Source organism: Acinetobacter sp., from assembly GCF_045628685.1.
GTDB lineage: Bacteria > Pseudomonadota > Gammaproteobacteria > Pseudomonadales > Moraxellaceae > Acinetobacter.
Map to the genome: position 1 here is coordinate 1 of NZ_JAZQPV010000057.1, position 57,671 is coordinate 57,671.

The 57,671-nt window shown below is 41.5% G+C and carries 56 protein-coding genes and 1 rRNA gene (1 of these 57 running past the window's edge); 23 read left to right on the forward strand and 34 right to left on the reverse strand.

Going from position 1 to position 57,671, the window contains the following annotated elements:
• Positions 1–203 precede the first annotated feature (203 nt).
• Positions 204–318, forward strand: a 5S ribosomal RNA gene (gene rrf / locus ACKI4H_RS07790).
• A 189-nt stretch (positions 319–507) separates the two neighbouring features.
• Positions 508–1,683 (forward strand): PQQ-dependent sugar dehydrogenase, encoded by a 1,176-nt coding sequence (locus ACKI4H_RS07795; protein WP_407305053.1) that lies wholly within the window; start codon positions 508–510, stop codon positions 1,681–1,683.
• Positions 1,684–1,774: 91 nt separating this feature from the next.
• On the opposite strand, the gene ACKI4H_RS07800 is transcribed toward ACKI4H_RS07795, so the two are convergent.
• The 6 genes from ACKI4H_RS07800 to ribF all read right to left on the reverse strand — a co-directional run bounded on the left by ACKI4H_RS07800 (position 1,775) and on the right by ribF (position 8,874).
• Complete coding sequence (locus ACKI4H_RS07800) at positions 1,775–2,815, reverse strand: TauD/TfdA dioxygenase family protein (protein ID WP_407304903.1); 1,041 nt, start codon at positions 2,813–2,815, stop codon at positions 1,775–1,777.
• Positions 2,816–3,274: 459 nt separating this feature from the next.
• On the reverse strand, positions 3,275–3,817 hold the full coding sequence (locus ACKI4H_RS07805) for an NADPH-dependent FMN reductase (RefSeq protein ID WP_407304905.1): 543 nt from the start codon (positions 3,815–3,817) through the stop codon (positions 3,275–3,277).
• A gap of 135 nt (positions 3,818–3,952) precedes the next feature.
• The gene (locus ACKI4H_RS07810) at positions 3,953–4,435 is read right to left on the reverse strand and encodes a peptidylprolyl isomerase (protein ID WP_407304906.1); all 483 of its coding nucleotides are present in this window, start codon (positions 4,433–4,435) and stop codon (positions 3,953–3,955) included.
• Positions 4,428–4,970 carry a signal peptidase II gene (gene lspA / locus ACKI4H_RS07815; RefSeq protein WP_407304908.1) on the reverse strand — a complete coding sequence of 181 codons (543 nt, stop codon included), beginning with the start codon at positions 4,968–4,970 and terminating at the stop codon, positions 4,428–4,430. Before lspA ends, ACKI4H_RS07810 begins: the two co-directional genes overlap by 8 nt.
• Positions 4,963–7,809, reverse strand: a complete 2,847-nt coding sequence (gene ileS / locus ACKI4H_RS07820) for an isoleucine--tRNA ligase (protein ID WP_407304909.1) — start codon at positions 7,807–7,809, stop codon at positions 4,963–4,965. Before ileS ends, lspA begins: the two co-directional genes overlap by 8 nt.
• A gap of 63 nt (positions 7,810–7,872) precedes the next feature.
• A complete protein-coding gene (gene ribF / locus ACKI4H_RS07825; protein ID WP_407304910.1) occupies positions 7,873–8,874 on the reverse strand; it encodes a riboflavin biosynthesis protein RibF in 1,002 nt (333 codons plus the stop codon).
• Positions 8,875–9,107: 233 nt separating this feature from the next.
• On the opposite strand from ribF, the gene ACKI4H_RS07830 reads away from it, so the two are divergent.
• Positions 9,108–9,671 carry a 5'-nucleosidase gene (locus ACKI4H_RS07830; RefSeq protein ID WP_407304911.1) on the forward strand — a complete coding sequence of 188 codons (564 nt, stop codon included), beginning with the start codon at positions 9,108–9,110 and terminating at the stop codon, positions 9,669–9,671.
• Between the two features lie 79 nt (positions 9,672–9,750).
• Here ACKI4H_RS07830 and ACKI4H_RS07835 read toward each other — a convergent pair whose 3' ends face one another.
• The 13 genes from ACKI4H_RS07835 to ubiG all read right to left on the reverse strand — a co-directional run bounded on the left by ACKI4H_RS07835 (position 9,751) and on the right by ubiG (position 21,186).
• Entirely contained in the window at positions 9,751–10,365 is a 615-nt protein-coding gene (locus ACKI4H_RS07835) for a TetR/AcrR family transcriptional regulator (protein ID WP_407304913.1), read from the reverse strand.
• Positions 10,366–10,727: 362 nt separating this feature from the next.
• Positions 10,728–11,537: an ABC transporter ATP-binding protein gene (locus tag ACKI4H_RS07840; RefSeq protein ID WP_407304914.1), complete on the reverse strand. Its 810-nt coding sequence runs from the start codon at positions 11,535–11,537 to the stop codon at positions 10,728–10,730.
• Between the two features lie 10 nt (positions 11,538–11,547).
• Positions 11,548–12,363: an aliphatic sulfonate ABC transporter permease SsuC gene (gene ssuC, locus ACKI4H_RS07845; protein WP_407304915.1), complete on the reverse strand. Its 816-nt coding sequence runs from the start codon at positions 12,361–12,363 to the stop codon at positions 11,548–11,550.
• A complete protein-coding gene (gene ssuD, locus ACKI4H_RS07850; protein ID WP_407304916.1) occupies positions 12,363–13,538 on the reverse strand; it encodes an FMNH2-dependent alkanesulfonate monooxygenase in 1,176 nt (391 codons plus the stop codon). Before ssuD ends, ssuC begins: the two co-directional genes overlap by 1 nt.
• Before the next feature lie 16 nt (positions 13,539–13,554).
• Positions 13,555–14,487: a sulfonate ABC transporter substrate-binding protein gene (locus ACKI4H_RS07855; protein ID WP_407305054.1), complete on the reverse strand. Its 933-nt coding sequence runs from the start codon at positions 14,485–14,487 to the stop codon at positions 13,555–13,557.
• 85 nt (positions 14,488–14,572) lie between these two features.
• Entirely contained in the window at positions 14,573–15,535 is a 963-nt protein-coding gene (locus tag ACKI4H_RS07860) for a sulfonate ABC transporter substrate-binding protein (RefSeq protein ID WP_407304917.1), read from the reverse strand.
• 328 nt (positions 15,536–15,863) lie between these two features.
• Entirely contained in the window at positions 15,864–17,216 is a 1,353-nt protein-coding gene (argA, locus tag ACKI4H_RS07865; protein WP_407304918.1) for an amino-acid N-acetyltransferase, read from the reverse strand.
• Positions 17,217–17,351: 135 nt separating this feature from the next.
• Positions 17,352–17,708, reverse strand: coding sequence for an RcnB family protein (locus ACKI4H_RS07870; RefSeq protein WP_407304920.1), 357 nt, complete (start codon positions 17,706–17,708; stop codon positions 17,352–17,354).
• A gap of 232 nt (positions 17,709–17,940) precedes the next feature.
• Positions 17,941–18,342 (reverse strand): RcnB family protein, encoded by a 402-nt coding sequence (locus ACKI4H_RS07875; RefSeq protein ID WP_407304921.1) that lies wholly within the window; start codon positions 18,340–18,342, stop codon positions 17,941–17,943.
• Positions 18,343–18,637: 295 nt separating this feature from the next.
• A complete protein-coding gene (locus ACKI4H_RS07880) occupies positions 18,638–18,793 on the reverse strand; it encodes a hypothetical protein (protein ID WP_407304922.1) in 156 nt (51 codons plus the stop codon).
• Between the two features lie 201 nt (positions 18,794–18,994).
• Positions 18,995–19,741, reverse strand: a complete 747-nt coding sequence (locus tag ACKI4H_RS07885) for a YciK family oxidoreductase (RefSeq protein ID WP_407304924.1) — start codon at positions 19,739–19,741, stop codon at positions 18,995–18,997.
• Between the two features lie 33 nt (positions 19,742–19,774).
• On the reverse strand, positions 19,775–20,473 hold the full coding sequence (locus ACKI4H_RS07890) for an HAD family hydrolase (protein ID WP_407304925.1): 699 nt from the start codon (positions 20,471–20,473) through the stop codon (positions 19,775–19,777).
• Positions 20,470–21,186, reverse strand: a complete 717-nt coding sequence (gene ubiG, locus ACKI4H_RS07895; RefSeq protein WP_407304926.1) for a bifunctional 2-polyprenyl-6-hydroxyphenol methylase/3-demethylubiquinol 3-O-methyltransferase UbiG — start codon at positions 21,184–21,186, stop codon at positions 20,470–20,472. The genes ACKI4H_RS07890 and ubiG overlap by 4 nt, the downstream gene beginning before the upstream one ends.
• 181 nt (positions 21,187–21,367) lie before the next feature.
• On the opposite strand from ubiG, the gene ACKI4H_RS07900 reads away from it, so the two are divergent.
• The gene (locus tag ACKI4H_RS07900) at positions 21,368–21,985 is read left to right on the forward strand and encodes a thiol:disulfide interchange protein DsbA/DsbL (protein ID WP_407304927.1); all 618 of its coding nucleotides are present in this window, start codon (positions 21,368–21,370) and stop codon (positions 21,983–21,985) included.
• Positions 21,986–22,047: 62 nt separating this feature from the next.
• On the opposite strand, the gene ACKI4H_RS07905 is transcribed toward ACKI4H_RS07900, so the two are convergent.
• On the reverse strand, positions 22,048–22,704 hold the full coding sequence (locus ACKI4H_RS07905) for a TetR family transcriptional regulator (protein WP_407304928.1): 657 nt from the start codon (positions 22,702–22,704) through the stop codon (positions 22,048–22,050).
• Positions 22,705–22,880: 176 nt separating this feature from the next.
• Here ACKI4H_RS07905 and ACKI4H_RS07910 point away from each other — a divergent pair, with 176 nt between their 5' ends.
• The 3 genes from ACKI4H_RS07910 (at position 22,881) to rph (ending at position 25,996) form a co-directional block, all read left to right on the forward strand.
• Positions 22,881–23,903, forward strand: a complete 1,023-nt coding sequence (locus ACKI4H_RS07910; RefSeq protein ID WP_407304929.1) for a ferredoxin reductase — start codon at positions 22,881–22,883, stop codon at positions 23,901–23,903.
• Between the two features lie 78 nt (positions 23,904–23,981).
• Positions 23,982–25,127: a fatty acid desaturase family protein gene (locus ACKI4H_RS07915; protein ID WP_407304931.1), complete on the forward strand. Its 1,146-nt coding sequence runs from the start codon at positions 23,982–23,984 to the stop codon at positions 25,125–25,127.
• A gap of 152 nt (positions 25,128–25,279) precedes the next feature.
• Positions 25,280–25,996 carry a ribonuclease PH gene (gene rph / locus ACKI4H_RS07920; protein ID WP_284067522.1) on the forward strand — a complete coding sequence of 239 codons (717 nt, stop codon included), beginning with the start codon at positions 25,280–25,282 and terminating at the stop codon, positions 25,994–25,996.
• 393 nt (positions 25,997–26,389) lie between these two features.
• Here the strand turns inward: rph and nadC are convergent, their stop codons facing one another.
• The gene (nadC, locus tag ACKI4H_RS07925; RefSeq protein ID WP_407304934.1) at positions 26,390–27,235 is read right to left on the reverse strand and encodes a carboxylating nicotinate-nucleotide diphosphorylase; all 846 of its coding nucleotides are present in this window, start codon (positions 27,233–27,235) and stop codon (positions 26,390–26,392) included.
• Positions 27,236–27,409: 174 nt separating this feature from the next.
• Between nadC and ampD the strand changes: the two genes are divergently transcribed.
• Both ampD and murJ read left to right on the forward strand, forming a co-directional pair.
• Entirely contained in the window at positions 27,410–27,982 is a 573-nt protein-coding gene (gene ampD / locus ACKI4H_RS07930; protein WP_407304936.1) for a 1,6-anhydro-N-acetylmuramyl-L-alanine amidase AmpD, read from the forward strand.
• Positions 27,983–28,058: 76 nt separating this feature from the next.
• Positions 28,059–29,609, forward strand: a complete 1,551-nt coding sequence (murJ, locus tag ACKI4H_RS07935; RefSeq protein WP_407304938.1) for a murein biosynthesis integral membrane protein MurJ — start codon at positions 28,059–28,061, stop codon at positions 29,607–29,609.
• 193 nt (positions 29,610–29,802) lie between these two features.
• Here the strand turns inward: murJ and ACKI4H_RS07940 are convergent, their stop codons facing one another.
• Positions 29,803–29,961: a DUF1328 domain-containing protein gene (locus ACKI4H_RS07940; protein WP_005006601.1), complete on the reverse strand. Its 159-nt coding sequence runs from the start codon at positions 29,959–29,961 to the stop codon at positions 29,803–29,805.
• A 191-nt stretch (positions 29,962–30,152) separates the two neighbouring features.
• Between ACKI4H_RS07940 and ACKI4H_RS07945 the strand changes: the two genes are divergently transcribed.
• Positions 30,153–30,605 carry a YcgN family cysteine cluster protein gene (locus tag ACKI4H_RS07945; RefSeq protein ID WP_407304940.1) on the forward strand — a complete coding sequence of 151 codons (453 nt, stop codon included), beginning with the start codon at positions 30,153–30,155 and terminating at the stop codon, positions 30,603–30,605.
• A gap of 494 nt (positions 30,606–31,099) precedes the next feature.
• Positions 31,100–32,371, forward strand: coding sequence for a replication-associated recombination protein A (locus ACKI4H_RS07950; protein WP_407304941.1), 1,272 nt, complete (start codon positions 31,100–31,102; stop codon positions 32,369–32,371).
• Positions 32,372–32,740: 369 nt separating this feature from the next.
• Here the strand turns inward: ACKI4H_RS07950 and ACKI4H_RS07955 are convergent, their stop codons facing one another.
• The 4 genes from ACKI4H_RS07955 to dapA form a co-directional block, all read right to left on the reverse strand.
• Entirely contained in the window at positions 32,741–34,351 is a 1,611-nt protein-coding gene (locus tag ACKI4H_RS07955) for a phosphatase PAP2 family protein (protein ID WP_407304942.1), read from the reverse strand.
• Positions 34,352–34,818: 467 nt separating this feature from the next.
• Positions 34,819–35,538 carry a phosphoribosylaminoimidazolesuccinocarboxamide synthase gene (purC, locus tag ACKI4H_RS07960; RefSeq protein WP_407304943.1) on the reverse strand — a complete coding sequence of 240 codons (720 nt, stop codon included), beginning with the start codon at positions 35,536–35,538 and terminating at the stop codon, positions 34,819–34,821.
• A gap of 36 nt (positions 35,539–35,574) precedes the next feature.
• Entirely contained in the window at positions 35,575–36,180 is a 606-nt protein-coding gene (locus ACKI4H_RS07965) for a lipoprotein-34 precursor (NlpB) (RefSeq protein WP_407304944.1), read from the reverse strand.
• A gap of 13 nt (positions 36,181–36,193) precedes the next feature.
• Positions 36,194–37,093, reverse strand: a complete 900-nt coding sequence (gene dapA / locus ACKI4H_RS07970) for a 4-hydroxy-tetrahydrodipicolinate synthase (protein ID WP_407304945.1) — start codon at positions 37,091–37,093, stop codon at positions 36,194–36,196.
• A 725-nt stretch (positions 37,094–37,818) separates the two neighbouring features.
• Between dapA and mhpT the strand changes: the two genes are divergently transcribed.
• The 3 genes from mhpT to ACKI4H_RS07985 all read left to right on the forward strand — a co-directional run bounded on the left by mhpT (position 37,819) and on the right by ACKI4H_RS07985 (position 41,021).
• Positions 37,819–39,027 (forward strand): 3-(3-hydroxy-phenyl)propionate transporter MhpT, encoded by a 1,209-nt coding sequence (gene mhpT, locus ACKI4H_RS07975; protein ID WP_407304946.1) that lies wholly within the window; start codon positions 37,819–37,821, stop codon positions 39,025–39,027.
• A 285-nt stretch (positions 39,028–39,312) separates the two neighbouring features.
• Positions 39,313–39,951 carry a bifunctional nicotinamidase/pyrazinamidase gene (gene pncA / locus ACKI4H_RS07980; RefSeq protein WP_407304948.1) on the forward strand — a complete coding sequence of 213 codons (639 nt, stop codon included), beginning with the start codon at positions 39,313–39,315 and terminating at the stop codon, positions 39,949–39,951.
• A gap of 128 nt (positions 39,952–40,079) precedes the next feature.
• Positions 40,080–41,021, forward strand: coding sequence for a bile acid:sodium symporter family protein (locus ACKI4H_RS07985; protein ID WP_407304949.1), 942 nt, complete (start codon positions 40,080–40,082; stop codon positions 41,019–41,021).
• A 75-nt stretch (positions 41,022–41,096) separates the two neighbouring features.
• On the opposite strand, the gene ACKI4H_RS07990 is transcribed toward ACKI4H_RS07985, so the two are convergent.
• On the reverse strand, positions 41,097–42,350 hold the full coding sequence (locus ACKI4H_RS07990) for a hypothetical protein (RefSeq protein WP_407305056.1): 1,254 nt from the start codon (positions 42,348–42,350) through the stop codon (positions 41,097–41,099).
• Between the two features lie 77 nt (positions 42,351–42,427).
• Between ACKI4H_RS07990 and serB the strand changes: the two genes are divergently transcribed.
• The 3 genes from serB (at position 42,428) to ACKI4H_RS08005 (ending at position 45,037) form a co-directional block, all read left to right on the forward strand.
• Entirely contained in the window at positions 42,428–43,648 is a 1,221-nt protein-coding gene (gene serB, locus ACKI4H_RS07995) for a phosphoserine phosphatase SerB (RefSeq protein ID WP_407304950.1), read from the forward strand.
• 421 nt (positions 43,649–44,069) lie between these two features.
• Positions 44,070–44,405, forward strand: a complete 336-nt coding sequence (aciT, locus tag ACKI4H_RS08000; protein ID WP_407304951.1) for a ciprofloxacin tolerance protein AciT — start codon at positions 44,070–44,072, stop codon at positions 44,403–44,405.
• Positions 44,406–44,557: 152 nt separating this feature from the next.
• Entirely contained in the window at positions 44,558–45,037 is a 480-nt protein-coding gene (locus tag ACKI4H_RS08005; protein WP_407304952.1) for an SCP-2 sterol transfer family protein, read from the forward strand.
• 58 nt (positions 45,038–45,095) lie between these two features.
• On the opposite strand, the gene dtd is transcribed toward ACKI4H_RS08005, so the two are convergent.
• Positions 45,096–45,536, reverse strand: a complete 441-nt coding sequence (gene dtd, locus ACKI4H_RS08010; RefSeq protein WP_407304953.1) for a D-aminoacyl-tRNA deacylase — start codon at positions 45,534–45,536, stop codon at positions 45,096–45,098.
• 344 nt (positions 45,537–45,880) lie between these two features.
• On the opposite strand from dtd, the gene pncB reads away from it, so the two are divergent.
• The 3 genes from pncB (at position 45,881) to asd (ending at position 48,897) form a co-directional block, all read left to right on the forward strand.
• Positions 45,881–47,086 carry a nicotinate phosphoribosyltransferase gene (gene pncB, locus ACKI4H_RS08015; protein ID WP_407304955.1) on the forward strand — a complete coding sequence of 402 codons (1,206 nt, stop codon included), beginning with the start codon at positions 45,881–45,883 and terminating at the stop codon, positions 47,084–47,086.
• Positions 47,087–47,200: 114 nt separating this feature from the next.
• On the forward strand, positions 47,201–48,049 hold the full coding sequence (locus ACKI4H_RS08020; protein WP_407305058.1) for a sulfurtransferase: 849 nt from the start codon (positions 47,201–47,203) through the stop codon (positions 48,047–48,049).
• Positions 48,046–48,897 (forward strand): archaetidylserine decarboxylase, encoded by an 852-nt coding sequence (asd, locus tag ACKI4H_RS08025; protein WP_407304956.1) that lies wholly within the window; start codon positions 48,046–48,048, stop codon positions 48,895–48,897. Before ACKI4H_RS08020 ends, asd begins: the two co-directional genes overlap by 4 nt.
• A gap of 83 nt (positions 48,898–48,980) precedes the next feature.
• Here asd and ACKI4H_RS08030 read toward each other — a convergent pair whose 3' ends face one another.
• Both ACKI4H_RS08030 and argS read right to left on the reverse strand, forming a co-directional pair.
• Complete coding sequence (locus tag ACKI4H_RS08030; protein WP_407304957.1) at positions 48,981–49,592, reverse strand: SPOR domain-containing protein; 612 nt, start codon at positions 49,590–49,592, stop codon at positions 48,981–48,983.
• Positions 49,593–49,614: 22 nt separating this feature from the next.
• Positions 49,615–51,405 (reverse strand): arginine--tRNA ligase, encoded by a 1,791-nt coding sequence (argS, locus tag ACKI4H_RS08035; RefSeq protein WP_407304959.1) that lies wholly within the window; start codon positions 51,403–51,405, stop codon positions 49,615–49,617.
• Positions 51,406–51,602: 197 nt separating this feature from the next.
• Here argS and ACKI4H_RS08040 point away from each other — a divergent pair, with 197 nt between their 5' ends.
• Positions 51,603–51,887 (forward strand): DUF2798 domain-containing protein, encoded by a 285-nt coding sequence (locus ACKI4H_RS08040; RefSeq protein WP_407305059.1) that lies wholly within the window; start codon positions 51,603–51,605, stop codon positions 51,885–51,887.
• A gap of 228 nt (positions 51,888–52,115) precedes the next feature.
• On the opposite strand, the gene ACKI4H_RS08045 is transcribed toward ACKI4H_RS08040, so the two are convergent.
• The 3 genes from ACKI4H_RS08045 to ACKI4H_RS08055 are packed head-to-tail and all read right to left on the reverse strand — an operon-like array spanning position 52,116 to position 54,598.
• The gene (locus tag ACKI4H_RS08045) at positions 52,116–53,423 is read right to left on the reverse strand and encodes a DUF445 domain-containing protein (RefSeq protein ID WP_407304960.1); all 1,308 of its coding nucleotides are present in this window, start codon (positions 53,421–53,423) and stop codon (positions 52,116–52,118) included.
• A 30-nt stretch (positions 53,424–53,453) separates the two neighbouring features.
• Positions 53,454–54,008, reverse strand: a complete 555-nt coding sequence (locus ACKI4H_RS08050) for a CC0125/CC1285 family lipoprotein (protein WP_407304961.1) — start codon at positions 54,006–54,008, stop codon at positions 53,454–53,456.
• Between the two features lie 50 nt (positions 54,009–54,058).
• Entirely contained in the window at positions 54,059–54,598 is a 540-nt protein-coding gene (locus ACKI4H_RS08055; RefSeq protein ID WP_407304962.1) for a DUF924 family protein, read from the reverse strand.
• A 224-nt stretch (positions 54,599–54,822) separates the two neighbouring features.
• Between ACKI4H_RS08055 and gshA the strand changes: the two genes are divergently transcribed.
• Entirely contained in the window at positions 54,823–56,400 is a 1,578-nt protein-coding gene (gene gshA, locus ACKI4H_RS08060) for a glutamate--cysteine ligase (RefSeq protein ID WP_407304963.1), read from the forward strand.
• 18 nt (positions 56,401–56,418) lie between these two features.
• Entirely contained in the window at positions 56,419–56,943 is a 525-nt protein-coding gene (locus ACKI4H_RS08065) for a disulfide bond formation protein B (RefSeq protein ID WP_407304964.1), read from the forward strand.
• 48 nt (positions 56,944–56,991) lie between these two features.
• Here the strand turns inward: ACKI4H_RS08065 and ACKI4H_RS08070 are convergent, their stop codons facing one another.
• Positions 56,992–57,671: the 3' portion of a hypothetical protein gene (locus ACKI4H_RS08070; protein WP_407304965.1), read on the reverse strand. 652 nt of this gene lie beyond the right edge of the window; only the last 680 of its 1,332 coding nucleotides appear in the window; its start codon lies off the right edge, out of view; the stop codon is at positions 56,992–56,994.

The window sequence follows — 57,671 nt, forward strand, 5'->3', positions numbered from 1 at the left end:
AGGCTTGACTATACAACACCCAAACAGTTGTATGGTTCGATTGAATCGCTACAAAAAACTTGATTTAGTTAACTAAACGCTAGACAATACTCAACTCAAACAGCCCAATCTGTTCAGATTTGGAAAAAGCAACGGCATGAGAAACATCGTTTCGCAAGATAAGATGCTCAATAAGACCCAAGCAAGTATCCATAAACAGTTGTGCTGGCGACAATAGCAAGAGTGAACCACCTGATCCCTTCCCGGACTCAGAAGTGAAACCTCTTTGCGCTGATGGTAGTGTGGGGGTACCCATGTGAGAGTAAGTCATCGCCAGCTCATTAATTCCAAAACCCCCTCCGCCACACGGCAGAGGGGGTTTTTTATGCCTGGAATTTCAACCAGAACTTAAAATTCACTCTTTTTATCGCTTTTAAAATATATCTGTTTACTTTTTAAGGCTAAGTTTATACTAGAAATTCTGTATTTTGATGTTAATTTGAACAATAAATCAATATGGAGAAGATAATATTGTCGCAATTTAAAATAAAAATTTTAATCAGTTGTTGTGCTTTAGCATTTAATGCCTGTCATGCGGAGAATTCTTCCTCTAAAACTAATCAAGAGACCTCTACATCCGCTGCCAAATCGAATTCAAGCTCTTCAAACTTGCAAAAATATAAGACTGAACAGATAGCTGAGTTTAATGAGCCTTGGGCTATTACCTCTTTAAAAGATGGTCGTTTACTGATTACTGAGCGAAAAGGTAAATTACAATTATTTGACCCCAAAACCAAGCAAAAAGTTGAAGTCAAAGGCCTGCCTAAAGTGGCTTATGGTGGACAAGGCGGTTTGGGCGATATTGTATTGCATCCTCAATTTGAACAGAATCGGCAAGTCTATATCAGCTATGCAGCAGCGGGACAGGGTGGCTATGGTGCCGTGGTTGCACGAGGGGAATTAGATTTATCTAACGCTCAACAGCCGCAACTTAAAAATTTAAAAACCATTTGGCAACAAGTGCCTAAAGTTCAAGGTCAGGGGCATTATGCACATCGGCTGTTGTTTGGTCCGGATGATAAGCTCTGGATCAGTTCCGGTGAACGGCAGAAATTTGATCCTGCTCAAGATATGCAATCGAATTTAGGCAAAATCCTACGTTTAAATGATGATGGTACATCTGCGTCAGGTAATCCTTTTATGACCCGAGGCGAGATTGCCAAACAGGTCTGGACTTTGGGCCATCGCAACCCTCTAGGGATTGCATTTGATCCCAAAGGTCAGCTTTGGGTGGCTGAAATGGGCCCTAAAGGTGGCGATGAGCTTAATCGAATTATAAAAGGTGAAAATTACGGGTATCCTATTGTTTCTAATGGGGATCATTATGATGGAAAAGATATCCCTGACCATAATACCCGACCTGAATTTAAGGCGCCTGAAATCAGCTGGACTCCGGTGATTTCTCCATCAAGCTTGATATTTTATCAAGGCGACCAATTTCCTGCATGGAAAAATAAAGCGTTGATCGGTGGCTTATCGTCTGAAGCCATTATGGTGGTTGATACCGGAATGAAGCCAGTAAAAGAAGTACAGCGCCTAGATATGAAGCATCGTATTCGTGACTTGCTGGAAGCTGAAGACAGTTCAATTTGGATACTTGAAGATGGTAAAAATGCCAGATTAATCAAAATGACTGCAAAATAATCTTATCCCTTAATTTAAAAGCCTGCATTGAAATTAATGTTAGGCTTTTAAGATATCTGGGTAAATTATCGGGATAAACCACCAGGTTGCATTACGCTGCATAATGATCATCTGCGTTAAAGACATTGGCCTGAATTTGAATAAGTTTACGTTTGCCCTGCTCACCATTCATGCGCCAATGGGCAATTTTAATATTATCGACAATTGCCACATCACCTTTCTGCCATTGGAGTAACAGAGCATCGCGATACATAGCATCAAAAAAGGCCTGCTTTTCCTGATCCGTCCATTCAACTTTTTGGCCTTGTTGATTGAAAATCTCCCACGTCAGCTGCATCCCATTAGCAGTCGAATCGATTTGGATATCTCCTCGATTTTCAAAACAATTTTGTGCAGCCTGATAAGCAAACGGATTGGTATTGTTGGCAAAAGCCCAAGGCTGGAGAGCAAACTTTTGGGTCACAGGATGCTTAATTACCAGAGGAGCGCGTTGCAAGGTTAGTTTGGCTTTCTTGTCCGGCAATATAGTGACGTTAAAAGGACTTTTTTTCAGTAAGATCCGATCGATAAAATTAATCTTACGCGATGAGACATAAGAAAAATGATTCCACGTGCCTTGATATTTTTGTTTAACCGATTCAGGAAAATTTTCCCAAATTTTCTCAAGGTTGTTAAAGCCAGTTTCAGCCAAATACGTTGAGGGTTCCTGACAATATAAAGCGATATAGCGCGAGCGTTCAGAACGGACACCCCCTTCCACATGTGGACCTTGTACCGAGTTTTCTACTGGCCCCAGTTGCACGGTATTACGGTCAATATAGCGCCGATAATCGCCCGCGCCTAAAATACTTTCACTGTATTTACGCATCCACGATGCAACCCAACCGGGCATATTGGGATTGAAGGAATTCCACGGTTGTAACTTGAATTTTTGTTCAATCAGTTGATGAAATTCATCGGTTTGCTGGATGTTAAATCCCCGAAAAATCAAGATACCATGCTGATGAATTTGTTGCATCAGCTGCTCAAGATTGTTCTCAATATATTGGGCTAAATCATGACATGTATTGTTGTCGGGATGAGCCATGAATACTTTGGCGTAATCATTCAGAAAATGATGTTCTAATTGCATAATTTCTCTCTCAAGTATTTTTATTGTTTTACTTATGATGCTTAAAATAATCTTTCACTCTATTCTAATTGTTCATAAAGATGTTATGCATAATTGTTTTTGCTGAATGTGATTATAAAGTTTGATATTTCAGCATGATGTAAATTTTGGTCGTTTAATTGAGCTTTTCGACAAGTGGCGGGTTCAGTTTAAATCGCGATACTAAATGATTATAACAATTAAATGATTTTGAAAAAAAAGCCCCGACATCCTGTCGAGGCTTTTTTATATTCACTTTAAAAGGTATAACTCCTGTCGTACCTGTCAGCATCCTGCTGTAATCATCACTTATCATTTTAGTTTTAAGTTCTGCAGACTTCCTGTCTGGCTATAAGTTAAATATAGTGTGAAAAGTAATGTGTGAAAAGTGGAGATATTCGGCAACTGTTGTAAGCTAAAACGTACAAGGTAATTCCATTATCAGGTACTTACGTATCGAATGAGTTTATCCAGCACCAATTTTAGTGTTTTGTTATCAAATTCATTCGGTTCAAATTCCTCGGTTTTATTGCGTGAGAAGATATCACGAATTTCAATCACTGCATTGCTGTCGACTAAACCGAGCTGGGTTCCGATCTGACGGATTTGATCAATCGAGCGCGAGCCATTGGTTGCACCATAGCCAATATAAGCAGCAGGTTTGCCTTTCCATTCTTTGCCTAAGTAATCCAGAGCATTTTTCAGTGCTGGGCTGTAACCATGGTTATATTCAGGACTAATCAAAATAAAGGCATCTCCCGAAGCAATTTTTTCCCCCCATTCTTGTTGTTGGGGCTGATCATAGATACCTGTAATTGGTGGGTGTGCTCCTGAAAAAATAGGCAGATTCCATTCTTTTAAATCGAGTAATTCAGCCTGAACGGTACTGAAATTTGCTCTTTCAATGCTTCGTTGTACCCAGCGCGCGACTTTAATTGCAATACGACCTTCACGGACACTACCGACAATAATTTGAATTTTCATATTGAACTTGGTTTTTTTATAAAGTTAGAATCTAAATTAATATGAATATGAAAGGTGGAGTATTAGGGATTTGTATCTCCAGAAACTAAAAAAGCTCCCGAAGGAGCTTTTAAAAATCATGAGTTTTATGATTTTTTACATGAGTTTAATACCTTGCTGGCCGGCAGGAGTCACTTTAAAGATTTCTACCTCAAAGGTAATGTCTTTGCCTGCAAGCGGGTGATTAAAATCAATTTCAGTAATATCTTCACCGACTGATTTCACTACACCAAATAAGCTTTGTTTAGCCTTATCTTCAAATTCAATCATATGACCGACAATCGGTGTTTGTTCGAATTTAACCGTATCAAATTTTTGTACGTTTTCAGGATTCCAAGGACCGAAGGCCTCTTCAGGAGGAAGACTCACGGTACGACGGTCACCAGCACGTAAACCAAAAAGTGCTTTTTCAAAACCGGGTAACAAACTGCCATCGCCCATCACCAGGCTGACAGGTTCTTCACGGCTACGGGTATTATCAATTTCCACACCATTTTCAATGGCGACCGAAAAATGCAGCTCTACCTTCGAACCTTCATTAATACGGGTTTCTTCGTTGGGATTAATAATTTCAGTCATTGTGTTGCGCTTCCGCACGTTGAATACGTTGCTTTTCTAAGAAAAAAGTATCGATCAGTAGCAAAATTGTGCCTAGGGTAATGGCACTATCTGCAAGATTAAAAGCAGGGAAGTGGCTGTTGTTGTAGTAAACGTGAATGAAATCGACCACATAACCCAAAGACACGCGGTCAATTAAGTTACCGACTGCACCACCTAAAATCAGTGCAATCGCCATGGGTAAAATCACCATTTTTTTTGGCATACGCATCAGCCAAAATACAAAAATTACAGACACTAAACCTGCCAGTGAAGTAAAGAAATAACGTTGCCATCCACCGGCATCGGACAGGAAACTAAAGGCTGCGCCATAGTTATGTAGCAATGTCCAATTTAAAAAGGGCAGTACTGGCACAGGATCTGCATAATTCAGATGTGTCGTTGCAATCCATTTGGTCCATTGGTCGAGAATAATCGCGACAATGGATAAACCTACCCACACTAGATTATGTGGGTAGAACTGGAACAAACCCTTTTTAGTTTGCGGATTAGGCATATTTTCTCTCTTCGCCTTGACCTGTAGGAAGATTAATAATACAACGAGAACAAAGACCTGGATGTTCATGATGTGTATTTACATCCGGCAGTACGTGCCAGCAGCGCGCGCACTTTTCACCCTCGGCAGCCGATACTTTTACGCGCAAGCCTTCAAGATCTGTGGCTTCACCTTGTGCTTCATCAAATGCATTGACAATGACAGTCGATGTGATGAGAACAAAACGGAGTTCATCATTTAACTGATCAAGCACTGCTTTCAATTCAGTATTTGCCCAAAGTTCAACTTTGGCAGACAAGTTTGAACCAATCAGTTTGGCATTACGTGCAGCTTCAATTTGCTTGTTCACCGCAGATTTAACGCTAATTAAAGTTTGCCAATCCGCTTCTGAAACCAGGTTAGCTTTCGAGGCAACTGGAATGTCATACCATTCTGTGGTGAACACGTATTTCTCAGTTTGCCCAGGAATTAAAGGCCAGGCTTCTTGTGCAGTAAAGGTCAAGATCGGTGCCATCCAGCGTACAAAAGCTTGTACCAAATGATACAAAGCAGTTTGTGCAGAATGACGTGCTTGTGAGTCTGCTTTGGTGGTGTACTGACGGTCTTTAATAATGTCGAGGTAGAAACCACCCAAGTCATTAATACAGAAATTGGTCAACGAACTTGCCACGATATGGAAGTTCATATCTTCATAAGCTTGCTGAATGGTTTTTTGTACATCTGCTGCACGTTGTAGAATGTATTGATCTAGCGCGATCAACTGATCGACGGGTAATGCATCTGTAGCCGGTTGAAAGCCATTCAGATTCGCCAGCAAGAAACGCAGCGTGTTACGGATACGACGGTAACCATCAGATGCACGGCTAAAGATTTCTTTACCCGCAGTCATTTCATAACGGTAGTCTGAAGACGCAATCCAGAAACGTAAACCATCTGCACCCATGTCTTTAATGATGTCTTGCGGTGTGATCACATTACCGATGGATTTCGACATCTTACGGCCTTTTTCATCGACCACGAAGCCGTGAGTCAACAAGCCTTTATAAGGTGCACGGTTGTTAATCGCGATAGAGGTTAAAAGTGAAGACTGGAACCAGCCACGATGCTGATCTGAACCTTCAAGGTATAAATCAGCCGGATCAGTCAATTCTTCACGTTGACGCAGTACCGCATAATGGGTTGTACCCGAGTCAAACCATACGTCTAAGGTGTCGCGTACTGCATTGTAGTGTTCAGCATCGGCACCGATAAAGTCTTTCGCTTCACGGTTATACCATCCATCAATACCTTCCTGTTCAATCAGTTTTGCAACTTCTTCGATCAGTTCTGGGGTACGTGGATGTAATTCGTTGGTGTCTTTATGCACGAAGAACGGGATTGGCACCCCCCAAGTACGTTGACGCGAGATACACCAGTCCGGACGACCTTCAATCATCGATTCGATCCGGTTTTTACCCCAATCTGGGACAAAACTGATGTCATTTTCAATCGCGTTTAAAGCACCTTGGCGTAAACCTTTTTCATCCATGCTGATAAACCACTGCGGGGTCGCACGGAAAATAATTGGAGTCTTATGACGCCAGCAATGTGGGTAGCTATGCTTGATCACCACATGTGCCCAAAGTTTTTTGCTTTCAGTTAAGGCTGTAATAATTTTCGGATTGGCTTTGTAGATGTGCTCGCCTGCAAAAATAGGTGCAGTCGGTAAATACACCCCATTTCCACCGACCGGATTATCTACTTTTAAATTGTATAACAAACCCACTTTATAATCGTCTACACCATGACCCGGTGCGGTATGTACTGCCCCTGTGCCGCTGGTCGCAATCACGTGCTCGCCTAAAATGACCGGAACTTGACGGTCACTGATTAAAGGATGCTGTAATTGCAGGTTTTCAAGTTTCGCGCCACTAAAGTCTGCCAGCACTGTAAATGTTTCAAAACCATAACGTTCAGCCGCTGACTGAATCAGGTCTTTTGCCAAAATGAGATTCTGGGCAAGTTTATTTTCAGCAGTCGCCTTTACCAGTTGATACTCGATGTCCGCATGCAGGGCAACAGCCTGATTGGCAGGCAGAGTCCAAGGCGTCGTGGTCCAGATCACGATATCGGTTGAGTCTTTTACTTCAACCCCTAAACGCGCTGATAAATCTGCTAAATCAACAACAGTAAAACCGACATCAATAGCATCCGATTTTTTATCTTCATATTCAACTTCAGCTTCAGCCAATGCAGAACCGCAGTCCAAACACCAGTTGACTGGTTTAAGACCCGGTTGGATATGGCCTTGTTTCTGAATTTCACCTAGCGAACGCACGATATTGGCTTCTTGCGCAAAGTTCATAGTCAGGTAAGGATTATCCCAATCCCCAAACACGCCCATACGCACAAAGTCTTTTTTCTGTAATTCAACTTGAGTATAGGCATATTCGCGACAATGTTTACGGAATGTAGCAGCATCGACTTTAACGCCGACTTTGCCGACTTTTTCTTCAACTTTCAGTTCAATCGGCAAACCGTGACAATCCCAGCCCGGTACATAAGGCGCATCAAAACCATCCATCACGCGGCTTTTGATAATGATATCTTTGAGTACTTTGTTTACCGCATGGCCCAAGTGGATTTGACCATTGGCGTAGGGAGGGCCATCGTGAAGCACATATTTTTTCTTGCCAATACGCGACGCACGAATCTGCTGATAAATGTTGTCGGCATACCACTCTTCTAACCATTTTACTTCACGTACTGCGAGATTTGCTTTCATTGCAAATTCAGTACCTGGGAGGTTTAGCGTGGCTTTATAATCCACTGCATTTTCAGGAGTTTGCTTATCGCTCATGCAAGTTGTCTTCCAATTTAATCAGTCTTAGGCTGACGCGTTTTACAATAAAAAATGTGGGATTTAAAAGGGGGGGGTGAAGGTGTTTTGTCGAAACTGAAGCAGTTTCTCAACATCATCATCAATTCCCGCTTTCAATGCTTCAAGCGAAGGGTAGTCCTTTTCACCATGTAAATAGTTCAAGAACGTCACCCGCATTAACAGGCCATACAGATTAGCAGAAACATCAGGAAAATGTACTTCTAATCGCCATTCAGGATGTTGCTGTTTGATGGCTGGTCGAGTCCCAACATGTCCTGCACCAAACAGGGCGGTCGGTTCATAGCCTGCAATCCCGAGTTTTTCAGGATTATCAGCTTTCACTTTGTCTTTCAAAGATCCGGTTTCACATAATACGTCAACGCCGTAAATCCCGTTTAGACAGGGTTTATGACGGTTGAGACGGATATTAATGGTGGGAAAATTAATGGTACGCCCAATTTGATCACCATATTGTACCCGGCCGGTGATGCTATATGGACGCCCCAATAATTTGGCAGCCAAAGCTAAATCACCCGCTTGCAAGGTATGACGAATCCGGGTCGAGCTGACGCGGTGTCCATCCAATGCAATCGTATCTAAATTGGTAACTTGAAAACCGTAGCCGCGCAAAAATTCACTATTGCCTTGACGGTTTTTACCGAAATGGAAATCGTCACCCAGAACTAGATGTTCCGCATTAAGTTTGTTTTTGAGAATATTGGCAAAGCTTTCAGCATTTAAACTACGGAAATGGTTATCAAATTTCGCAATGGCGATATAGTCGACCCCCAGTTCGGTTAAGTATTCGACTTTTTCACGTAATGATGAAATACGTGGGGGTGCTTCATAACCTTTAAAAAATTCAAGCGGTTGCGGCTCAAATATCATCACCAAAGTTTTTAAATTTTGTGCTGTGGCAAGTTGTTTTAATTGTGCAATCATTGCCTGATGACCCAAATGTACACCATCAAAATTACCAATCGTAGCGGCAGTTTTTGGCAATTGAAAATTTGGCGCTAAAGCATTCAGGCGGAGCAGCTTCATGGGCGAATCAATAAGTGAAAAATTATCAGGGCTATATATTGCCATAATCTTGAGCGTTCGTCTTGTTGTTGTGTTTTCATCCAAAAAAATTATCAGATATCTACCTAAAAATAGCGCGATGGATAAAGGTCAAAATACAGATTGATTCAGGGCAGATTTTTAAATTTGCACTCTTACTCTAATTCTTTTCTAATAGATGCTGTTTTGAGTTGGCAAATAAATAAGGTACTGCGATGTCGGATTTGGCTTTAATCATGGCACTTCCCAATGAATCGAAAGGTTTGTTTGAACAAGCGGAGATTCAGGTGCATTACAGTGGTATTGGTAAGGTGAATGCCGCATTTAAAGCCTTTGACGTGATTCAAAAAACTGGCTGTAAAACCTTACTTAACTTGGGCTCAGCGGGAAGTTCCCAATTTGATGCGCATGCCTTGGTTGAAGTAATAACTTTTGTACAACGGGATATGGATGTATCGCCGCTGGGTTTTACAGTAGGCGTCACACCTATGGATAAGGATCATCCAGCGGAAATTCATTTAGAGCCTTATTTTCAGCACCTGGAAAAAGGTATTTGTGGAACGGGTGACAGCTTTGAAACAGGTAAGCCAAAAGTAGATTGTGATTTGGTGGATATGGAAGGCTATGCACTTGCGAAAGTCTGCAAGAAGCTGGATGTACGATTAATTTCAGTGAAATATATTACCGATGGTGCCAATGACACCGCGCATTTAGATTGGGAAGAAAATTTATTATTGGGTGCACAAAAGCTATTAAAATTATATCAAACGATCAAATAAGCAGAGCAGGGTTGGAAATTCGGCGACCATAGTGATCTATGGTCGTATGCCAAAACTATCGTCTAGGATAATTTAAGAATTATGAGCGAGGAATTACGCCGTATAACATCATATGCACAGTATGTTGGATGATGCGCTGCTGCATACTACGATTACGCAAGGTTTTACCGGTCACCATTTCCATTTGGGTGGAAAAATCTGCATAATTTTGGGTTACCGCCCAAATATTCAGAATTAAAAGCTCAGGATCAATTTCTTTGGAAATTTTACCTTGATCTTGCCACATGGCAATGACTTTGGCTTTACGCTTCACCAGTTTCTTTAACGGACCTTTTAAAATTGGCAAGATATGTGGTGCACCTTGAATTACTTCCAAAGCAAACAGTCGCGATGCTTTCGGCTGGGTACGAGAAACTTCAATCTTTTGCAATAAATAATTGGTGATCGCTTCTTCCGGCTCAAGCTCTGTTTCTAGCATTTGCAGAGGAGCAAGCCACTTCTGCAATACCGTGGTGAGTACTTCAACGTACAAGGCTTCCTTATTTTCATAATAATAGAAAATATTAGATTTGTGCATTTCAGCAATCTGAGCAATCTCGTCTAAGCTTGCCCCATTAAAACCATAAAGGGAAAATACATCCAGTGCTGCATTTAGCAGTTGATGTCGTTTTTGAGTACTCTTTTTTTGTTCCATTGGCCATTAAAAAAATTAAAAGTGGAACTTTAAATTGTACGGCAAATCATCAGATTTGTGCACAGGCAAAATTTTTAATTTTATGAAGATTGATGATTTATTTTTTAGATCAGCTTATTAAATTACCAAATTTTCGACCAATATAAAAAAGATGCTTTAAAAGAGTGCAGAAAGTGGCGCCATAAAGATCATTAGATAATTCAATAAGATTGAATTTTTGCATTTTGTGAAATGCTTCCGTTTAATACTCAACTCATAAATGAATGATTAAATTAATTAAAGAATAAGATGCGTTCAGACAGCATGATTATGAGATGAGCCCAAACTGATTTTCAGGATGTGCTCATTGCAAATGTAAAAAATCATGTGGCTAATACCGCATTAAGAACCTGTTGTTCTAACTCGGTAAAGGCGTAATCTTTTTTACGCGGTCGTGTCAAATCTACTTTAAATTGTTTAGCAATATGACCTTTATCAAGCAAAATAATCCGATCGGCCAGTTGAACTGCTTCGCTGACATCATGGGTCACTAAAATGGCGGTAAAGCCCTGCTCGCGCCAGAGTTTTTCAATCAGGCTCTGCATGTCTAAACGGGTGAGCGCATCCAGTGCACCGAGTGGTTCATCTAAGAGCAAGATGCGAGGCTTATGTGACAAGGCACGTGCAAGCGCAGTACGCTGACGCTGACCGCCTGAAAGTTGTGAAGGCCACAATCCGGCTTTCTCTTTCAGTCCGACTTTTTCTAGCAGGGCAGAGGCATTGCCTTGATGCTCTTTGGCTAAGCCTAACTGTACATTTTGTTCAATGCTACGCCACGGTAAAAGTCGCGGGTCCTGAAACATGACACGGATGTCATCACTGGTAATGCCTTCGCGGATATGTCGTGCCGATTTAAACTTGATTTCACCATAGCTTGGTTGTTCTAAATCTGCAATCAGACGAAGCAGGGTACTTTTACCACATCCGCTACGCCCAACAATCGCAAGAAATTCACCGGGTTGAATATGCAGGTCTAAATCTTCTAGAACCGTTACCTCACCATAGAATTTATGCAGTTGCTCAATTAGAATTTCTGCACCGACCACCGCTGTTGGATTGATATCTGTAGTTGCCGGACGTTCTGGTGCAGCCGGATCTTCAGCGACATGTCGCCCTATACTTAAATCAGTCATGATGTATTCCTTATTTTTGATATCCAGCATGCCAGCGCAGTAAGTATCTTTCTAAGCCTACTGCCAATACATCGGCCAGTTTTCCAAGCAGGGCGTAAAGCAAAATACCCACTAACACCACATCCGTTTGTAAGAATTCACGCGCATTCATGGTCATGTAGCCAATGCCGGATTGTGCGGAAATGGTTTCTGCCACAATGAGCAATACCCAAACCAGACCCAATGCAAAGCGTAAACCGACAAGAATGGACGGCATTGCACCTGGTAAAATAATTTCTTTGTATAACTGCCAGCGGGTCAAACCGTAGCTCTTACCCATCTCGATCAGTTGCGGATCAACCGAACGAATCCCATGATAGGTATTGATATAAATTGGGAAGAATACACCGACAGCGACTAAAAACAGTTTGGCTGACTCATCAATTCCGAACCATAGAATTACCAAAGGAATTAAAGCCAAGGCTGGAATGTTACGGATCATTTGCAAGGTGGTGTCGAGCAGGGTCGATGCCAGTTTAGACGAGCCATTCAGCAAGCCCAGCAATAGGCCCAAGCCACCACCCACCAATAAGCCGAGTAAGGCACGTCCGGCACTGACCTTAACGTGTTGCCAAAGTTCACCCGAGATCGATAAATTCCAAAATGCCCCTACCACCGCACTCGGTGCAGGTAGAATACGGCTTTCTAACAGACCGGTGCTGGATGCAATTTGCCAAATCGCGATCAGCGCGATCGGGAACAACCAAGGCAGCAAATGCTGCCCAAATTGTGTTCCACGTGAAACATTGGTTTTTGCCAAGATTTCGGCAGAAATGCTTTTACTCATTAAGCCGGCTCCTTAGCTTTCACTTCTTGTTTCGCCTCATCTGGCACATAGTTATTTGCCACGATTTCACCAAAAGGACCAGTTAGATTGGGTTGCGCCAGTTTTTGACGGGTTTCTAATGGCAGTAACGGGAACACCAGTTCAGCAAAACGAATGGATTCTTCAAGATGCGGATAGCCTGAGAAAATGAAGGTATCAATTCCCAAATCGGCATATTCCTGAATGCGGTCTGCAACTGTTTGCGGATCGCCGACCAATGCCGTACCTGCACCACCACGAACAAGACCTACGCCTGCCCAAAGATTCGGAGATACTTCAAGTTTGGTACGATCGCCATTATGCAGTTCAGCCATGCGGCGCTGACCCACTGAATCCATTTGCTTGAATTTCTTTTGCGCTGCTTGAATGGTGACATCATCAACATATTGAATCAGTTCTTCAGCAGCAGCCCATGCCTGTGCACTGGTTTCACGCACAATCACGTGCAAGCGAATACCGTAATTTAAAGTACGACCACGTGCAGCAGCTTTAGCACGCATGGTTTCAACTTTTTCTTTTACTGCTGCTGGTGGCTCACCCCAAGTTAAGTAAGTATCAACCTGTTCTGCAGCAAGCTCGATTGCAGCATCAGAAGAACCGCCAAACCAAAGTGGTGGATATGGTTTTTGTACAGGGGGATAAAGCAGTTTTGCATCATCCACTTGTAAGCGGTCGCCGTGGAAAGTAAACGATTCGCCAGTGTGTGAGCGGGTTAAAATTTCACGCCAGATTTTGGTGTATTCCGCCGCTGTTTGGTAACGTGTTGCATGGTCTTCATACACACCATCACCTTTTAGCTCTTGCTCGTCACCGCCGGTAACCAGGTTCAGCAATACACGACCACCCGATAAACGGTCAAAAGTTGAAGCCATACGCGCAGCCAGTGCAGGAGTTGTCACCCCGGGACGTAACGCGACCAGGAATTTTAAATTTTTGGTTGCATCAATCAGGCTTGCAGCAGTAATCCAGGGATCTTCACATGAACGACCCGTTGGAATCAGTACACCTTCATAACCCAGATTATCTACGGCTACGGCAATCTGTTTCATATAAGCATGATCGACCTGACGCGCGCCTTTGCTTGTGCCTAAATAACGACTGTCACCATGCGTAGGAATAAACCAGAAAATTTTCATTGCTTTGATCCTTAGATTATTTGCCTGCCCAAACGGCTTGCTGAATGTGGATAGATTTTGGAATGATCTTGAGTTCGCTAAAACGGTTCGCGAGTTCTTGCTGATCTGCGATCACTTTTTTGGTGAGCAGAGCAGCACCAGACGGACTAGGACGACGTTGGATAAAGGTCTGACTGACTATTGGTTTTAGACCTGTACTTTGAGCAAAGATAGTTGCAGTCGCAGCCTTGTTGCTTTGCACCCATTTATCTGCAACGTTCACCTGCTTGATAATGCCTTTTAGGGCCTGAGGATGATTTTTAACTAAATCGCCTGAAGCCAAATAAAACGTGTAATTTGGACTTAAACCTTTACCTGAAGTCAGCACTTTGGCTTTGTCTTCCACTTGAGCAGAAGCGTAGTAGGGATCCCAGATGGCCCATGCATCAATCGCGCCTTTTTGAAAAGCGGCACGTGCATCGGCAGGGCTTAACCAGATGGGTTGAATATCCGTCCATTGCAAACCGGCTTTACGAACTGCTTGTACCAATAAATAATGTGCACTTGAACCGCGGTGAACCCCAACACGCTTACCCTTTAGCTGACTGAGTTGGGTAATTTTGGAATTGCTGGGTACCAAAATGGCAGAAGCCAAAGGTTTTGCTGTTTCATAAGCAAAATAATGTAGTGGCTTGTTGCCGGCTTGTGCGTATACAGGTGGTGTATCGCCTGTTGCACCGATATCAATAGAACCAACAGCAAGCGCTTCTAAAATTTGCGGACCGCCTGGAAATTCATTCCATGAAATTTTTGCGTTTGGAAATTCCTGTTCAAACAGCTTTTGTTGCTGTGCAATCACCAGATTTACAGAGGCTTTTTGATAGCCTACACGAAGCTGTTTTACAGAAGGTTCCACGGCCCAGGTGGCGCTCGAACCCAACATCGCACAAGCAATCAGCATCGCGTTCATGCCATGACTGGATGTCTTGAACCAGGTAATTGTTTTGTTATCTTGCTGATGTTGAGTCATGGTCGAGTCCTCTATTGTTCTTTCATTACTTCGTTAAAATTGCGGATTGAATATTGATTTTATTTGGAATTAGTTTCTGGTTATAAAATGCGTCGGCAACGTATTGCTGCTTTTTTACCACTTCGTCAGAAATTGGTTGTACACCAAAACCCATACGCGAAATGGAGGATTTAAGGATGCCAATAGACAGTCCTGTTGGTTTTTCCAGAAGTTTGGCTGCTTCATCTTGATGTTGAGCAACCCATTGTGTAGTTGTGTTTAATTCATTCACGACAGCTTTCAGCACATCCGGATGTTGCTCGGCAAATTTACGGTCTGCCAAATAAAACTGATGATTACTGACCAGGTTTTCACCTGTCGCAATGATACGTGCACCAATTTGCTGTTCAGCAGCCGCAAAAAATGGATCCCAAATCACCCAAGCATCGACTGCACCTTTTTCAAAGGCAGCACGTGCATCTGCAGGCGGTAAATACACCACCTGAATGTCATCCAGTTGCAGGTTGTTGGCTTCAAGTAATTTCAGTAATAAATAATGCACGTTTGAGCCCTTATTCAGGGCAACACGTTTACCTTTTAAATCCTGAATGTTTTGAATGGCTGAATCTTTTTGCACAATTAAGGCTTCAGCTTTAGGCGCTTGTGGTTGGTTGGCGATATAAACCAGATTCGAATTAGCGGCCTGAGCAAAAATAGGCGGTGCTTCGCCTGCTTCACCTAAGGAAACACTGCCGACATTTAAGCCTTCAAGCAGTTGAGGCCCGGCGGGAAATTCTACCCATTTCACATTTACGCCTTGGTCTTTCAATGCGGTTTCTAAAATGCCGCGTTCTTTAATAATGGGTAACAAGCCATATTTTTGAAAACCGATATTTAAAGTCACCGTTTCAGCTTCTTTTTTGCCACAACCTGACATCATCATTGCACCAGCAACTACTGAAGAAAGGACCAGCGATTTCGCCCAGAATTTTGCTTGAATGGCGCTCATGAATGTGTGCTCCGCAACATGAAATGTGGAATATTGAACAGACACGCTAAAGCCTTTTCTTTTGCGAAAATAATAAAAAAATAGGAATTCTTAATCAGGAAAAAAGATAAATAAAAAAGAGAAAAACTTAGGAGAAAAAGTGATTTATATCAAAAATAAAATATGCTGTTGTAATGTTTTAAATTATTGATATTTATTTAATTTAATTCTAAATACTGGATGTTTAAAAGCTTATGAAAAAATGGCATAAGTTAAATCGGCCAGAATCACCAAAATAAGAGATAAAGATATAAAAAATAAAGATATAGCATATTTAAAAAAAGCCACCTTAAAGTGACTTTTTGAATACCAGAGAGTTGCGCTGATAGTTATACAGTGCCTGACGCGCATTTGGCAAATCATCCACACTAGCGGGTTCAAAACCATGCTCGACAAACCAGTGTGCAGTGCGTGTAGTCAATACAAACAGTTGCTGAATGCCCATTTTTTTGGCTTTATCTTCCAGATAATGCAAAATCTGGCTGCCCCGGTTGGACTTGCGATAAGTTGGATCGACTGCAACACATGCAATCTCTGCCGATTTAATTTCATTTGCTGAAGTTGGAATCGGATAAAGCGCAGCACAGGCTAAAATCATGCCATCGCGTTCAATTACAGAAAACTGCTCAATTTCACTTTCTAGGCGTTCCCGTGAGCGATAAACTAAAATGCCTTCAGCCTCGAGGGGGCGAAGTAACTTCATCAAGCCACCGACATCCTCAATATTTGCAGTACGCACTTCTTCATAATGTGAATCGGTCATCATCGTGCCTGCACCATCGCGGGTAAACAGTTCTTCCAGCAACGCGCCGTCATAGGTATAAGAAATCAGATGTACACGATGCACGCCTTGCAGTGAGGCATTTTTTGCGCCACGTAACTGCAAAGCTATATCTGGATTGGAATCCTGGTATTGCAAAATGTGCTGATCGAGTTGATGCGGTGAAATTTCACGTTGCAATTGCCCAAACTCATTCACCAGGCCTTGTTGCTTACCCAGGAAAATCAGCTTGTCGGCTTTAAGCAGAATAGCGGTATTGGTGGCAACTTCTTCCGCGACCAGGTTAAACACTTCACCGGTGTTGGAATAACCGGTTGGGCCAAGCAGCACAATATTATGATTTTTAAGATGGCGCTGAATCGCATCGGTATCTACGGTACGCAGTTCACCAGTGAGCTGGAAATCAATACCATCACGAATACCATAGGGTTTTGCCGTAACAAAATTACCTGAAATGACATCAATACGTGCACCATACATCGGTGAATTGGCCAAACCCATCGAAAGTAAAGCTTCAATTTGCAGGCGAATCGAGCCGACGGCATTCATCACGCAGCTTAAAGATTCACGTGTGGTAATCCTGCGATGATTATGGAATGGTGTTTCGATACCACTGGCTTTTAGGTTCTGATTGATTTGTGAACGGGCACCATGTACTAGAATCAGACGAATGCCTAAAGAATGCAGCAGGGCAATGTCATGAATAATATGCTGGAAATTTTCATGTTCTACTGCTTCCCCATCAAACATGATGACAAAGGTTTTATTGCGGTGGGCATTGATATAAGGCGCAGAATGTCGAAACCAATGCACATATTGCAAGTTAGTGCTTTGTGATGTTTCCGATGAATTCGCGTGCATACTTATCTCAAGTGAAGAATAAAATCCTATGCTTGATTCTAATCAAAAAAAAGCGCAGCGGAAGGGAAAAATAAAAAAAACACCTTAACGGACGTTAAAGTGTTTTTAAGGGAGAAATTTTTAAACTTAAATGGCTTAGTTTCGAATGCTAATAATGCGATTCGTACGTTCATTGACTAATACATAGTCACCATTCACTTTATACCATTGCTGGTTACGGCTTGATTTCGGTAATTGACGTGCTTCACGGTCACTGATTTGGAAACGTGAGCTACTGTATTGACGCGGTAACGTCTGTCCTTTACGCCAATCACGGCTTGGATTTACCTGTTTGTTGTCATAACGGTTGTTATTGTCCCAACGGTTATCATGATGCGATTGTGCATGATTATAGCGTTGATGATCGTCATAACGATGGTCTGGTGCTGCCATTGCTGAAGTGGCCATCAATGCAGATAAAGAAAGCGCAATTGTTGTTAGAATTTTTTTCATATCTTTCACCTAAATTTCAGAGAGAACACTTATTTCGTTAAAGCTAAATTAACCAAAAAGTAGAGATAAAAAATGAGAGCTTTATAGTTGATTTGTGAAATTCATGGAGAAAAAAAGAAGATTTAAAAAATGCTAAAAAGTTTGCAGGCAAAGACTTGCTGTTAAAACAAACAAGATTTAAAAAATAAAAAAACCCAAACCGAAGTTTGGGTATGGAAAATTTAAATGAAATTTAAAAACCCTGAATACGCAGGATATTATTACTATCAGTATCAACTAAAATATAGTCATTATTAATTTTATACCACTGCTGGTTACGAGAGGGTTTCGGCAAGTCATGGTTTTTGTAATCGACCTTGTAACCATTCCCCCGATAATGCTGTGGCATGACATAACCGGTTTGCCATTTATGCTGTTGTAGACGTTTCACTCCGCGCTCTTCACGACCACGGCGCTTATCTTGCATACGATCATCGTCATCATCACGAACATTTCGACCATTATTCGATTGCTGATGATGTGGTTGATCCCAACTCCGATGGTTATCTTCTGTTTCGTGAGGTGCAGCAGTGGTTACACTGTTTGCCATCAATGCACTGAAAGAGATTGCCAAAATTGTCAAAATCTTTTTCATGTTGAACCCTCATAGAAAATTTATTAATTTCAATTATGCTAATGTACGAAAAAATTGCAGAGAAACTGTGAAGATAAATCACTCATTTATTAAAAACTGCAGAGATAATAAGGATACTATGCAGAAATATCTCACGATTTAAAAATCTTTAGAAATTGTATAGTCGATATTAAATCCTAAAAAACAATGCATTGATAAAAAATTTGTATCAATTTTTTGATAATAGATTTTATTTATTCAAAATTATGCTGCCAAAAGGCTGAACAGCCCTATGGCGACTGTTCAATAAATGGCTTTAATTCCATTGCTCAGTAAGGTCTTGAAGTAAACTGACAGCCTCTGCAATAGTTTCCGCTTGTTGCACATCATTCATACCAGTAATCAATGTATTTGAAAGCTTTAAGTTCTTAATACGACGAATCGTTTCAATTTTACGTTTCTTATCAGCCATTAGCTGTTCCTCATATATATGTTCTTCAATGAGATTGAGCCTAGGCTTATTTTATTGATTTTAAAAATCGAATATTATTTTTAATTTAATTCAAAAATACGATTTATAATTCTTTTGTGCTATGGGAATTTTTTTCTGAAACAAGCATCAATAAAAAAGGGAGCATGTCTCCCTTTTTAATCTTTTTAATCTTTTTAAGAGTTAGTCCTGCGCATCAATACTTTGACCATTCATATGCAAGCTGTCGTCACCCATTAAATACAGATAAGCCGGCATGATCATCTCAGGTGTTGCCAAGGTTATTGGGTCTTCATCTGGATAGGCTTTTGCACGCATTGCAGTACGTGTTGCTCCCGGATTAATACAGTTGAATCGTACATTTGGATAGACGTTTTCTTTGGCATAAATCTGATTCACCGCTTCAATGGCAATTTTAGAAACTGAGTATGCTCCCCAACGTTCACGTGCTTCCCGGCCTACACCAGAACTGGCAAAAACTACTGATGCATGTTCAGATTTGGCAAGCAGCGGCAGTAGTTCCTGAGTCAGGATAAAGGGTGCGCGCAGATTCACTGCCATCACATCATCCCAGACATCGATCGGATAATGGGCAAGTTCTGTGCGTTCACCCAAAATACCGGCATTGTGCAAAATACCGTCTAAACGACCAAACTGTTTATCTAAAGTATCGACTAGTAACTCATAGTCTCGAGGAGAGGCGCTAGAGAGCTGCAAAGGTAGAATAGCCGGTTGCGGCGCACCCAGGCTTTCAATTTCATCATAAATGACTTCAAGCTTATTGAGGGTGCGTCCATGCAGTACGACTGTTGCCCCATGCAGGGCATAGCTAATTGCAGCTGCACGACCAATACCATCGCCCGCACCTGTAATCAGGATAATGCGATCTTTTAACAGATCGGGGCGAGGGTGATATTCTGAATATTTCATTGCATACCTCCTCGTTTATATATTGTTATGTCGTTATGAAATCAGAGAATTATTATGTTGCGTTGATGAGACCAACCGATTAATTACTTGTTGCAATTCGGCAACTGTGTTGACTATACAATCCGCTTGCCATGCTGTTAAGTCATCTTTGTGTTGCAATGGTAAATAACCATAACCCGCCAAGATAGTATACATATGCGCATGACGGCCGGCATCAATATCACGTGGATGATCGCCGACATAAATACAGTCTTCAGGCTGAACCTGAATTTGCTTGGCTGCCAGATACATCGGTTCAGGATCGGGTTTGGTTTTGCTGACATCTTCAGGACATACCAGAACCGCACAGCGCTCAGTCAAATTGAGTGCTTTAAGCAAGGATTCGCTTAGCCAGCGCGGCTTATTGGTGACAATGCCCCACAGAATATCCTGACTTTCCAGTTCCTCAAGCAGCGGATACATGCCTTCGAACAGGTCGGTATCGACTGCAATATCTTCACCATACAGGTCTAAAAAACGTTGCCGATGGGCAAGGAAAACCGGATCTTCAACATCCAATTCCGGATAGACCAGTTTCACCATAGCACGTGCGCCTTCAGAGACCTGGGTGCGAATCAGATCAGCCGCCACGATTTCACACTGTTTATCGCGGCACATGTCCTGAATAATGCGAATAAAGTCAGCAGCGGTGTCAATCAAGGTGCCATCCAGGTCAAACAGTACCGCTTTCATTCAGCACCTTCTTTTACGGTGTAAACCATGTAGTTCACATCGACATTCGGTGCCAGCCAGTAGCGTTTGGTGATCGGGTTGAAATGCAAACCGGTCATGTCTTTGAGTTTTAAGCCGGCACTACGGATGTCATGCGCAAGTTCAGAAGGCTTGATGAATTTATGATAATCATGTGTGCCTTTGGCCAGCATCCGCAGTACATATTCTGCGCCAATAATCGCGAACAAATAAGATTTTGGATTACGGTTAATGGTCGAGAAGAACACATGACCACCCGGTTTGACCAGCTTCTGGCAAGCCTGAATAATCGATGCCGGATCGGGTACATGCTCAAGCATTTCCATACACGTGACCACGTCATATTGTCCGGCGTGTTCTTCTGCCAACTGTTCTACTGGAACCTGGCGATATTCAATATTTTCAACGCCTTCTTGCTCTGCATGGATACGCGCCACATTTAAGGGTGCTTCACCCATGTCGATGCCCAAAACATTTGCACCGCGACGTGCCATGCTTTCCGACAAGATCCCGCCACCGCAGCCGACATCAAGGATTTTTTTACCACTAATGCCAGCTGAATGTTCATCAATCCAATTTAAGCGTAAAGGGTTAATCTGATGCAGTGGACGGAACTCAGAATGCTGATCCCACCATATGGCTGCGAACGCTTCAAATTTGGCAATTTCTTGTGGATCAACATTCAATTGCGACATCGGTATCACCTCAATCAAGTCGTTATATTTTAAAAAAAGTTATAGGCGCTTAGTGTAGCGTTTATTCTCAAAAAAGCGATAAAAGCTGTAAAAAAGTTCACAGAATGAAAACGAATTCGGCATAATTGATTTATAGTGATCGCATAAATTAATCATAACGATTTAGAGGACAATAAGTTCAATGAAAAAATTCCTTTTAGGTAGTCTTGCTACTGCTATTTTTGCCTGTTCAGGTACGGCAATGGCTGCCAATTTTGTCGCGGGTAAAGATTACACCGTGGTTGCCAAGCCGGGTAAAGTTGAAGTTCCTGGAAAAATTGAAGTACGTGAGTTCTTTTGGTACGGCTGCCCACACTGCTTTAAATTAGAGCCGCACATGCAGGCTTGGCTGAAAAAAATTCCTAAAGATGTCAACTTTGTGCGCACACCTGCTTCGATGAATCCAGTCTGGGAACAAGGTGCGCGTGGTTATTATGTATCTGAAGCATTGGGTGTTCGTAAGAGAACTCACTTGCCTTTATTCCATGCGATTCATGCCGGTGGTCAACAGATTTTTGACCAGAAATCACAAGCAAAATTCTTTGTGAAATATGGTATCCCTGAAGCAAAATTCAACAGCATGTTTAATTCATTTGCGATTACCTCAAAAGTGGCGCAATCGAATAAACTGGCACAGCAATATCAACTTACCGGGGTGCCTGCGGTGGTGGTGAATGGTAAATATGTGGTTCAAGGTGAAGATGCTAAAGTGACTCAAGTGGTGAGTTATTTGGTGGAAAAAGAGCGTAAAGCGAAATAAGTTTTATGCGCTAAAAAACCCGCAATCATTGCGGGTTTGTTTAATCTCTGATCTATATTGAATTACTCAGCGATTGTCTTTGACGTATCCCAGTTCGAGATGCCACGGAAAATCACATGCACCTGGGTAATGGTTTGCAGCTTAAATTGGGTTTGTTGTTCTGTTCGTTCTTCCGCCTGATAGTGACGATTGATATCCATCCAGGTCATTGCCCAGGTAAAGGATAAATTAATTAAAATATTCGAAATTACCTGCAGGTCTTGTACATTGCGGATGTGCTGTACCGTTTCCATTTTGCATAAATCATTGGCCAAATCTTCAATTAAAAAATTAATTTCCCGGGCAATGGCCTGACGAATCACTTCTGATCCACCCCAACGTTCGGCAATCATAAAGACCCACGGTTCAGGATTATGCTCAACCGCCTGGAAAAACAGGTCCAGGCTAATTTTCGCTTGGGTATTCGGTTGATAAATATAGGCTTGTCCAAGCTGATGCAAAATGCCTTTCAAATGCAGGGCCACCTGATCGACCAATTCCAGCCCAAGTTCATTCATGTCTTGAAAGTGGCGATAGAATGCAGTCGGTACGAGACCTACATGACGGGCGATTTCACGCAAACTGATACTGCTGAAAGAACGTCCAGATGTGGTTAAAGCAAGCGCAGCATCCAAAAGTGCTTGGCGGCTTTGTTGTTTACGCTCATCCCGGATCGACATTCGACTACCCTAAAAAAAATTCTGCATGAAGTCTATCAAAAAAAAACACATTAAACGACGAATGTCAGTGAACATGTGTTGACTGAATCAAAAAATAATTATAGTGTACAAGTGTTCACTACAAGAACATCTGTTCACTCAAATAAATAACCAGTAATAAAAAAGAGGAACTTCCTATGAGTCATATGATGCAGTACCAACCGCAATGGATCCGAGAAGATTTCGTCGATTTTATTGCTGAAAAAGTGAATCCTGTTTGGGCATGGAAAAAAGTTAAAGCCAGTATTGTCGATGTACAGATATTGAGTGAAGACTTTTATCAAATTCAGTTGCAGCCCAATCATAACTTTCAGGCAAAAGCATTTCGTGCTGGACACAGTATTTTAGTGACTTTAGTGATTGCAGGTGTTCGTCAGCAACGCAGTTATTCAATTGTGAAAATTACCGAGACCGGCAACATCGTGATTGCGGTGAAACGTCAGGGTAAAGTTTCCAATGCCTTAACTCATTTGGCTGTGGGCAGCGTGGTGGAAATTTCCCAAGTTCAGGGCGATTTCAGCTTAAGTTCATCTCAAGATTCTATTCTATTACTGGCGTCAGGAAGTGGCATCACCGCGATTTATTCGCTATTGCAACAGGCCCTTACTCAAAAAGTCAGCCAAATTGATTTGATTTATTTTACCCGTGATGACGCTTTTCATACCGAATTACAGCAATTATCTGAACAATATTCACAGTTCAATTATCATCATTTCAATACACTTGTACAGAAACAACATTTAAGTGTAGAACTGCTTGAAAGTACAGTTGCAGATTTCGGGCAACGCCAAAGTTATGCTTGTGGTGCTAAGGGCATGATGCAAAGCCTGAATCAGATTTACCAACAGCTGGGTATTGTTAATCAACTAAAACAGGAATACTTTCAAGTGGTTGTTGATGAAAATGCAACTGTACAACCGGTAGTATTCTTACGTGCACAACAAGAGTTTGCAGCAAAAACCAATTTACTTGAAAGTGCTGAACAGGCAGGGTTGAAGCCGGCACATGGCTGTCGTATGGGTATTTGCAATACCTGTACCTGTACTAAAGTCAGCGGTTCTACCAAAAATCTGCTGACCGGTGAAATCGACCACGATAGTAATACTCAAATTAAGTTGTGTATTAACCAAGCCGTTAGTCCGGTCGTGATCAACCTCTAAATACAATAATTTAGGCATTTAAGCGACATCTCGCATTTTGAATAAAGCAGTGCCTGATTTCCGCTTCGGAGAAAAACAATGAATATGTCAGTTAAGTTTCCAGAAAATAGTAAATCAAAACATTTGAGTGCTGAACAAATTGCTGAATTGGGGCAAAAAATCGATGCGATCCGCCGTGACATCATGGACAGCATTGGCGAGCAAGATGCTCAATACATTTATAAAATTCGTGATTTTGTCCGTTATAGCGAAATCACGTCACGCGGCATGTTAATGTTTGGTGGCTGGATTCCACCGGTATGGTTATTAGGCACCGGTTTATTAGGTCTGTCTAAAATCGTTGAAAATATGGAACTGGGTCATAACGTGATGCATGGTCAGTTTGACTGGCTCAATGACCCCAACCTAAATGGCGCCAATTATGACTGGGATACCATGGCGACTGGCGATGACTGGAAATACACGCATAACTATATTCACCATACTTATACCAATATTGTCGGCAAAGACCACGATGTCGGTTATGGTTTAATTCGTGTCAGCGAATCACAAAAATGGGAACCGCGCTTTTTATTCAATATTCCTTTAACGATTCAACTCATGGTGTTCTTTGAATGGTATGTAGGCCTACAAGGTTTACATTTAGAAGAGGTGATTGCCTATAAAACCAAAACCTGGAAAGAGGTTTGGATCGAATCAGCGAAATTCCGTAAAAAAGCAGTTCGTCAGGTGGCCAAAGATTATGTGTTTTTCCCCCTGATTGCCGGTCCAAATGCTATTCCGGTATTTGCAGGTAACGCCGTGGCCAATGTGATTCGTAGTTTATGGGCATCAGCCGTGATTTTCAACGGTCATTTCACTGAAGATGCTGAAACCTTTGAACCGGATAATACTGAAACCGAAACCCGTGCTGAATGGTATTTACGCCAAATTCGCGGATCGAGTAATTTTACCGGAACAGAATGGTTGCATATTTTAAGTGGTAATTTGAGCCATCAAATTGAGCACCATTTATTCCCGGATATGCCTGCCAATCGTTATGCAGAAGCAGCGCCCAAAATTCGTGCCTTGTGTGCAGAATATGGCATCAACTATAACGAAGCCAGTTTCTTTAAACAGTTCGGTAGCGTTTGGGTACGTCTAGCCAAATGTTCTTTACCAAATTCCTGGACAGCATCGGCTGTGCAATCCAAACAAAAGTTAAAAACATTATTTAGCTTTTAAGCTAGATTTAAGACTGTGCATAAGGGGCTTCATTCAACTCCCGGTTAAAATGATTTTATGGGTTTTGCCAATTGACAGTGTCCTGGCAAAACCTTCAAGCTGGCTTCTGTTATACTAAGCCGCAATGAATTTTAGCCAAAAGAGAACCCATTATGCGTATCGACCAACGTACTTTAGATCAATTACGTGATGTAAAAATTACCCGTAACTATACGCGTTATGCGGAAGGTTCAGTATTGATTGAATTTGGTCATACTAAAGTTCTTTGTACTGCCAGTATTGATAATTCAGTACCACGTTTCCTTAAAGGCAAGGGACAGGGCTGGGTAACCGCTGAATATGGTATGTTGCCACGTTCAACCCACACCCGGAGTGACCGTGAAGCTGCTCGTGGTAAACAGAGTGGCCGTACTCAAGAGATTCAGCGTTTAATTGGTCGTAGCTTGCGTGCCATGGTCGATTTGAAAAAACTGGGTGAAAATACCATTACCATCGACTGTGATGTGATTCAGGCGGATGGTGGTACACGTACCGCATCTATTACGGGCGCAGCTGTTGCATTGATTGATGCAATGAATGTATTGCTTGAGAAAAAGAAAATCAAGCAAGATCCGCTTAAGGGCTTGGTCGCTGCGATTTCTGTAGGGATGTATCAAGATGAAGCTTTATTGGATCTGTGTTATGAAGAAGATTCAAACTGCCAAACTGACTTAAATGTGGTAATGACCCAAGCAGGGGAGTTTATTGAGCTTCAAGGTACTGCCGAAGACAAACCATTTACCCGTGCACAGTGTAACGAGATGCTTGAATTGGCTGAAAAAGGCATTCAAGAATTGATTAAAAAACAACAGGAAGCTTTGGGCTGGTAAGTTGTTTAATTAAAAATATTGTTTAATTAAAAATGAAAAACGCACCTTGGGGTGCGTTTTTTTATGGATCAGTCAAAAATTAAATATACAAAGGTGTGATACAAAAAGACCTGATACAAAAAGGCTGCAAGAGCAGCACCTTTTGAAACGCCTGCTTAAAATCAGGTTCATATTCAGTGCTTAGAATAGTGCTTCACTTTTACAGGAGCATTGAATGTTAAATATCATCATTCTAGTTGTATGCATCGTGACGATGGTCCTGATGACCAGTGACCCCAGAGCTTCAGAACAAGAATCTGTCCAATCAGCTTGGCAACAGAACACATCCCATAGTGAAACTCAGGCTTTAACTTCTAAACTAAAATCTAAACCGAAGAATGATACCGAGCAGAGTTAAGCATTAAAGCGCATCGATAAATCAATGGCTTTAACATCTTTGGTTAAAACACCCATCGAAATATAGTCGACACCCGATGTTGCCACTTCACGTAAGTTTTCGATGGTGATGTTGCCCGAAGCTTCCAGCTTGCAACGACCGGCAACATGTTGAACCGCATTAATCATTTGTTGTTGACTGAAATTATCCAGCATGACGATATCGGCATGGGCTTGCAAAGCCTGATTCAGTTCATCCCAAGTTTCGACTTCAACTTCTACAGCCTTGCCCGGTGCAATGTTGTGTGCTTTGGCAATCGCCTGTGCAATGCCGCCCGCTGCCATAATGTGGTTTTCTTTAATTAAAAAGGCATCAAACAAACCGAGGCGATGGTTTTGACCGCCGCCAATCGCTACGGCATATTTTTGTGCAATCCGTAAGCCGGGAAGGGTTTTACGGGTATCTAACAGTTTGGTGTTTAAACCTTCCAATTGTTTGACATATTCAGCTGTTTTAGTCGCAACCGCAGAAAGCGTTTGGACAAAATTAAGCGCAGGGCGTTCAACGGTGAGCAGGCTGCGTGCAGAACCGGCTAATTTTAAAAAGGCTTCATTGGCCTGTACACGGTCACCGTCATTTTTCAGCCAGGTCACTTGCACCGTTGCATCATAAGCCTGAATCAGTGCATTTACCCACGGTTGGCCAGCAAGCACCATGTCTTCACGGCTGATGATGGTGGCAGTGGCTTGCTCATCTTCAGGGGTCAATAAAGCGGTGATATCACCCTCGCCAATATCTTCTTCTAAGGCCTGTTGAATATTGATCTGGATGGCGTGTTCCAACAAAGATTGAGTTATGCTCATTAGAATTCCGTATCTTTTTTAACCCATGAAAATTGCGCGTTATATTAGCATTGTTCATTTAAAAGAAATGTTTTTTCCAGGGCTTTTTATCTTTGAAATTTGAGATTTTAAGCTTAAAGTTTTAGGATTGGGCTAAAATCATCTACTTACACTAATAAGATTCAGGATAGAAATATGCAACAGGCACCGTCTTTTCAGGTTATCGATGGTCAGCTAATCGGTGCAAGACAAGTAGTATCCCCGAACTATAATCAACGTCCTGAACACACCGAAATTCAGTTGGTGGTGGTGCATAACATCAGTTTGCCACCCTCGCAATTTGGTGGCGGCTATATCGAACAGTTTTTTCAAAATCAGCTAGACTGGTCAAAGCATCCTTATTTTCAAAGCATTGAAGGTATGCAGGTGTCGACGCATCTTTTAATTTTGCGCAGCGGTGAAGTCTTACAATTCGTGAATTTTAATGACCGTGCCTGGCATGCAGGACGTTCAAGCTATTTAGCCCAAAAAGAATGTAATGATTATTCTATTGGGATTGAACTGGAAGGCAGTGATGACCAACCTTTTGAAGAAGTCCAGTACAGCATATTGGCACAGGTCATTGCGACATTACAGGCAAGCTATCCGAAAATATTGCAGCATCTGGCAGGGCACTCCGATATTGCGCCTGGACGGAAAACCGATCCGGGGCCATATTTTGATTGGCCAAAAACCAGAGCATTAATCCAACAATACAAAGCAGATTAATAATTGCTCGATTTTATGATTTAACAACGAAATTCCTGTGAAGTTTCTTTACAATAGCGACTTATTTTAATACTGGGTGGAAACGATGGCGCTGTGGCGGTCGACCTTTATTGTCAGTGCAATGACCATGTTGTCTCGAGTTTTAGGTTTAGTCCGAGATGTGGTTTTGCTGAATGTGTTTGGTGCAGGTAAAGATTTCGATACCTTTGTGGTTGCCTTTCGTATCCCGAATTTCTTTCGGCGGCTGTTTGCCGAAGGAGCATTTTCACAAGCCTTTATTCCGGTTTTAACCGAATATAAAACTACAAAAACCCATGCTGAAGTGCAAATTCTGATTAGTCGGGTATTTGGTTGTCTAGCGACCTTTATGACCGCACTGACATTTATTGCCATGATTGCAGCCCCTGCGATTTTGTATATCTATGCACCCGGTTTCCATAGTGATCCAGAAAAATTTGCTTTGGCAACCGACATGTTCCGGCTGACCATTCCATATTTATTATTTATGTCGCTCACTGCTTTTGCCAGCAGTATCTTGAACAGTTACGGATCATTTTCGACTCCTGCATTTGCGCCAGTTTTACTGAATATCACCATGATTGCCGGCGCATGGTGGTTAACGCCGTATATGGCTGAACCGATTATGGCCTTGGGTTGGGCGGTCGTGATTGCAGGTGTATTGCAACTGGTAATCCAAATCCCCGAGCTGTGGCGTAAAAATTTGCTGATTCCACCAAAAGTAGATTTTAAACACGAGGGTGTGGATCGCATCATGAAACTGATGCTGCCGGCACTTTTTGGGGTTTCGGTGACACAAATCAATTTACTGTTGAACACCATCTGGGCATCCTTTATGCAGGATGGTTCAGTGTCATGGCTATACAGTGCCGAGCGTATGACCGAATTGCCTTTAGGTTTAATTGGGGTGGCGATTGGTACGGTGATCCTGCCATCGCTTTCTGCACGTCATGCCGAGCAAGATCAGTCCAAGTTCCGTGGCATGATTGATTGGGCTGCACGAGTGATTATGCTGGTTGGTATTCCCGCTAGCATAGCCTTGTTTATGTTATCCACTCCCATCATTCAGGCGTTGTTTCAACGTGGACAATTTACCCTCGAAGATACCCAGATGACAGCATTGGCTTTGCAATGCATGAGTGCCGGGGTAATTTCCTTCATGCTGATTAAAGTTTTTGCGCCGGGCTTTTACGCACAGCAAGATACCCGGACACCCGTACGTGTCGGCTTAATGGCCGTTGCAGCTAATGCAATTTTAAACGTGATCTTCATTGGCTTCTTTAAACTGATTCATTGGGAAGCGGAACATATGGCCTTGGCTTTGGCATCTTCAGGTTCTGCGCTGGTGAATGCCGGGATGCTGTATTTTTATCTGCACCAACGCAATATTTTCCGTTTTGGGGCACACTGGAAAAAACTTTTCCTACAGTTTGCCATTGCCAATGCCATTATGATCGCTGCGCTGTGGTATGCCTTGACCTGGTATAACGGTGATGTATCCCAATGGATTCGTGTATTTGAAGTGATCGGGTTATGTGTAGTGGGTGTTTTAGCTTATGCCATTGGTTTGCTGGCCACCGGGTTTAGACCACGTCACTTAAGACCATAAAGAAATAGGTAAGGGATTAATTGTTTATTCTAAAATTAAGACCTGAATTAAATGGATGAAAATGACTCTAATTTTCCTCAATTAATTCAGGTTTAGATTCAGATTTTAACGCTACAAAAGATGAAATCTGGATATGAAAAAAGAGCCCATTTAGGCTCTTTTAACATGGTTTAATTTTAACTAGCGAAAGTCTTTACACCTTTCCACGTGATAGAAAACCAACAATTGCTAGAATCACCGCAATTACCAGTAAAATAACCGCGAAATCTTTAGATAAGCCTGCGACACCACCAAAACCAAGTAGACTCGCAATCAGCGCAATTACTGCAAAAATAATGGCCCAACGAAACATAATCTTTCTCCATGAGTTGTTGTTTTCAAAGTAGATTCAGTATAGAGCCTAGATATTCCTAAAATTGTTATGCTTGTGTTTGCAAAATGTTCACTTTGACAATAAATATATGATTTAAAGTAAAAATAACATTCTCACAATGTGAACTTGAACACGTTATAATAATATTCAAGCTCTCTTGTTTTTTAATTATGACTGAACAATTACGTCCGGAATTCTGGAAAAAATATTCTTTAGCTGACCTTAATCCGACTGAGTGGGAGGCGCTTTGTGATGGCTGCGGTCTATGTTGTCTGATCAAACTGGAAGATGAAGAACTTGGCGAAGTGGCTTATACCAAGGTGTCATGCAAACTTCTTGATTGCAACACAGCGCGTTGCAGTAATTATACCGATCGTCTTGACTATGTTCCTGACTGTATTCAACTGACGCTTGAAAAGCTCGAAACGATTCATTGGCTGCCCCCGAGTTGTGCTTACCACCGCTTAAAAGAAGGCAAGAAATTACCGTCTTGGCATTATTTGAATACGGGGACGCGTGACAGTGTAATTAAGGCGAAAAAGTCGGCAGCCGGGCGCTGTATTTCCGAAGTAGAAGTCGATGAAGAAGAGATTGAAGAATATATTGTTCGTTGGGTGCGTTAATTTGACGGGCAGACGCACTTTAAAAAAAATTCTATGCAGATATCAGCTTTAAATATTGCTGGTTAAATCAAGTAATACTGATCGCATAATTTCCTATTTTTTGAGCTGTTTAGACCAAAATTAATAATTAAGATTGAGCTGTCTTCAAAGGGTGTAACAGTTGAGTGACATCCTTGGGTAGCATCGGATGATAAAAATAAAAGCCTGGTCCATTACATACTTTCAATGCATCGAGTTGTTCCAAGTGTTCGATACCTTCAACCAATATTTCCAGAGAGATATTGTTAAAAAAATATTTCTTGATCTTGATCATTAAAGCAAGTCTATTGAATTGTATTTAAAAGTGAATTCAGATGACATATACAATAACAATAAACAATAGTGCTCAGTTTCTAAAAAAACAGTATGATTTTTTTGTAAAACATTTCAATTGAAATACGCGATATTAAAATTACATAGTAGACTTGTTTTAAGCACACTCAAGAAATAACAAGATGTCAGATAGTCATATTCCACTTCCTGAACGGCTTCGCCCCCGTGATTTATCCGAAATTATTGGTCAAGATCATTTATTGGGTGATCAAGCACCATTACGCCAAATGATTGATCAAGGGCATTTACCTTCGATTATTTTTTGGGGACCTCCGGGAGTCGGGAAAACCACCATAGCTTTGCTTCTTGCACAAGCAGTTGATCGACCTTTTGTCAGCTTATCTGCCTTGAATACCGGCGTGAAAGAGCTGCGCGAAATTATTGCGGAAAGTGGAGACTTACTTAAACCTGTGGTGTTTATTGATGAAATCCACCGTTTTAACAAGTCACAGCAAGATGCCTTATTGAATGCAGTGGAAAAAGGCAAAATCACGCTGATTGGTGCTACCACAGAGAACCCTTCTTTTGAAGTCAATAGTGCCTTGTTGTCACGTTGTCAGGTGTATAGCCTGAATGCTTTAGATGCTGACGCGATTCAAACCTTGTTAAATCAAGCATTACACAATGATATCTTTTTAAAAGAACGATTTATTCAAATTGAAGAATATGAAGCCTTTATTCAATTTGCTGCGGGAGATGCGCGTAAGGCACTGAACCTGCTCGATCTTATCGCCGGCACTTTTGAACCTGAGCATGAAAACGTCATTACCAATGCCATTGTGGTGAAAGTTGCGCAGCAGAACATTGCCCGTTATGACAAATCAGGCGAGCAGCATTACGACCTGGTTTCGGCTTTTATTAAGTCAATCCGCGGTAGTGATCCAGATGCGACGTTATATTGGATGGCACGCATGCTCAAAGGCGGTGAAGATCCGGTGTTTATCGCGCGTCGTATGCTAATTGCAGCATCTGAAGATATTGGTAACTCGAATCCGAATGCCTTACTGCTTGCAGGAGAATGTTTCCGTTCGGTTCAAGCGGTCGGTATGCCAGAATGCCGGATTATTTTGGGACAGTGTGCAGTGTATTTGGCCACCAGTGCCAAGAGTAACAGCACCTATTTAGCAATTAATAAGGCTTTGGATTTAGCTGAAAAAACTGCAAATTTACCGGTACCCTTGCATCTACGAAATGCACCGACCAAATTAATGAAAGAGCAGGGCTATGGCGTGGATTATCTATATCCGCATAACTATTCTGAGCATTTTGTACTGCAGGAATACCTACCACCTGAACTAAAAGGGACAAAACTGTATGAATCAGCGCGGAATAAACGTGAAGTAGAAGCTGAGCGCTTACAACAACGTCGTTGGCAGCAGCAACAACAACAGTAAATAAAAGCCCGGGATCGGGCTTTTATTTTAATCGCTCTGTTTTTATTTGTTAAAAATTCAGTTATTAAAATATCTTAATAAAAATATCTTAATAATCATATATTAAGCTAAATAATGAATTGAAATAGCAGAAATAAGTAACTCACATATTTTAATTATAACTTTAATATAATTATATCAATCTGCCGGATGATATTTTTTATATCCCATTGTTTAATCATCTAAAAAATCCAGAGTTTGATAAAAATGATTTAAAACGGGACCAGAGTAATTTCTATAATATAAAAATAATGCCCCAAAGATGATTAAATCCTTGGAGCATCATTTGGAAATTTAAAGCTCGATGAGTTTTAGTATTTCCCAGACAGATTATTGAATTGACTGCTTGGCAGCTTGCACTTTACCCAAGTACTCAGGAGAGTATTTTAAAATATTCATGGCCATTAAAGCGATGCCTTTACTTGCTTCAGTATCACTTAACCAGTGTACCCGGCAGATTATGCGACTCTTGGCATAATCAACTGCAGTCTTTTCAAACTCACTTCTTCTGCTATTGTCTACATCGGACAAGCTGTAGCCGACCAGATATCCTCTTAAGCTATGGCCTGATGGATATGAGGTATTCGTCAACAGGAAGCTGCGGTCTTCAGGGGTACATATTTCACTGTTATAGTAGACAAATGGCCGTTTACGGTTATATTTCGCCTTAATTTCATTTGCGACTGGCTGTTCAAAATTAACCATATAATTGATCAGCGAAGTAACTTGAGTGGTATAGAGCTTGTAATCCTTGAATCCGATAAAACGTTTTTCTAAATACGGTGTGGTGATATTGGCATCTTGTTGAGCCAGTGTCCATCTTGCTGCAGAAGGTTTGAGCAGTTCCTGATAGGTCTTTTTATCAAGCTCGAACGCTGCTGAGTTTTCCGCAGGTGGGTCTGGCGTTAACCATTCTGCGGTGATTTTAATTTTTTCAAGGTCGGACAGATTATCAAATACAACCTGGTCATGTGCACTGTAGTAAATACTTGATGGCTCATCTACCTTAAAGTCAATTGCCAGAATAGGAAGATATATCTTGGTATCCTCATAATAGGCTTTTTGCCAGGTTTGAGCCGCTTCGAAACCTGCTTGATTACCCAAATTATAATAAAAAGCTTCTATAGGTGCGGTGGTTGGTTTTGAGTCATCCCAGATAGTTGCCAGAATCTCATCATTCCACCAGTCTGGACGTAAATCGACTGGAAAACCTTTTCTGATAGCAGCAAACAGACTAAAATAAGTCGCCCGAGTCGCAAATTTAGCCGGGTCAGATTTAGCCATGGTAAAAGTACAGGTTTGTCCCGGGAACTGATCTAGAGTGCCGTTCTCTTTGGTTGCCCGCGCGATTGGTATAAATATATCCAGCCATTTTTGTGGAGTATCGATTCCCCAGTCCTGACAGTCTTTTACCGTATAATCGGTAGAACCGTATTGGACCTCGTCTGACTTCAAACAGTTATTAAGTGAACCTACTCGGTCATCAGTATTCATGTCCGTAGGCGATGCACAGCGGGTCGGTGCTACATCTTCAAAATCCGGTCTGACAACCATACCTGCCTGATAGGTATCGTCAGGTAACTTGAAATTCAGATCCTTGCGGATATAAGCCATAGATACAGTGCCTTTGTCGATGTCTTTTTGACGGTGGACCCAAGGCTTCGGCTGAGCTGCGATACGAATACCCCTGAATAACAGTCCGGAACACTGATATTGCGGAGCTGAGTCAGAACCACAGTTTTCGACCAAATTATTATATCTTTGCTCGTATTTTCCTGCGGCAATATAATTACTCATGTCATTCATGTCATAAGGGGGCGGTTCAACAGGATTAGGAATCGGGGTAGGAGGCGGATTATAATTGGAAGAATCATTATCGCTGTCATGACATGCACTTAATAGTGCAGCAAGCAGTAAAATGGTAAAACTAGGTGTTTTCATAAGAAAATCCTCAACTTATTTTAGTTTTTTCTAGATCATTATTAATTGGATATAAATATAAGTTTTGAGTAATGAAAAATTTATACTGTCCTTATTCTTAAGTAAGAATAAATTATAATGAACATGCGAGAAAATAATTATGTAATGAATTGTTTTAAAATAAATATATGTTTTTAAATGTGGTTTTTTATGAATAAAAAAATTAATTATTTTAGTATTTTATTTAATTGAATTTTATTTAAAAAAATATTTTATTTTAAATAAATATAGTGTTGAGTCTAGTTTGAATTAATAAATTTTATTTTGATTATCAAAAACTAATATAGAATGATTAAATACATAAATTATTTCCGTATAGAGTTATTCTTATTTTTTATCTTTGAAAAGTAAATTAAATAATTGGAAAAATAAAATACTAGGCATTAAAAAACCGGATTTATAAATCCGGTTTTTTAATTAAGGAATAATTAGATATCGGAAAGATCAATACCTAGGCGGCCAGCCACTTCTTCATAAGCTTCAACCACACCACCTAAACCTTGACGGAAACGGTCTTTGTCGAGTTTTTTCTTGGTGTCTTTGTCCCATAGACGGCAACCATCTGGAGAGAATTCATCACCCAAAACGATGCGGTCGTGGAATATACCAAATTCAAGTTTGAAGTCAACAAGCAGCATGTTGCCCTTGTCAAACAAATCTTTAAGTACGTCGTTGACTTTATAAGTCAATACTTTCATTTGTTCAAGTTGTTCAGCAGTAGCCCAACCCAAAGCAATGGCTTGAGATTCGTTGACCATTGGATCGCCAAGTGCGTCGTCTTTGAAGAATAATTCGAATGTAGGCGGAATAAGCTCTTTACCTTCTTCCACGCCTAAACGACGGCACAAGCTACCTGCTGCATAGTTACGAATAACACATTCAACAGGAACCATTTTTAATTTTTTCACTAAAACTTCAGTAGGGGAAAGAAGTTTTTCAAAGTGAGTTTCAATGCCAGCAGCAGCCAATTTTTCCATGATGAAGGCGTTAAAACGGTTGTTCACCTTGCCTTTACGATCCAGCTGTTCGATTTTTTCGCCGTTAAATGCAGATGCATCGTCACGGAAGACTAGGATGAGGTGATCTGCACTGTCTGTTTCATAAACAGATTTCGCTTTACCAGTATAGAGCAAGGTTTGTTTCAACATGGGGGAACCTTTTTCAAAAAAAAATGCCTAGTACGACTAGGCTGGCCAATTTTGGTAAATCTGGGTTAATAGTTCTGCAGCTTTTTCTTGGTCTGCAAAGCTATTATCGGCATTGAACACAGCTATGTTGTTGCTTGTTCCTACAGATGCAAGTCTTAATACATAGATCTGCTGATCGACCTTAATCGTTACTTCGTAGCGATTTTTACTTTGACCAACAATGGTATGGTTCAGGCTGCTGAGGGTAGCAAGTGTGTACTGCCAAATTGTAGCAGAATTTCCATCAATTTTGAGCAATGGATTTTGATTTCCATCACGTACTAATTGTGGACGACTGACATTTGTACTGGCATCCTGGCGATCTGTTGGCGCATTTGCCTGAGCTTTGTCAGGGCGAGGTAGAGCAAAACGGTTACCAGACTTATTTTCAAGCTGGGGCGCATGCTCAATTGCGAGTGGTTCAACTATTGGAGACGGATACAATGGCGTTGCAGGTCGAACCATTGAACCTTCAGGATATTTCAGGGGTTCAAAGGTTGCAGTATTTTTATAATCCAGTGAACCGTTGCTGATTCCAATTGAACTACAACCCACTAAACTGAATGCTGAAAGGGCAAGGGTTAAACCAAAACGTAATTGCATAGTGTTGTGCTCTTTATTTAATGACACCAGAAGCGTTCAGTGCTTCACGTAGCGGTGTGCGATATTGTTCTGCAAGAGGAGTTAATGGTAGGCGAATACCGGTACCAATTAATCCCATTTCATGAAGTGCCCATTTCACAGGAATTGGGTTAGATTCACAAAATAGAATATTGTGTAAATTTGCAACTTCATTGTTTAAAGCTTCTGCACGTTCTGCATCTCCTGCAAGTGCTGCAGCACACATTTGGCTCATTTCTTTAGGTGCAACATTGGCAGTCACAGAAATGTTGCCTTGTGCGCCGAAGCCCATCAATTGGTATGCAGTGGCGTCATCACCCGAGTAAACGGTCATGTCTTTACCGTGTAAGCCTTGAATCAGTTCTTGACCACGCGGGACATCGCCAGTCGCGTCTTTGATCCCGACAATTTGCGGGATGTCGGCTAGGCGAATCACTGTCTCATTCAGCATGTCGACACCGGTACGGCCCGGAACGTTATAAAGAATTTGTGGTAAATCAACAGCTTCAGCAATTGCTTTATAATGCTGATATAAGCCTTCTTGTGTAGGTTTGTTATAATAAGGGGTCACAAGGAGCGCTGCATCGGCACCCAGGTCTTTGGCTTCTTTGGTGAGTTCAATCGCTTCATGGGTCGAGTTCGCACCGGTACCTGCAATCACCGGAATACGTTTGTTGGCTACACGAATAATTTCAGCGATGACTTTGGTGTGTTCTGCCATGCTTAAGGTCGAAGCTTCACCAGTTGTGCCTACAGCAACGATACTATTGGTACCTTGTGCTATATGCCACTCAACGAGCTTTTCTAGACCCTTCCAATCTACGCTGCCATCTTCAAACATCGGAGTGACGATTGCGACAATTGAACCTTGGATGAGCTGTGCTTGCTGAGTCATTTTGAAAAAATATCCTATTTGTCCATCCGGCTGAGGTAGAAAAACGTAAATTTGGATGGGTGCGTATTTTGATTTATAGCAATTTCACTACGATTAAGCGTCATTGAATAATGCTTATGCAAATTATGAACGAACAAACGATGAAGAACAATATGCTTTAGCCAAACCTTATAAAAACTTTATGAAAAGCAATGGAAAAGTTTACTGAATAATAGAAAAGTCACGTTTTAAAAATCTGGGTTCACTAAAATTTTGATCAGCCTCATTGTCGTGCCCATTTGTTATAACTGAAAAATGCCGTTAAAGCGGCTATAAAACTGCTTTCAAGCCAAGCACATGGTTAATTTCAGGTAAAAACATCAGGATTTAAGATTTAATAAGGATGAGCATAGACTTTAAATCTATATGAACCAGGAATTTAAATGACACACATCATCATTAAAAACTTCTGGAATAATCATTTAAAACTATTACTCATTTGCCGTACTTTTAATATAGTCAGACCATCTTGAATTGAAATCGTTATTGTAATGTCCATTTTGTTGCTCAGCTTAAAACTTGATTAAGTGTTTTTGCGACTATTTGCGGTTTCGTGGGAAACGTTAAATACTCACTGTTTTTGTACATAAATTGTAAAGTATTCCACTTATTGGTAGTTATGTGACTTTTCAGACTCATAGATGATGACCTTCTATTTCGGACACTGATTGCACAAGGATTTTCCAATGGAAAGATCAGATAACAGACATTCCGTCATTACCGTCGCAATTTGTTTTTTAATTGCGGTGATTGAGGGACTAGATATTCAAGCTGCGGGTATTGCAGCTGCCGGTATTCGTGAATCTTTTGGCTTAGATAGTTCGCAGTTGGGGGTGTTTTTTAGCGCAGGGATTCTGGGTTTATTGCCTGGAGCGCTGATTGGTGGACGATATTCAGACCGTATTGGGCGTAAAAAGGTACTAATTTGGTCGGTTGCAATATTTGCTTTATTTACCTTATGTACCGTATGGGTCAACAGTTTTAACAGCCTTTTACTAGTTCGTTTTTTAGCGGGTGCAGGTCTAGGTGCGGCAATGCCAAACTTGATTACCCTTGCTTCTGAAGCTGTAAAACCTGAAAACCGCGGTCGTGCTGTCGGTTTAATGTATTGCGGTATGCCTGTGGGTGCAGCCATTCTGTCCTACATCGCGAGTTTAGATTTTGGTTCAAATTGGAAAAACATTTTCTATTTAGGTGGTTTGCTACCGATTTTTGTGCTGCCGATCATGATTAAATTCCTGCCGGAATCACGCGAGTTCTTAAAAGCACAAAATAATACCGAAACGACTACGGTAGCCACCCAAGGTTCTTTTAAAGATTTATTCAATAGCCAGAACGTGATGCGCACCTGTCTCATTTCAGTGAGCTATTTTTTCACCCTGATGGTGGTTTACATCATGTTGAGCTGGTTGCCTTCATTGTTTATGGAACTGGGTTTTAGCCGTAAAGAGGGCAGTACTGCACAGTTCTTCTTTATGATGAGTGCAACAGTCGGTACTATTATTCTTGGTATGTTGACTGACCGCTGGAAAAAAGCCTATGTCATTATCTTAATGTATGGTGGTATTTTGGCCGGCTTATTCTGCTTGAATGCAGCAAGTTCATTGACACAAATGTATATGGCTTCGGCATTGGTGGGAGCATTCGTGATTGGTTGCCAAGGTGTGCTTTATGCTTTCGGTAGTATTGTTTACCCAACGGAAGTACGTGCAACAGGCGTCGGCATGGCATCAGCTGTGGGCCGTGTGGGTGCAATGCTTGGGCCGACAATTGCCGGTCAGCTCCTTGCCGCAGGTTTTGGTGCAGCCGGAGTAATCTCGGCAGCTATTCCCTGTATTGTGATTTCAGCCGTATTTATGTTGATTCTGGTGCGTCGCTTACAGACGTCAGCTTAATATTTTTGATGTCTAGAATAGCTCGCAGATTGCGGGCTATTTTTTTGACTGAAAGTTTATTTTGATTCTTCATTCACACATAAATCGAAAACTTTCACAATGCTTTGAATCATGTTGAGTATCGGACATGCTGAGTATTGACTCTGTATAGACGCGAATTTGCCAAAGTCTCTCTATGATTTAAATCCACAGTCATTTTATTTTTAGCAACCAGCTTCAATACTGCCATTTATTTTGTTATATGCTTAACCAAAATGACAATATGCAAAGAATGGACTGCGAATTATGCAAAACAATACAGCTTTGATTGTGGTGGATGTACAAAATGGTTTTACCCCAGGGGGTAACTTAGCCGTGGCCCATGCGGATCAGATCATTCCGAACATTAACCGATTAGCGCAGTATTTTGAAAATATTGTGATTACTCAAGATTGGCATCCGGAAAATCATGTCTCATTTGCTGGAAATCATCCGGGCAAACAGCCTTTTGAAACGATTCAACTGGATTATGGAACTCAAGTGTTGTGGCCCGCGCATTGCGTTCAAGGTACGCCAGATGCCGAACTGCATCCAGACCTTAACTTGCCCATTGCCCAATTGATTATCCGCAAAGGTTTCCATGCACATATTGATAGTTATTCTGCCTTTTTTGAGGCAGATCAAAAAACGGCCACCGGCTTGGCCAGCTATTTAAAAGAACGCGGCATTGATACGGTTTTTATCGTGGGCATTGCCACAGATTTTTGTGTGGCATGGACGGCAATCGATGCCTGTAAATTAGGTTTTAAGGCTTATGTGATTTCAGATGCTACCAAAGGCATTGATCTGGATGGTTCCTTGCAACATGCATGGCAAGACATGCTGGCAGCCGGGGTAAAACGCTTGTATGTCAAAGATGTAATTCAAAATTTCCAAGTCAGTTAAAGTTTTAAAATTCCAGAAAAATTTATTTGATGACTGTTTAGATCGAACATTTATGACTTGGTGAATTGTGAATGCCGAGGCTTTTATGGCAGGGTATGCCTACAAACATATTCAATATGGACATCGACATGTCAGCGTTATTGCGCTTTACACAATTTATTCAAAAAACTTTTGCCCTATGGGTGATTTTATTTGCAGGTATTGCGCTACTTGCACCTGATCTCTTTGTCTGGTTAAAGGCATATATTCCATGGTTGCTCGGGATTATCATGCTGGGTATGGGCATGACCATGACCGTGGATGACTTTAAAGGCGTTTTGCAAAGTCCCAAAGCTGTCTTCATTGGGGTTGCTGCACAATTTATCGTCATGCCGAGCCTAGCGTACCTGTTGTGCAAGATGATGAACTTGCCTGCAGAAATCGCGATCGGGGTGATTCTGGTGGGCTGTTGTCCAGGGGGAACTGCATCGAATGTGATTACCTATATGGCCAAAGGCAATACCGCTTTGTCAGTCGCTTGTACTTCAGTGTCTACTTTACTTGCGCCTTTACTGACGCCGGCCATCTTCTATTTATTGGCCAGTCAATGGATTGAAATTAATGCCAGCTCAATGTTTATTTCGATTTTACAAGTCGTATTGTTCCCCATCATTCTGGGTTTGATTATTCGGGCGATACTGAAGTCAAAAGTAGAATCTTATATTCAAGTGATGCCATTGATTTCAGTGGTCGCAATTGTTGCCATTGTGGCTGCCATTATTGGGGGCAGTAAGGCTCAGATTTTAGAATCTGGTTTATTGATTTTAGGCGTTGTGGCCCTACACAATGGCTTGGGCTATTTACTGGGTTTTTGGGCCAGCCGTTTGTTTGAATTACCGTATCCAGACTGTAAAGCAGTAGCGATCGAAGTGGGTATGCAAAACTCAGGTTTAGGGGTGGCTTTGGCTGCGGTGCATTTTTCTGCATCACCCCTTACTGCGGTGCCAAGTGCGATTTTTAGTTTATGGCATAACATTTCAGGACCCGCATTAGCCACCTATTGGGCCAGTAAAGCCAATAAAGTAAAATAGGAATTAAATGAAATCTCTATTTTAAGTAGATGAAAAAAAGCCGAGCACATCAGCTCGGCTTTTTATGAATCCATTTTAAGAGGCTTTGGACTGTTTGGCTTTTAAAATTTCAGTTCTGAAGGTTTGTGCCAGTTCTGCAACTTCACTGTCCATCCCGTTCATCATAAAGGCGTGACGGGTCAGCACATTGGTTGGATTTGGTATGCTGATCAATTGGTAACGGTCAGAAATATCCTTAAGTAATTCATTCGGTAAATAAATTGCACTTTCTTTTGCTGCCAACTGTTTAACCAGACGTTCTGCAGCTTGCTCAGGAGTCAGGTGCATAGCCTCGACATGACTTGAAATTGCACTACGGGTTTGTAAAACAAAGCGCTTTTCTTCGCGATAGCGTTTGTACAATACATCTGACAATAACTGGAATACGGTGCTGATCATCATCAAACATTGCACTGCATTTGGCGTTTCCACCGACATGCTGATGGTTGCGCCATGTTCATCAAATTTATGTACGGTGGAAATATCTGAACTGTTTAATTTGTAGTGTTGAACACAGAGTTCAGTCGTTTTATTCAGAAAAATCTGACATAAATTGAAATAAGGAACAGATACTGTTTTGTTGACTGAATCCAGAAGTTGTTTTGGATCATAAAACTGAATATTCAATGCAATACTGTTTTTATCCAGGACAACAGTTTTGGATTCTTTAGCTTTGTTTTTTGCTTGAGCATTGTGTTGTGCTTGCGCCACTGCGACAGCGGCATTGTGTTGTTCTTGTTCTAAGGCTTGGGTCAAAGTTTGAATTTCATGTTTTAGGCGTGATTCATTATTGATACGCGCTAAATATTCAGTGCGGCTTGGACGGGCAATTGCACGATAGGCTAACCATAATAGACCGTGAATCATCAGTGATAATAAAATTGCAAGCCATTGGGTACGTAAAATTTCACCAATGCTGGATTGAATTAAAGTGATTTCAATGGTGCCCACTTTCTTTTCATTTTGCAGTGCTTCACGAACAAAGACTTCTCCTTGACGTGTCTTAGTTAAACCACCTGTAGCAAGTACCTGATTATTGGCATCCAAAATCCGAATAGAAGCAACACTCGGGTTCGTGGCATAACGATCGGCCAGTAATGCCAGTGACACCGTATTGGCCGGTTCAAGCTCGGATAGGCTGTCGGTGACCAGTTGCGTGGTCATCAGTTGTCCCTGACTAGCGCGATTTGCATTCAGTTGATGCGTCGTCGCAAGTACCAGTAAAAAAGTGTGTAAAGCAAAACTTACAATCAGTAGGCTAGCAAATAGCCCTTGTCTAGGCGCATTCAACGTAAACTTCCAAGGCATTTATGTTCAAATTCGATTATGATTCTTACAATAGTTGTAGCTCAGATCCGAGTCAATTCATGCGAGAAATCATTCTTATATCATTTTTGGGACCAGACCAGCCTAATCAATTTACACGATTAATGCAGGTATTGTCCGTACACTCTTTACAAATTTTAGATGTTGGACAAGCCGTCATCCACAATCAGCTGACTTTAGGTATTGTTGTTTCTTCAGATGACCAAACTGCTACAGCATTAGCCATGAAGGAGATCTTGATTCTAGCACATGATATTGGTTTAACTGTGCGCTTTAAACCAATCGCTACATCAGAATATGATCAATGGGTTAGTGAGGGCGGGCAGACCCGGTATATCGTGACGGCACTTGCACCAGAATTAACCGCATCACACTTGCAAGCGGTTACGAATATTGTGTCTAACCAAGGTTTTAATATTGAAACTGTAACCCGTTTGTCGGAGCGTCCAAAGCTCGCGGGTCAAAGTGATGGACCGAAACGCTCTTGCGTACAGTTTGGCTTGAAAGGACAAATGCTGGATGCCACGGCAATGCGTGCATCTTGCTTGCTTTTATCGACTGAGCTTAATGTCGATGTGGCAGTTCAAGAAGACAATGCTTACCGTCGTAATCGCCGTTTAGTCTGCTTCGACATGGATTCGACCTTAATTGAACAGGAAGTGATTGATGAGCTGGCGATTGAAGCCGGTGTCGGAGAACAAGTCGCTGAAATTACTGAACGTGCCATGCAAGGGGAACTTGATTTTCAACAAAGCTTCCGTGCGCGTGTCGCCTTGCTAAAAGGCATGAATGCTTCTGTTTTACCTCAAATTGCTGAGCGTTTAACGGTGACTGAAGGTGCAGAGCGTCTGATTTCAACTTTGAAAGCATTGGGTTATCGGACGGCTATCCTTTCAGGCGGCTTCCAGTATTTTGCTGAATACCTGCAAGAAAAATTGGGTATTGATGAAGTGCATGCCAACTGTCTGGATGTTGAAGATGGTATTGTTACAGGTGAAGTCAAAGGCCATATTGTCGATGGAGCACGTAAGGCATTTTTACTGCGTGAACTTGCTGAACGAATGGGGATTTCTCTGGAACAGACCATTGCGGTAGGCGATGGCGCAAATGATTTACCGATGCTTTCAATTGCCGGTTTGGGTGTGGCATTCCGCGCGAAACCTCTGGTTCGCCAAAATGCAAATCAGGCCATTTCAAGCGTAGGTTTAGATGGGGTACTATATCTTCTGGGCGTACATGATAAAGACCTGAGTCGTGCCTGATTTTTCTCCTAACTGTTGAAATTTATTGACAAAACGCGACATAAATGTCGCGTTTTTTGCTGTAAAGTCAGTCAAAACCCGATGAGTGGCTGCATTAAATTGCTGATAAAAACAACAATCAATCCGTTCGTAAAAAATATTTTTTCACCACTTTTAATCGCTTGTTTTTTTGTAATGACACGGCAAGTCTGTGCCCATCTCAATTCCAGAAAAAGTTAAAAATAAAAAAATGTAATGACAAAATAATATTGCGACAAGGTGTGTCGCTTCCAGAAAATACAAGACTTTTTTTCTTTAAAAAACTCCGCATAATGCTTGCATAGAGATTGATATAAATATATTCATCATTTATTTAACGGTATTTGGAATCAGGTTTAGACAAATATTCAAGGTCCAAATCTTATCTTAGACGGAGGTTTTTATGGTTACAGCGAATTTGGCAACCATCGTAGGCTTAAGCTTGATCGCGGCTGCTTTGATAGCTGTTTTCTTCTCGCCTTATCGTCGTTTGTTAAGCTTTATGTTTGCAGGTATGTTGTTTTGGGGATTGATAGAAGTTGTCCGCTTCGGTACTCAAATGGTATTTGAATTGCCCCTGACCTATAGCTATCTTGCTGCATCCATGTCAGCAATGGTGGTGGTTACCATGCTTTTGATACGCGAAGATCGTCGTGCAGAACGTGCTTTAACCCAACGTCGTTGTATTGAACATACGCCAGTATATGAAGAAGATCAGCAGCACTGTTCAAGCCGTTAAATCAACGCTTTTAAGAATTGTTAAAAGATGTGCCTGAAGCACATCTTTTTTTTGTTCGTTCATTATTGTTATACAAAGCCTTACTTCAAAAAACATAACTTATGGTAGGATAAGTCGTCAATTTTCCAACAATTACAATAGGCTTAAATGTCATGAAACTATCTTCGATTCCTGTCGTGAAATTACCACTGGTCGATGTAAGTACGGATCCGCTTGATTTATTAGTGGCGGGCTTGGCTTTGCGTATGAAGCAACTGGCTCGCACCAGCCCAAAATTTATTGAGTTAGTTCATGAACGCCAATTTCGTATTCAGATAGGGACCGATTTAGGTGTTGCTCGTCAGATCATTGTTAATAATGGACAAATTGATACCGTGTCTGGTGATGCTGAAAAAGCTGACTTTATTTTACAGTTTGCAGACAGTGAGCAAGGTGTAAAAACTTTATTGAAAGGTGATCCAACCGCTTTCATGACCGGCATGCAAAATGGCAGCATTAAAATGGAAGGGGATTTTGGTCTTTTGGTTTGGTTTAACAAAGTAGCCAAACTGATTCCACCAAAATTGCCAAAACCGGTACAAGAAAAAGTGAAAGTGGTGCGTTCATTTATTCGTGAAAAAACCGGTAAATAATTCGAAATTTTAAAAGCCCTCAACAGAGGGTTTTTAAATGGCAAATGTATTGCTTGGTTTATTCAACTTCCAGATTAAATGTCACCGGCCCATCATTGACCAAATGGACTTTCATATCCGCTGCAAAAATGCCAGTTTGTACATTTTTAAATTGAGATTTTGTATATTCAACCAATTGTTCATAGAGTGCTTTTGCTTCATTTGGGGGCATTGCGGGTCCAAAATCAGGACGCAAGCCTTTTTGCGTTTGCGCCATCAAGGTGAATTGAGAGACCAATAATAATCCACCATCCGCTTGGTTAACATTCCAGCCCATCTTGCCTTGTTCATCATCAAAAAAACGATATTTCAAAATCTTGTCGATCAGCTTTTTGCCTTTTTCTAGATTGTCTTCTTTACCTAGACCCAAAAATACCAGAATACCTTTTTCAATTTCACCGGTAATTTCACCATCGACCACCACTTTTGCTTCAAGAACTCGTTGTAACAAGGCTCGCATAATTTAACCAAATCAGTTATTTCAAATTTGCTGTGAATTGTAGCAAATACACAGTTAAAGGCTTTAAAAAGTCGTAATTTGTATAGATCTATTTAAAAAAACCAATGAATTATTAAAGATGAAAGGATTTTTTACAGTCTGGGCTTTAGCGACAGCATTTTTAAAGTGGTCGCGCTATTTTCTATGATGGATAAATTTTAATGATTTAAAAACTATAAATCTTATTTTGCTATGGATAAATGTGACATCATTTATTCAGTAATTTCCGGCATTTACGAAAACATGGGTTTGCTAGGGGGAAAAATATGCTTTAATGCGGACAGTTGATAAAAACTGAAAGTTATATGTCCGCAATCATCCATTCGTTATTAGATACCGACCTGTATAAATTCACCATGTTACAGGTGGTTCTGCATAAGTTTCCTCAAACCCATAGTGTCTACCATTTTCGTTGTCGTAATTTAGAAGATACCGTTTATCCACTCACGGATATTTTGGATGATTTGAATGAGCAACTGGATTATTTATGTCAGCTCAAATTTAAAGAAGATGAGTTGCAATATTTACGTAGCTTGCGTTTTATTAAAAGTGACTTTGTCGATTATTTAGAATTATTTCAACTAAAACGTCGCTTTATTAAAGCCAGTATTGATGATCAAGGCCGTTTGGATATTTGGGTTGAAGGCCCGATGGTTCAGGCGATGATGTTTGAAATCTTTGTGCTGGCGCTGGTTAATGAATTATATTTCCACCGTATCCGTACTGATGAGGTTTTGGCCGAAGGTGAACGTCGTTTGCAAGCTAAAGTGGCTTTGCTTAAAAAATACGAACTAGAACAAAATCCCAATGATCCACCTTTCTTGGTATCCGACTTTGGTACACGTCGTCGTTATAGTTATGCCTGGCAGAAGCATGTTATTACCGAATTTAATCGAGCCTCTCCCTATATTTTTCGTGGTACCAGCAATGTACTGATTGCCAAAGAACTGGGCCTTACCCCAATTGGCACCATGGCTCACGAATTCCTGCAAGCCTTTCAAGCTTTGGATGTGCGTTTACGTAATTTTCAAAAACTGGCGCTGGAAACCTGGGTGCAGGAATATCGCGGTGACTTGGGAATTGCCTTGACCGATGTGGTCGGGATGGACGCTTTCCTACGTGACTTCGATTTATATTTTGCCAAATTGTTTGATGGTTTGCGTCATGACAGTGGCGATCCCTACGAATGGGGCGATAAAGCCTATGCCCATTACAAAAAACTAAAAGTGGATAGCAAAAGCAAGATGCTGACCTTTAGTGACGGGCTGAACCTGGAAAAAGCCTGGGATTTGCATCAGTACTTTAAAGACCGTTTCCAGGTCAGCTTTGGTATTGGCACCAATTTAACCAATGATTTGGGACAAACTCCACTCAATATTGTGTTGAAACTGGTGGAATGCAATGGTCAGTCGGTGGCTAAAATTTCCGATAGTCCAGGTAAAACTATGACCGATAACGATACTTTTCTGGCTTATTTACGTCAGGTTTTCCAAATCACTGAAACTGAATAACAGTGACTTTTCTATAGCTGATTTTTTGCTAAAAGAATGCAAAAAATCAGCATAATAGTAAAAATGAGTTGTGCTAAGATCATCCATGTTGATCTAAATAAAACTCGAAAAAGTATGACTGTTCCTGCATTTAATTTTGGTCTGCTCATTGAAGCAGAAGACCTCTTGCCACATCTGGGTAATGAGAAATTACGTATTGTCGATTTAAGCCGTAGTTCTGTTTATGATCAATTGCATATTCCGCATGCGATTCATGTCAAGCCCAAGCAGCTGGTTCGCCAAGAAGAACAAGCTTCAGGTTTGCTTCCCGATATTGATGGCTTGAAAGCACTGATTGAATATTTAAATATTTCTCCAGACCATCACGTGGTGGCCTATGATGATGAAGGTGGTGCATGGGCAGGGCGCCTGATCTGGAATTTGCATTGCCTCGGTTTTGAAAATACCAGTTTATTGAATGGTGGTATTCATGCCTGGTTAGCTGCAGGTTTTCTAACTTCTTCAGAGGTCGAAAAATTAGCACCTGTTGAAAATTTGGTTGAAATTAACCAGACTCAAATTGAGCAGTACCGGATTGAATATCCACAACTTATTGAAAAAGTGAAAAATAATAACATTCAAGTGTGGGATTGCCGTACTGAAGATGAATACACTGGACTTCGACTGGCAGCGCGACGCGGCGGTCACATTCCAAATGCCCGACATTTTGAATGGAGTACTGCCCTTAATCGTGAAAATCATTTAAAATTGCATCCCTTAGAACGCACTCAACAACGCTTGGAACAATTGGGATTTAATTTAAATGAACCTGTGGTGGTCTATTGTCAGTCTCATCACCGTTCGGGTTTAGCTTATATTTTAGGTCGATTACTCGGTTGGAATGTTCAAGCTTATGATGGTGCGTGGAGTGAATGGGGCAACCGCCTCGACAGTCCGATTATTACCGGAGAGTTACCGTCTTGAGTTTCGCATCACGTTTAAAAAAACAAATTTTTATTCAAGCACAACGTGTTGTGCCACAACACCAGTTATCACGTGTGGTGGGGAAACTCGCAGCCAGTGAAAACCCGATTGTCAAAAATACCGTCATTCAGGCCTTTAAAGCCCAGTATGGCATTGACATGTCGATTGCTGAACAAAGTAATGCATTGAAATATAAGTCGTTCAATGAATTCTTTACCCGTTCATTAAAAGACGGTGTCCGTGCAATTGATAGCAGCCCCAACAGTATCGTTTCACCTGCAGATGGTGCGATTTCACAATTGGGCAAAATTGAAGATGGCGATATTTTTCAGGCCAAAGGCCAAAGCTTTTCAGTTGAAAAATTGATTGCCGATCCACAACTGGCTGAACCGTTTAAAAATGGTCAGTTCGCAACGGTGTATTTATCCCCTAAAGATTATCATCGCGTACATATGCCTTTTGCGGGGACTCTGACTGAAACTTTATATGTGCCAGGCGAATTGTTCTCGGTGAATCAAACCACTGCGGAAAATATTCCGGGTTTGTTTGCACGTAATGAACGTATGGTGTGTCTGTTTGACACTGAACTGGGCCGTATGGCTGTGGTTTTAGTTGGTGCCATGATTGTTGCTGGTATTGAAACAGTGGCGACAGGTAAGGTGAAACCCACAGGCCGTCTGGAACTTAACCAGCACAACCTGTTCCTTGAAAAAGGTGCAGAACTTGGCCGGTTCTATTTGGGTTCAACAGCCGTGGTTTTATTTGAACAAGATAAAATGCAGTGGGATGCGATATTCAAAGCCAACTCGGTTGTGGTGATGGGTGAAGCTTTGGGGCATACGGTTTAATAATATTCCTCCTCTCCTGGCTGAAGAGGAAACTTAAGCTATAAAAAAGCGCCTCATTTGAGGCGCTTTTTTATAAATTCAACTTAACGTTTCACCACAATAGAATCAATGCCACTGCGCTGTAAAGTTTGCTGTGCAATAAGTGCAGCTTCAGCAGAATCATAAGGACCGGAAATCACCCGATACCAGGTTTGACCATTTTCAACCGATTTAACCACATCGGCAGATAAACCATTCAAAATAATTTCTGCGCGACGAGCATCCGCACTATCTGGATCAGCATAGCTACGGACTTGAAGAATATAACTTGGTTGATAAACAACTGAAGCTTCAGCGCTTTCAAGACCTGGCTCGGTGGCTTCCGTGTTAATCGTCGGTTTTTCTTCAGGTGCTTCAACAATCACGACAGCTTCCGAATTTTTCGTTTCAGGCACAGCCTGATCCGGAATAGGCGTCACCTGTTGCTGAGGCAATAAATCATAGAAACGATAATCTTTGTTGGTATCTTCCTGGTAATGTTCAGAATTAATCTGATTTTTCGGCTGAACAGGTGCCCACGGTTTCCATAGCATTAAAGCTACCGCAAAACTCAGCACGATTAAAATGACGACAAGTGTTCCAAGCCATGCCGGAATCAATGGCTTTTTAGGCTTATTCGGTCGCTCAGATACACCGCGTTGCGTTTTTCCAAACACGTGGGACTTCCTTTTATTCTGATTACATGGATGTAGGGGCAGATACGCCTAATAATTCTAAACCATTACGTAAGACTTGTTGTACGTTTACTGAAAGGAGTAAACGGGCTTGCGTAAGTTCAGCATCATCATTGAGTACTTTATGTTCATTATACCAACCATGGAATAATGCTGCCAATTCTTTCAGATAGTTACCGACCTGATGGGGTTCATAACTGTTGGCTGCACGAATCACAATTTCAGGATATGCGGCAAGTTTCGCCAGAATTTCAGTTTCCGCATCAAGATCAAGTTTTGCTGCAAATTGACGTGCATTCACGGCATCAAAATTCACATGAGTAGAGGATGCTTTTTCCAGCATACGGCAAATACGTGCGTGGGCATACTGAATGTAATATACCGCATTGTCTTTACTTTGTGATACAGCAAGGTCAAGGTCAAAGTCAATGTGCTGTTCAGATTTACGCATCACATAATAGAAACGTGCTGCATCATTACCGACTTCTTTGCGCAGGTCGCGTAAGGTTACGAACTGACCTGAACGAGATGACATTTGTACCATCTCACCGCCACGCCATAAGCTGACAAACTGAACCAACAGTACAGTCAGTTTTTTCGAGTCATAACCCAATGCATCAATTGCAGCTTTGACACGTGCGATATAACCGTGGTGGTCTGAACCCCAGATATCCACGATATCGGTATAACCACGTTGTAGTTTATTCAAGTGGTACGCAATGTCAGATGCGAAATAGGTGGTTTGACCATTACGGCGTTTCACCACACGATCTTTTTCATCGCCAAATTCAGTCGATTTAAACCAGATGTTACCGTCTTTCTCATACAAGAAACCACGTTGATCTAAAGTTTCTAAGGCTTCGTCAATTTTTTCAGTTAAAGATTCTTCACTGAACCACTGGTTGAAAGTTACACCGAATTCGCCAAGGTCATCTTTGATGTCATCAAGAATGGCTTTTAAGGCTGCTTGCAAGAATACACGATAGCCTTGACCAATTAATTGTTGTGAATTGAAGATCAAGCCATCGATGTGTTTTTCTTTATCGCCTGAAAGCACAACTTTATTGCCGTCTGCGTCAAGTTCAGCTGCAAATTGCACATCTTCTGGTACATCTTTATAGACATCAGCCACAGGACGTACATATGCATCGCCATCTTTGTCGATAATGCTTTGCGCGATTTCTTTAACGTAGTCGCCTTGATAGGCATTTTTAGGAAATACCAGTTCTTGACCGGTTAATTCTAAATAACGTAAATAGGTTGATGTTGCCAGAATGTCCATTTGACGGCCGGCATCATTGACATAATATTCACGGTCAACTTTAGCACCTGTTGCTTCAAGCAAGTTGGCAACAGTCATACCATAAGCTGCACCACGACCATGACCTACGTGCAGGCTAGAGGTTGGGTTGGCAGAAACGAATTCCACTTGAATACGTTTTTCAGCATTGGCCTGGGTACGACCGAATTGATCTTTTTGTGCCTGAATCTGATCAAGAACAGTAAAGCGTTGGTCGGCATTTAAAAAGAAATTAATAAAACCTGGACCGGCAATTTCTGCTTTACTGATATCGGCAACTTCAGGAAGACTGGCAAGGATTTTTTCCGCGAGATCACGAGGCTTCATCCCTGCAGCTTTAGACCCCATCATCGCGATGTTTGAGGCAAAATCACCGTGGCTTCGGTCTTTGGTTCGCGTTAAGTTGCCACTGTTATTAAAGTCGGATGGGAGTACACCTTCAGCTTGAAGAGATTGCACTGCATGTTCGAGAGCTGCTTGGATTGCCGTATTCATAATCAGTCGAAAAATAAACGTCGCGGAAAAACAGCAAATATAGCAAATTTCGCCGTGTTTAGGTGAACCCATTTGTATTGAATGAATCTTGTCCGACAGTCTACCGATAAAGGAAGGGGATAAAACAGGGAAAAGATCCCAAAAAGCATGATTTATGGCATATTGGAAGGCTTAAAAGAATGAAAAGAGCAAAGCCTATGCAAGCTGAACGTCCTACGATTATCGGCAATATTCCTAAACTTCCCGCAAAATGGGCCGCGGTCGTGACGCCGTTTATTCTTTCTGGCCTGATGAGTGGCATTATTTCTTTTATCAATATGCTGCGTAATTTGGGCTGGATCGACGGCTTTATGAATTTATGGTTTCATAACTGGATGATTTCCTGGGCTTTTGCTTTTCCGATTGTATTGATGCTTCTACCATTGGTACGTAAATTAACAGGTAAACTGGTCGATCTATCTGCTCCAAATTTACCGAAGTAAATGAGTCTGTACAGAAAACCGGTTTATCTAAGAATTCTGCTTTTGCATTGTGGAATATAGATAGTTGTGGGACATTCAAAATTTTAATGAATTTGCCTGTGCATAACGTTGTTTTAACGAGGTTAAGTTTTTTATTGCAGCGTAGTTTAAAAGGAGTACGATCATTCTTATTATCTAATAAAGATGATTTTGTACATTCATAATTCCAGTTTTAAAATGATGTTTAAACTAAAGCACCATATCAACCAAAGCACGAATAATACCGAGTATTAAACCAATAAATGCACCTACGACTACACCGTTAACGCGGATCATGTGCAAGTCACCCCCAACTTCATTTTCAATTTTGTCGATCATCTCTCGTGAATCCCATTCATGAATCCGTTCGCTAATAAAACGAATGACTTTTTCACTGTACTGGTCACTCAAATTGACTGCAATCCCGCTCATACGCTCATTCAATAACTGACGTACCGCAGGGTTAGAAATAATATTTTCACCAACTTGCTGAATGGCAACGCGTAGGTTGTGTGCAATACCTGAATCTGCTTTGAGTAAATCGGCCTTAATTGCATCACAGAGAATGACTACTGCACCGCTAATGAAATTCAGTACTTGGGGGCTATCCAGCAAGGCATCTTTGGTGCTATTTAAACGGGAACTGGCACTGCTTTCATCATCTGCCAGTTGCAGCATTAATTGCTGTCCCATGTCTTCAATTTTTTGACGCCAAGGATGCTGTGGATCCGCAAGCATCGATTCAACGCGTTCTACCAGTGAATCAATGGTGCGCTGCTGTACATCAATGCCAATCCAGCTTGCGCCTTTCGCCAACTTCCATACCCCTAATTCTTTAAATAAGGTACGGGTCAGTTGACGGGTTTCTTCGGGGTGAGACATCACCCACTCATGCGCTAAATCGAGCCCGCGTTGTAATAAGTCCTGATGAAAATCATTTTCCAGAACCGCACGCAGCATTTCACTGGCCAAGGTGTTGATTTGGGTATTGCGCACCCATTGCACGCTATTATTTTGAATGAAGCGTCCGATTTGTTCCTGTCCCACAAATTCAAAAATTTTCGGCACGGTTTGCTGAATGACTTGGGTCACCTGAGCGTTATTTTCAGGTTTGGCCAGCCATTGCCCCACAGCGAGGCTAAGATCGGTACTTTGCAGGCTTTTTTCCACCACCTGCGGGGATAAAAAATTTTCTTGTACAAAACGTCCCATAGATTGGGCAATACGGGCTTTATTGCGTGGAATAATTTCGGTGTGATCACGCATGAATTTAGGAATTGGCATTTTCCCAAACGGGTTACGGAATAGCACAGTAATGGCATACCAATCGGCTAAACCACCCACCACACCCGCTTCAGCACCGAGCATCAGAATATGAATTAGCCAGACATATTCAGGAACCAGCTTGGCTACCACCATCAACACTAACCATGTTGCAACAGCCATGATTAAAGCAATGGTGGCAAAGCGTTTACTGTGTTGCAAACTAGGGGTTGTGGTCGCTTCCGCTGTGGTCATGCAATATTCCTGTTAATGACTGGCGCATGGTTATTTGGTTTTGGCCGGCACTGATGGCGCCAAGACTTGTCCAGTCGGGCTGAGTCCATATTTTTGTCCTAAAGACTGTAAAATCAGATAGGCATCGAAAGCATCACTGGGTACTTTTTTCTGGTCTTTATAACATTCAATGGTATAGGAAACCTGTACCGGGTCAATATTAACCACGCGTGGCATATCATAAAACGGGTCAGGCCAGAAACCAGGATAACGACGATAATAGCCGTATGGGTAGTACATCGGGGTTGAGTAGACCACAGCTTGGCGTGGTGGCTGGTTAAGATTACTTGGATCATTAAGGACTTTAAAATAGCGAAATCCATTTTGTACGGTGGTTTGAGCGGCTTTAACCAAGGTGATTTCTTCGGCTGTACCAAAACTCAGATTGGGACGTGCCTGAAAGCTGATGCGATAGGTTTGTGAGTTCAAGGGAGTATTGCTGAATTGACCCAATTGGTCAAAAGTCAGCGGTTTTGAAGGCGTCATCGCACAGCCAGAGAGGGCAATTGCCGCCACTATGCTTAGACCCATAATGCTGTTCTTCATGTTAAACCTCCATACCAATTTACTGTGCGAGGGAGGAGACACAATAAATTTTAGAAACTGCTATTGGGTTGGGTTAAAAATTCGAGCTCTTCTGCAGTCGAAGGACGCGCTAAAATTTGATTGCGGTGCGGATAGCGCCCGAAACGGTCAATAATCGCCTTATGCATTTTCTCGTAATCCAGATTCATCTGATTACCCAGTCGCTGAAATAATTTTAACGCGAATTCGTGGATCAATTTCGATTCACTGTGCATAAAGGGCATGTATAAAAACGCGCGTTGATCTGGGCTTAATTGCTTATCCAAATCCTGGCTAATTGCCTCTTGGGCAAGGGTGAGTGCTAAAGCATCGTGGGCAAAGGCCTGTGCTTGGTCGCGGAACAAATTACGTGAAAACTGGTCTAGGACAATAATTTCAGCTAGGCGACCTTCGGCAGTTTTACGCCACGACCAGAGTTCGGCTTGAGCCGCTTGCTGGTGAATATCCTGAAACTTTTGATTAATTAATTCATCAAAATCATCATTTTTTACAAACCATAAAGGCTGTGTTTCCGGATTAAACCAAAAGTCCAAAATATTCTGATAATTCATACTGTTTACAATTCGTTAGCACTTATTATTCAATACAATCACAAAATGTAGGTGTCTTATAGAGTAACTTTGTGATAAAAATTTGCCAGAAATAAAATCGACATTTTGCTGAAAACTATACAGGCTGTAATGTCACAGTCCAAAATCACGTTATACTGATATAAACTAATGATTTTATTTTAGTAGTTCTATTTAGTAGTTATCTTCCGATAAGCGAGATTGTAATGAGTCAACCCGAATCGACCGCTCAAGTTGTATTACCAGCTTGGATGGATTCTTCGCTATTTAAAGGCATGTTGCGCGGTATTGAGCGTGAAAGCCTGCGTATGCAAAGCAATGGTTTTTTGTCGCAGGCATCGCATCCAAAGGCACTCGGGTCGGCTTTAACACATCCGCGTATCACTACCGACTATTCTGAAGCCTTGATGGAGTTTATTACTCCGCCGCAAGACAGCATAAAAAAAGCATTAGATTATTTAGAAGAAATTCATGTGGTTGCACATCGCCATTTAGAAAAGGGTGAAAAACTTTGGCCTTTATCGATGCCATGCATGCTCGATGATGACGAAAATAATATTCGTTTAGCGCAATATGGTACATCTAATATCGGTCGTTTTAAGACTTTATACCGGCATGGCCTAGGCATACGTTATGGTCGTCGCATGCAGACCATTTCCGGAGTGCATTATAATTTATCTTTCCCTGATCAAGTGTTTGAAGCCCTGCAACAACAGGAAACTGATGACACTTTAAAAAATTTAAATTTACAGGATTATCGCAGCCATCGTTACTTTGGCTTAATTCGTAATTTTATTCGTTTAACCCCGTTGGTGATGTTCTTGGTTGGCGCCAGTCCTTCAGTGTGCCAATGTTTCATGACCGGACGTGAACATCATTTATTGCCTTTATTAAAAGGAACCTTATTCCTGCCGTATGCGACAGCACTGCGCATGGGTAATTTTGGTTATCAGAATTCTGCCCAGAAAGAATTGGGCATTCACTACAATAATCTGTCAGGTTATTTAGAGGGCTTGCAAAAAGCGGTAAAAACGCCTTATGCGCCATTTAGCCGTTTAGGTTTAAACGATGAACAGGGTGAACCGATTCAAATCAATGACCATGTCCTGCAAATTGAAAATGAATACTATAGCTTGGTCCGTCCAAAACAGGTACCTCAAGCCGGGGAAACCCCATCTCAGGCGCTTGAAAACCGTGGGGTCAGTTATATTGAATTGCGTGCGGTAGATGTCAATCCATATAGCCCGAGCGGGATTGATGAACATACAGCTGCATTCCTGGAAGTATTGGCACTGCATTGTTTATTAAAAGAGAGTCCAGATTTGCTGGATCAAGAACAAGAACAGATTGAGCGCAATCAGGCGGAAGTGGTCAATCGTGGTCGTGCGCCAAATGCCTTGATTATTGATGCCCAGGGTGAACATGCCATTGAAGACTGGTCACGTGCGCAGGTTACAGAAATGCAAGCTTTGGCTGATTTATTGGATACAACCTATAGTAACAATATGTATTCAGGTGCATTAAAGGTTATGCTGAAGCGCATTGAGGAGGTGGATGAAACCTTGTCTGCACAAGTGATTGCCGATACTTTAGAGAATGGCGGCACATGGAGTTTTGGTAGTTTCATGGCACAGCAACATGCAACGACCTATGAGCAGCATCAATTAAGCGCGGAAACATTGGCTTATTTTGATGATTTAGCGGTACAGTCATTGCAAAAACAACAGCAACTCGAACAGGATACGAGTCTCAGTTTTGAGCAATATCTTGCTAATTATCGATAAAAATTAAGAGGATGTGCCATGCAATGGAGTTATCGCTTCGTGAGTGGTTTTTTGTTTTTGGCCAGCGTCATTGGAATGGGGTTTGCGTTGTATCTGGAACACGTACAAGGGCTTGAACCTTGCCCGCTGTGTGTGTTTCAACGCATCGGCCTGATAGGATTGGGGACTGTTTCTCTGGTTGCTTTTTTGCATAACCCGAATTCAAATGCGCTTAAACGTATTTATGCCTTGTTGGGTTCAATCAGTATTCTTTGGTCGGCAGGCGTGGCAGCACGTCATGTCTGGCTACAAAATTTGCCACCCGATCAAGTTCCAAGCTGTGGCCCGGGCCTAGATTACTGGGTAAATACCTTGCCATTAAAGTCGGTGTTTGAACAAGTGCTGACCGGTTCTGGTGAATGTGCCAAAGTGGACTGGACTTTCCTGGGGCAATCTCTTCCAGTATGGTCATTGGCTTTCTTTACGGTACTGGCACTCATCAGTTTGTGGCAACTGTTGCGTAAATATCCATTTGTAACCCGTAAACCCGCCACGAAAAAATAAAGATTTTCATAAAAAAGCCAACATTGAGTTGGCTTTTTTATTGTCAATTTAAGTGAGGGCAATACCGGATAAGTCTTCCAGTTGCAACCTGTATTCATGCACCTGTTCTTTTACTTGTTCATCTTTAGGCGGATAAAACCATTTCACAATTTGCTCGGCTACACTGGGATGAGAATGAAGTTCAAAATGATTTAAGCCATAAAAAATTGCTTTATGGGATTCCGGTACTTTCAACTGAAAGCGGGGATTTGGATGCTCACCTAAAGCACTTTTAATATTAACAAGATAATCCCCCAGTATATTTAAAGGGCGATTTTTTCTATTTTCATAGGCAATTGAGCCGGCAACAAAAAAGGTATTGATGTGAGAAGGCAAGGGGGCCGGTTTCCGGTTGTCATCCATGCCGCCAATTCGGGCATGATTATGTTCCCAGTCATCATCACGTACGCTGCCATAACGTAAATCCAGAATGCCGTTACTGCGAATATTAACGATATGCCGAATAATTTTTACAAAGGGGAAATGTCCCAGTTTATCCTGCATGATAAAACCAAAACGTTCCAGAACAGCACCATGATGGGGTGAACCTAAACAGACCAGATTTTCAGTCAGATGTATCCACGCATACAGGTTTTGCTTCCCATAAAACAGGGCACTGCGTAGCACTAAGCCCCCCATGCTATGCCCAATCAAGTCAATACTGGTAATCAACGGGTTACTGTGGACCA

What these genes read in the sequence shown, in the direction of transcription:
- ACKI4H_RS07800 (WP_407304903.1), bottom strand. Translation starts at nt 2,815, where the DNA reads ATGCAATTAGAACATCATTTTCTGAATGATTACGCCAAAGTATTCATG.
- ACKI4H_RS07805 (WP_407304905.1), bottom strand. Translation starts at nt 3,817, where the DNA reads ATGAAAATTCAAATTATTGTCGGTAGTGTCCGTGAAGGTCGTATTGCA.
- ACKI4H_RS07810 (WP_407304906.1), bottom strand. Translation starts at nt 4,435, where the DNA reads ATGACTGAAATTATTAATCCCAACGAAGAAACCCGTATTAATGAAGGT.
- lspA (WP_407304908.1), bottom strand. Translation starts at nt 4,970, where the DNA reads ATGCCTAATCCGCAAACTAAAAAGGGTTTGTTCCAGTTCTACCCACAT.
- ileS (WP_407304909.1), bottom strand. Translation starts at nt 7,809, where the DNA reads ATGAGCGATAAGCAAACTCCTGAAAATGCAGTGGATTATAAAGCCACG.
- ribF (WP_407304910.1), bottom strand. Translation starts at nt 8,874, where the DNA reads ATGAAGCTGCTCCGCCTGAATGCTTTAGCGCCAAATTTTCAATTGCCA.
- ACKI4H_RS07830 (WP_407304911.1), top strand. Translation starts at nt 9,108, where the DNA reads ATGTCGGATTTGGCTTTAATCATGGCACTTCCCAATGAATCGAAAGGT.
- ACKI4H_RS07835 (WP_407304913.1), bottom strand. Translation starts at nt 10,365, where the DNA reads ATGGAACAAAAAAAGAGTACTCAAAAACGACATCAACTGCTAAATGCA.
- ACKI4H_RS07840 (WP_407304914.1), bottom strand. Translation starts at nt 11,537, where the DNA reads ATGACTGATTTAAGTATAGGGCGACATGTCGCTGAAGATCCGGCTGCA.
- ssuC (WP_407304915.1), bottom strand. Translation starts at nt 12,363, where the DNA reads ATGAGTAAAAGCATTTCTGCCGAAATCTTGGCAAAAACCAATGTTTCA.
- ssuD (WP_407304916.1), bottom strand. Translation starts at nt 13,538, where the DNA reads ATGAAAATTTTCTGGTTTATTCCTACGCATGGTGACAGTCGTTATTTA.
- ACKI4H_RS07855 (WP_407305054.1), bottom strand. Translation starts at nt 14,487, where the DNA reads ATGAACGCGATGCTGATTGCTTGTGCGATGTTGGGTTCGAGCGCCACC.
- ACKI4H_RS07860 (WP_407304917.1), bottom strand. Translation starts at nt 15,535, where the DNA reads ATGAGCGCCATTCAAGCAAAATTCTGGGCGAAATCGCTGGTCCTTTCT.
- argA (WP_407304918.1), bottom strand. Translation starts at nt 17,216, where the DNA reads ATGCACGCGAATTCATCGGAAACATCACAAAGCACTAACTTGCAATAT.
- ACKI4H_RS07870 (WP_407304920.1), bottom strand. Translation starts at nt 17,708, where the DNA reads ATGAAAAAAATTCTAACAACAATTGCGCTTTCTTTATCTGCATTGATG.
- ACKI4H_RS07875 (WP_407304921.1), bottom strand. Translation starts at nt 18,342, where the DNA reads ATGAAAAAGATTTTGACAATTTTGGCAATCTCTTTCAGTGCATTGATG.
- ACKI4H_RS07880 (WP_407304922.1), bottom strand. Translation starts at nt 18,793, where the DNA reads ATGGCTGATAAGAAACGTAAAATTGAAACGATTCGTCGTATTAAGAAC.
- ACKI4H_RS07885 (WP_407304924.1), bottom strand. Translation starts at nt 19,741, where the DNA reads ATGAAATATTCAGAATATCACCCTCGCCCCGATCTGTTAAAAGATCGC.
- ACKI4H_RS07890 (WP_407304925.1), bottom strand. Translation starts at nt 20,473, where the DNA reads ATGAAAGCGGTACTGTTTGACCTGGATGGCACCTTGATTGACACCGCT.
- ubiG (WP_407304926.1), bottom strand. Translation starts at nt 21,186, where the DNA reads ATGTCGCAATTGAATGTTGATCCACAAGAAATTGCCAAATTTGAAGCG.
- ACKI4H_RS07900 (WP_407304927.1), top strand. Translation starts at nt 21,368, where the DNA reads ATGAAAAAATTCCTTTTAGGTAGTCTTGCTACTGCTATTTTTGCCTGT.
- ACKI4H_RS07905 (WP_407304928.1), bottom strand. Translation starts at nt 22,704, where the DNA reads ATGTCGATCCGGGATGAGCGTAAACAACAAAGCCGCCAAGCACTTTTG.
- ACKI4H_RS07910 (WP_407304929.1), top strand. Translation starts at nt 22,881, where the DNA reads ATGAGTCATATGATGCAGTACCAACCGCAATGGATCCGAGAAGATTTC.
- ACKI4H_RS07915 (WP_407304931.1), top strand. Translation starts at nt 23,982, where the DNA reads ATGAATATGTCAGTTAAGTTTCCAGAAAATAGTAAATCAAAACATTTG.
- rph (WP_284067522.1), top strand. Translation starts at nt 25,280, where the DNA reads ATGCGTATCGACCAACGTACTTTAGATCAATTACGTGATGTAAAAATT.
- nadC (WP_407304934.1), bottom strand. Translation starts at nt 27,235, where the DNA reads ATGAGCATAACTCAATCTTTGTTGGAACACGCCATCCAGATCAATATT.
- ampD (WP_407304936.1), top strand. Translation starts at nt 27,410, where the DNA reads ATGCAACAGGCACCGTCTTTTCAGGTTATCGATGGTCAGCTAATCGGT.
- ACKI4H_RS07940 (WP_005006601.1), bottom strand. Translation starts at nt 29,961, where the DNA reads ATGTTTCGTTGGGCCATTATTTTTGCAGTAATTGCGCTGATTGCGAGT.
- ACKI4H_RS07945 (WP_407304940.1), top strand. Translation starts at nt 30,153, where the DNA reads ATGACTGAACAATTACGTCCGGAATTCTGGAAAAAATATTCTTTAGCT.
- ACKI4H_RS07950 (WP_407304941.1), top strand. Translation starts at nt 31,100, where the DNA reads ATGTCAGATAGTCATATTCCACTTCCTGAACGGCTTCGCCCCCGTGAT.
- ACKI4H_RS07955 (WP_407304942.1), bottom strand. Translation starts at nt 34,351, where the DNA reads ATGAAAACACCTAGTTTTACCATTTTACTGCTTGCTGCACTATTAAGT.
- purC (WP_407304943.1), bottom strand. Translation starts at nt 35,538, where the DNA reads ATGTTGAAACAAACCTTGCTCTATACTGGTAAAGCGAAATCTGTTTAT.
- ACKI4H_RS07965 (WP_407304944.1), bottom strand. Translation starts at nt 36,180, where the DNA reads ATGCAATTACGTTTTGGTTTAACCCTTGCCCTTTCAGCATTCAGTTTA.
- dapA (WP_407304945.1), bottom strand. Translation starts at nt 37,093, where the DNA reads ATGACTCAGCAAGCACAGCTCATCCAAGGTTCAATTGTCGCAATCGTC.
- mhpT (WP_407304946.1), top strand. Translation starts at nt 37,819, where the DNA reads ATGGAAAGATCAGATAACAGACATTCCGTCATTACCGTCGCAATTTGT.
- pncA (WP_407304948.1), top strand. Translation starts at nt 39,313, where the DNA reads ATGCAAAACAATACAGCTTTGATTGTGGTGGATGTACAAAATGGTTTT.
- ACKI4H_RS07985 (WP_407304949.1), top strand. Translation starts at nt 40,080, where the DNA reads ATGTCAGCGTTATTGCGCTTTACACAATTTATTCAAAAAACTTTTGCC.
- serB (WP_407304950.1), top strand. Translation starts at nt 42,428, where the DNA reads ATGCGAGAAATCATTCTTATATCATTTTTGGGACCAGACCAGCCTAAT.
- aciT (WP_407304951.1), top strand. Translation starts at nt 44,070, where the DNA reads ATGGTTACAGCGAATTTGGCAACCATCGTAGGCTTAAGCTTGATCGCG.
- ACKI4H_RS08005 (WP_407304952.1), top strand. Translation starts at nt 44,558, where the DNA reads ATGAAACTATCTTCGATTCCTGTCGTGAAATTACCACTGGTCGATGTA.
- dtd (WP_407304953.1), bottom strand. Translation starts at nt 45,536, where the DNA reads ATGCGAGCCTTGTTACAACGAGTTCTTGAAGCAAAAGTGGTGGTCGAT.
- pncB (WP_407304955.1), top strand. Translation starts at nt 45,881, where the DNA reads ATGTCCGCAATCATCCATTCGTTATTAGATACCGACCTGTATAAATTC.
- ACKI4H_RS08020 (WP_407305058.1), top strand. Translation starts at nt 47,201, where the DNA reads ATGACTGTTCCTGCATTTAATTTTGGTCTGCTCATTGAAGCAGAAGAC.
- argS (WP_407304959.1), bottom strand. Translation starts at nt 51,405, where the DNA reads ATGAATACGGCAATCCAAGCAGCTCTCGAACATGCAGTGCAATCTCTT.
- ACKI4H_RS08040 (WP_407305059.1), top strand. Translation starts at nt 51,603, where the DNA reads ATGCAAGCTGAACGTCCTACGATTATCGGCAATATTCCTAAACTTCCC.
- ACKI4H_RS08045 (WP_407304960.1), bottom strand. Translation starts at nt 53,423, where the DNA reads ATGACCACAGCGGAAGCGACCACAACCCCTAGTTTGCAACACAGTAAA.
- ACKI4H_RS08050 (WP_407304961.1), bottom strand. Translation starts at nt 54,008, where the DNA reads ATGAAGAACAGCATTATGGGTCTAAGCATAGTGGCGGCAATTGCCCTC.
- ACKI4H_RS08055 (WP_407304962.1), bottom strand. Translation starts at nt 54,598, where the DNA reads ATGAATTATCAGAATATTTTGGACTTTTGGTTTAATCCGGAAACACAG.
- gshA (WP_407304963.1), top strand. Translation starts at nt 54,823, where the DNA reads ATGAGTCAACCCGAATCGACCGCTCAAGTTGTATTACCAGCTTGGATG.
- ACKI4H_RS08065 (WP_407304964.1), top strand. Translation starts at nt 56,419, where the DNA reads ATGCAATGGAGTTATCGCTTCGTGAGTGGTTTTTTGTTTTTGGCCAGC.